The sequence below is a fragment of the Paenibacillus sp. MAHUQ-63 genome, from assembly GCF_028765165.1.
Classification (GTDB): domain Bacteria; phylum Bacillota; class Bacilli; order Paenibacillales; family NBRC-103111; genus Paenibacillus_E.
On sequence record NZ_JARADB010000003.1, the window covers coordinates 57,672 to 115,342 of the forward strand.

Annotated in this window: 57 protein-coding genes and 1 other annotated feature (2 of these 58 cut by a window edge); of the genes, 8 read left to right on the forward strand and 49 right to left on the reverse strand. The window is 52.9% G+C overall.

Translation table 11 applies throughout. From position 1 onward, the window contains the following. Positions 1–1,235, reverse strand: the 5' portion of a protein-coding gene (locus PUT07_RS16605) for a class I SAM-dependent rRNA methyltransferase (RefSeq protein ID WP_274469403.1). The gene continues 127 nt to the left of window position 1, outside the view; only the first 1,235 of its 1,362 coding nucleotides appear in the window; it begins with the start codon at positions 1,233–1,235; its stop codon lies beyond the left edge, outside the window. A 123-nt stretch (positions 1,236–1,358) separates the two neighbouring features. On the opposite strand from PUT07_RS16605, the gene PUT07_RS16610 reads away from it, so the two are divergent. Continuing rightward, positions 1,359–2,369, forward strand: a complete 1,011-nt coding sequence (locus PUT07_RS16610; RefSeq protein WP_274469404.1) for a Na/Pi cotransporter family protein — start codon at positions 1,359–1,361, stop codon at positions 2,367–2,369. Here PUT07_RS16610 and deoC read toward each other — a convergent pair. The 5 genes from deoC to prmA all read right to left on the reverse strand — a co-directional run bounded on the left by deoC (position 2,332) and on the right by prmA (position 6,994). Beyond that, positions 2,332–3,012, reverse strand: a complete 681-nt coding sequence (gene deoC / locus PUT07_RS16615; protein WP_274469405.1) for a deoxyribose-phosphate aldolase — start codon at positions 3,010–3,012, stop codon at positions 2,332–2,334. The genes PUT07_RS16610 and deoC overlap by 38 nt on opposite strands. 106 nt (positions 3,013–3,118) lie before the next feature. Then, complete coding sequence (gene mtaB / locus PUT07_RS16620; RefSeq protein WP_274469406.1) at positions 3,119–4,459, reverse strand: tRNA (N(6)-L-threonylcarbamoyladenosine(37)-C(2))-methylthiotransferase MtaB; 1,341 nt, start codon at positions 4,457–4,459, stop codon at positions 3,119–3,121. A gap of 5 nt (positions 4,460–4,464) precedes the next feature. After that, the gene (locus PUT07_RS16625; protein ID WP_274469408.1) at positions 4,465–5,232 is read right to left on the reverse strand and encodes a 16S rRNA (uracil(1498)-N(3))-methyltransferase; all 768 of its coding nucleotides are present in this window, start codon (positions 5,230–5,232) and stop codon (positions 4,465–4,467) included. 105 nt (positions 5,233–5,337) lie between these two features. Further along, on the reverse strand, positions 5,338–6,009 hold the full coding sequence (locus PUT07_RS16630; protein WP_274469409.1) for a site-2 protease family protein: 672 nt from the start codon (positions 6,007–6,009) through the stop codon (positions 5,338–5,340). A gap of 10 nt (positions 6,010–6,019) precedes the next feature. After that, positions 6,020–6,994, reverse strand: a complete 975-nt coding sequence (prmA, locus tag PUT07_RS16635; RefSeq protein WP_274469410.1) for a 50S ribosomal protein L11 methyltransferase — start codon at positions 6,992–6,994, stop codon at positions 6,020–6,022. 238 nt (positions 6,995–7,232) lie between these two features. On the opposite strand from prmA, the gene PUT07_RS16640 reads away from it, so the two are divergent. After that, positions 7,233–8,039: a glycerophosphodiester phosphodiesterase gene (locus PUT07_RS16640; RefSeq protein WP_274469411.1), complete on the forward strand. Its 807-nt coding sequence runs from the start codon at positions 7,233–7,235 to the stop codon at positions 8,037–8,039. A 64-nt stretch (positions 8,040–8,103) separates the two neighbouring features. On the opposite strand, the gene PUT07_RS16645 is transcribed toward PUT07_RS16640, so the two are convergent. The 20 genes from PUT07_RS16645 to gpr form a co-directional block, all read right to left on the reverse strand. After that, complete coding sequence (locus tag PUT07_RS16645) at positions 8,104–8,379, reverse strand: hypothetical protein (RefSeq protein ID WP_274469412.1); 276 nt, start codon at positions 8,377–8,379, stop codon at positions 8,104–8,106. 2 nt (positions 8,380–8,381) lie between these two features. Continuing rightward, positions 8,382–8,531, reverse strand: a complete 150-nt coding sequence (locus PUT07_RS16650; RefSeq protein WP_274469413.1) for a YfhD family protein — start codon at positions 8,529–8,531, stop codon at positions 8,382–8,384. A 79-nt stretch (positions 8,532–8,610) separates the two neighbouring features. Next, on the reverse strand, positions 8,611–9,408 hold the full coding sequence (locus PUT07_RS16655; RefSeq protein WP_274469414.1) for a hypothetical protein: 798 nt from the start codon (positions 9,406–9,408) through the stop codon (positions 8,611–8,613). Between the two features lie 17 nt (positions 9,409–9,425). After that, positions 9,426–10,640 carry an ABC transporter permease gene (locus tag PUT07_RS16660; protein WP_274469415.1) on the reverse strand — a complete coding sequence of 405 codons (1,215 nt, stop codon included), beginning with the start codon at positions 10,638–10,640 and terminating at the stop codon, positions 9,426–9,428. Next, positions 10,637–11,314 (reverse strand): ABC transporter ATP-binding protein, encoded by a 678-nt coding sequence (locus tag PUT07_RS16665; protein WP_274469416.1) that lies wholly within the window; start codon positions 11,312–11,314, stop codon positions 10,637–10,639. Before PUT07_RS16665 ends, PUT07_RS16660 begins: the two co-directional genes overlap by 4 nt. Positions 11,315–11,399: 85 nt before the next feature. Further along, positions 11,400–13,163, reverse strand: coding sequence for an alkaline phosphatase (locus PUT07_RS16670; protein WP_274469417.1), 1,764 nt, complete (start codon positions 13,161–13,163; stop codon positions 11,400–11,402). Positions 13,164–13,362: 199 nt separating this feature from the next. Continuing rightward, positions 13,363–14,475 (reverse strand): molecular chaperone DnaJ, encoded by a 1,113-nt coding sequence (dnaJ, locus tag PUT07_RS16675; protein WP_274469418.1) that lies wholly within the window; start codon positions 14,473–14,475, stop codon positions 13,363–13,365. 114 nt (positions 14,476–14,589) lie between these two features. Next, complete coding sequence (gene dnaK / locus PUT07_RS16680) at positions 14,590–16,434, reverse strand: molecular chaperone DnaK (protein ID WP_274469419.1); 1,845 nt, start codon at positions 16,432–16,434, stop codon at positions 14,590–14,592. A 79-nt stretch (positions 16,435–16,513) separates the two neighbouring features. Further along, positions 16,514–17,089, reverse strand: a complete 576-nt coding sequence (gene grpE, locus PUT07_RS16685) for a nucleotide exchange factor GrpE (protein WP_274469420.1) — start codon at positions 17,087–17,089, stop codon at positions 16,514–16,516. A 61-nt stretch (positions 17,090–17,150) separates the two neighbouring features. Further along, complete coding sequence (locus PUT07_RS16690) at positions 17,151–18,692, reverse strand: TCP-1/cpn60 chaperonin family protein (protein WP_274470856.1); 1,542 nt, start codon at positions 18,690–18,692, stop codon at positions 17,151–17,153. After that, entirely contained in the window at positions 18,689–19,717 is a 1,029-nt protein-coding gene (gene hrcA / locus PUT07_RS16695; RefSeq protein WP_274469421.1) for a heat-inducible transcriptional repressor HrcA, read from the reverse strand. The genes PUT07_RS16690 and hrcA overlap by 4 nt, the downstream gene beginning before the upstream one ends. A gap of 112 nt (positions 19,718–19,829) precedes the next feature. After that, entirely contained in the window at positions 19,830–20,309 is a 480-nt protein-coding gene (locus PUT07_RS16700; RefSeq protein WP_379239857.1) for an N-acetyltransferase, read from the reverse strand. Between the two features lie 148 nt (positions 20,310–20,457). Beyond that, positions 20,458–21,627 (reverse strand): radical SAM family heme chaperone HemW, encoded by a 1,170-nt coding sequence (gene hemW / locus PUT07_RS16705; protein WP_274469423.1) that lies wholly within the window; start codon positions 21,625–21,627, stop codon positions 20,458–20,460. An 86-nt stretch (positions 21,628–21,713) separates the two neighbouring features. Then, on the reverse strand, positions 21,714–23,528 hold the full coding sequence (lepA, locus tag PUT07_RS16710) for a translation elongation factor 4 (RefSeq protein WP_274469424.1): 1,815 nt from the start codon (positions 23,526–23,528) through the stop codon (positions 21,714–21,716). Between the two features lie 77 nt (positions 23,529–23,605). Beyond that, the gene (locus PUT07_RS16715; RefSeq protein ID WP_274469425.1) at positions 23,606–24,019 is read right to left on the reverse strand and encodes a DUF3679 domain-containing protein; all 414 of its coding nucleotides are present in this window, start codon (positions 24,017–24,019) and stop codon (positions 23,606–23,608) included. A gap of 27 nt (positions 24,020–24,046) precedes the next feature. Then, complete coding sequence (gene spoIIP / locus PUT07_RS16720; protein WP_274469427.1) at positions 24,047–25,276, reverse strand: stage II sporulation protein P; 1,230 nt, start codon at positions 25,274–25,276, stop codon at positions 24,047–24,049. A 248-nt stretch (positions 25,277–25,524) separates the two neighbouring features. Next, positions 25,525–25,692 (reverse strand): hypothetical protein, encoded by a 168-nt coding sequence (locus PUT07_RS16725; protein WP_274469428.1) that lies wholly within the window; start codon positions 25,690–25,692, stop codon positions 25,525–25,527. Further along, complete coding sequence (locus PUT07_RS16730; protein WP_274469429.1) at positions 25,664–26,641, reverse strand: TIR domain-containing protein; 978 nt, start codon at positions 26,639–26,641, stop codon at positions 25,664–25,666. Before PUT07_RS16730 ends, PUT07_RS16725 begins: the two co-directional genes overlap by 29 nt. Then, positions 26,638–27,111, reverse strand: coding sequence for a nucleotide-binding protein (locus PUT07_RS16735; RefSeq protein ID WP_274469430.1), 474 nt, complete (start codon positions 27,109–27,111; stop codon positions 26,638–26,640). The genes PUT07_RS16730 and PUT07_RS16735 overlap by 4 nt, the downstream gene beginning before the upstream one ends. A 123-nt stretch (positions 27,112–27,234) precedes the next feature. Further along, entirely contained in the window at positions 27,235–28,233 is a 999-nt protein-coding gene (gene gpr / locus PUT07_RS16740; RefSeq protein ID WP_274469431.1) for a GPR endopeptidase, read from the reverse strand. 196 nt (positions 28,234–28,429) lie between these two features. On the opposite strand from gpr, the gene rpsT reads away from it, so the two are divergent. Beyond that, positions 28,430–28,681, forward strand: coding sequence for a 30S ribosomal protein S20 (rpsT, locus tag PUT07_RS16745; protein WP_274469432.1), 252 nt, complete (start codon positions 28,430–28,432; stop codon positions 28,679–28,681). A gap of 64 nt (positions 28,682–28,745) precedes the next feature. Here rpsT and holA read toward each other — a convergent pair whose 3' ends face one another. The 3 genes from holA to PUT07_RS16760 all read right to left on the reverse strand — a co-directional run bounded on the left by holA (position 28,746) and on the right by PUT07_RS16760 (position 31,771). Next, positions 28,746–29,765, reverse strand: coding sequence for a DNA polymerase III subunit delta (holA, locus tag PUT07_RS16750; protein ID WP_274469433.1), 1,020 nt, complete (start codon positions 29,763–29,765; stop codon positions 28,746–28,748). Positions 29,766–29,981: 216 nt separating this feature from the next. Continuing rightward, complete coding sequence (locus tag PUT07_RS16755) at positions 29,982–31,226, reverse strand: anti-sigma factor (RefSeq protein ID WP_274469434.1); 1,245 nt, start codon at positions 31,224–31,226, stop codon at positions 29,982–29,984. Then, positions 31,223–31,771 (reverse strand): RNA polymerase sigma factor, encoded by a 549-nt coding sequence (locus tag PUT07_RS16760; RefSeq protein ID WP_274469435.1) that lies wholly within the window; start codon positions 31,769–31,771, stop codon positions 31,223–31,225. Before PUT07_RS16760 ends, PUT07_RS16755 begins: the two co-directional genes overlap by 4 nt. A gap of 334 nt (positions 31,772–32,105) precedes the next feature. Between PUT07_RS16760 and PUT07_RS16765 the strand changes: the two genes are divergently transcribed. From PUT07_RS16765 to PUT07_RS16780, 4 genes are read left to right on the forward strand one after another with little or no spacing between them, the layout of a single operon-like run. Beyond that, positions 32,106–33,671 (forward strand): spore germination protein, encoded by a 1,566-nt coding sequence (locus tag PUT07_RS16765; protein WP_274469437.1) that lies wholly within the window; start codon positions 32,106–32,108, stop codon positions 33,669–33,671. Continuing rightward, positions 33,668–34,777 (forward strand): GerAB/ArcD/ProY family transporter, encoded by a 1,110-nt coding sequence (locus PUT07_RS16770; protein WP_274469438.1) that lies wholly within the window; start codon positions 33,668–33,670, stop codon positions 34,775–34,777. Before PUT07_RS16765 ends, PUT07_RS16770 begins: the two co-directional genes overlap by 4 nt. Then, positions 34,767–35,963: a Ger(x)C family spore germination protein gene (locus PUT07_RS16775; RefSeq protein ID WP_274469439.1), complete on the forward strand. Its 1,197-nt coding sequence runs from the start codon at positions 34,767–34,769 to the stop codon at positions 35,961–35,963. The genes PUT07_RS16770 and PUT07_RS16775 overlap by 11 nt, the downstream gene beginning before the upstream one ends. A 5-nt stretch (positions 35,964–35,968) precedes the next feature. Next, positions 35,969–36,154 carry a hypothetical protein gene (locus PUT07_RS16780; RefSeq protein ID WP_274469440.1) on the forward strand — a complete coding sequence of 62 codons (186 nt, stop codon included), beginning with the start codon at positions 35,969–35,971 and terminating at the stop codon, positions 36,152–36,154. A gap of 41 nt (positions 36,155–36,195) precedes the next feature. Here PUT07_RS16780 and PUT07_RS16785 read toward each other — a convergent pair whose 3' ends face one another. The 3 genes from PUT07_RS16785 to PUT07_RS16795 form a co-directional block, all read right to left on the reverse strand. Beyond that, positions 36,196–38,733 carry a DNA internalization-related competence protein ComEC/Rec2 gene (locus tag PUT07_RS16785; protein ID WP_274469441.1) on the reverse strand — a complete coding sequence of 846 codons (2,538 nt, stop codon included), beginning with the start codon at positions 38,731–38,733 and terminating at the stop codon, positions 36,196–36,198. 150 nt (positions 38,734–38,883) lie between these two features. Continuing rightward, a complete protein-coding gene (locus PUT07_RS16790; RefSeq protein WP_274469442.1) occupies positions 38,884–39,396 on the reverse strand; it encodes a deoxycytidylate deaminase in 513 nt (170 codons plus the stop codon). Positions 39,397–39,473: 77 nt separating this feature from the next. Continuing rightward, positions 39,474–40,013 carry a ComEA family DNA-binding protein gene (locus PUT07_RS16795; protein WP_274469443.1) on the reverse strand — a complete coding sequence of 180 codons (540 nt, stop codon included), beginning with the start codon at positions 40,011–40,013 and terminating at the stop codon, positions 39,474–39,476. Between the two features lie 166 nt (positions 40,014–40,179). Here PUT07_RS16795 and comER point away from each other — a divergent pair, with 166 nt between their 5' ends. Next, positions 40,180–41,001, forward strand: coding sequence for a late competence protein ComER (gene comER, locus PUT07_RS16800; RefSeq protein ID WP_274469444.1), 822 nt, complete (start codon positions 40,180–40,182; stop codon positions 40,999–41,001). 30 nt (positions 41,002–41,031) lie between these two features. On the opposite strand, the gene leuS is transcribed toward comER, so the two are convergent. The 17 genes from leuS to spoVAD all read right to left on the reverse strand — a co-directional run. Then, positions 41,032–43,491 (reverse strand): leucine--tRNA ligase, encoded by a 2,460-nt coding sequence (gene leuS / locus PUT07_RS16805; protein ID WP_274469445.1) that lies wholly within the window; start codon positions 43,489–43,491, stop codon positions 41,032–41,034. A gap of 65 nt (positions 43,492–43,556) precedes the next feature. Continuing rightward, positions 43,557–43,795: a binding site (T-box leader), on the reverse strand. A 67-nt stretch (positions 43,796–43,862) separates the two neighbouring features. Continuing rightward, entirely contained in the window at positions 43,863–44,621 is a 759-nt protein-coding gene (locus PUT07_RS16810; protein ID WP_274469446.1) for a class I SAM-dependent DNA methyltransferase, read from the reverse strand. A 1-nt stretch (position 44,622) separates the two neighbouring features. Continuing rightward, entirely contained in the window at positions 44,623–45,516 is an 894-nt protein-coding gene (locus PUT07_RS16815; RefSeq protein ID WP_274469447.1) for a CvfB family protein, read from the reverse strand. Continuing rightward, positions 45,513–45,860, reverse strand: coding sequence for a ribosome silencing factor (rsfS, locus tag PUT07_RS16820; protein ID WP_274469448.1), 348 nt, complete (start codon positions 45,858–45,860; stop codon positions 45,513–45,515). Before rsfS ends, PUT07_RS16815 begins: the two co-directional genes overlap by 4 nt. A 19-nt stretch (positions 45,861–45,879) precedes the next feature. Next, positions 45,880–46,446 (reverse strand): bis(5'-nucleosyl)-tetraphosphatase (symmetrical) YqeK, encoded by a 567-nt coding sequence (gene yqeK / locus PUT07_RS16825; RefSeq protein ID WP_274469449.1) that lies wholly within the window; start codon positions 46,444–46,446, stop codon positions 45,880–45,882. Continuing rightward, positions 46,436–47,023, reverse strand: a complete 588-nt coding sequence (locus PUT07_RS16830; RefSeq protein WP_274469450.1) for a nicotinate-nucleotide adenylyltransferase — start codon at positions 47,021–47,023, stop codon at positions 46,436–46,438. The genes yqeK and PUT07_RS16830 overlap by 11 nt, the downstream gene beginning before the upstream one ends. Positions 47,024–47,035: 12 nt before the next feature. After that, a complete protein-coding gene (gene yhbY, locus PUT07_RS16835; protein WP_274469451.1) occupies positions 47,036–47,329 on the reverse strand; it encodes a ribosome assembly RNA-binding protein YhbY in 294 nt (97 codons plus the stop codon). 20 nt (positions 47,330–47,349) lie between these two features. Continuing rightward, positions 47,350–48,210, reverse strand: coding sequence for a shikimate dehydrogenase (gene aroE, locus PUT07_RS16840; RefSeq protein ID WP_274469452.1), 861 nt, complete (start codon positions 48,208–48,210; stop codon positions 47,350–47,352). A 17-nt stretch (positions 48,211–48,227) separates the two neighbouring features. Next, positions 48,228–49,343: a ribosome biogenesis GTPase YqeH gene (gene yqeH, locus PUT07_RS16845; protein ID WP_274469453.1), complete on the reverse strand. Its 1,116-nt coding sequence runs from the start codon at positions 49,341–49,343 to the stop codon at positions 48,228–48,230. An 8-nt stretch (positions 49,344–49,351) separates the two neighbouring features. Further along, the gene (locus PUT07_RS16850) at positions 49,352–49,846 is read right to left on the reverse strand and encodes a YqeG family HAD IIIA-type phosphatase (RefSeq protein WP_274469454.1); all 495 of its coding nucleotides are present in this window, start codon (positions 49,844–49,846) and stop codon (positions 49,352–49,354) included. Between the two features lie 91 nt (positions 49,847–49,937). Continuing rightward, positions 49,938–50,714 carry an alpha/beta hydrolase gene (locus PUT07_RS16855; protein ID WP_274469455.1) on the reverse strand — a complete coding sequence of 259 codons (777 nt, stop codon included), beginning with the start codon at positions 50,712–50,714 and terminating at the stop codon, positions 49,938–49,940. Positions 50,715–50,775: 61 nt separating this feature from the next. Next, entirely contained in the window at positions 50,776–53,004 is a 2,229-nt protein-coding gene (locus PUT07_RS16860) for a transglutaminase TgpA family protein (RefSeq protein WP_274469456.1), read from the reverse strand. Then, the gene (locus tag PUT07_RS16865) at positions 52,997–54,289 is read right to left on the reverse strand and encodes a DUF58 domain-containing protein (protein ID WP_274469457.1); all 1,293 of its coding nucleotides are present in this window, start codon (positions 54,287–54,289) and stop codon (positions 52,997–52,999) included. Before PUT07_RS16865 ends, PUT07_RS16860 begins: the two co-directional genes overlap by 8 nt. 4 nt (positions 54,290–54,293) lie before the next feature. Further along, positions 54,294–55,253, reverse strand: a complete 960-nt coding sequence (locus tag PUT07_RS16870; protein WP_274469458.1) for an AAA family ATPase — start codon at positions 55,251–55,253, stop codon at positions 54,294–54,296. Positions 55,254–56,195: 942 nt separating this feature from the next. Continuing rightward, positions 56,196–56,408, reverse strand: coding sequence for a hypothetical protein (locus PUT07_RS16875; RefSeq protein WP_274469459.1), 213 nt, complete (start codon positions 56,406–56,408; stop codon positions 56,196–56,198). Positions 56,409–56,431: 23 nt separating this feature from the next. Beyond that, a complete protein-coding gene (gene spoVAE / locus PUT07_RS16880) occupies positions 56,432–56,782 on the reverse strand; it encodes a stage V sporulation protein AE (protein WP_274469460.1) in 351 nt (116 codons plus the stop codon). Then, on the reverse strand, positions 56,779–57,671 hold the 3' portion of the coding sequence (gene spoVAD, locus PUT07_RS16885; RefSeq protein WP_274469462.1) for a stage V sporulation protein AD. Its footprint extends 127 nt past the window's final position; only the last 893 of its 1,020 coding nucleotides appear in the window; its start codon lies beyond the right edge, outside the window — the gene reads right to left on this strand; its stop codon occupies positions 56,779–56,781. Before spoVAD ends, spoVAE begins: the two co-directional genes overlap by 4 nt.

Below are 57,671 nucleotides of genomic sequence, written 5' to 3' on the forward strand. Positions count from 1 at the left end.
GCCGCCGCATGAATCGTCTCCAGGAACAACTCCGGACGCATATGGTACGAACAGCTGGCTGTCACCAGATATCCGCCCTCATTCACGAGCTTCATCCCGTGCAGGTTAATGTCCTTGTAACCGCGGCAAGCGCCTTCCACCGCGCTGCGCGTTTTGGCGAAAGCCGGCGGGTCAAGAATGACGACGTCCCACGTTCTGCCGCCGGCACTAACCGGCTTGGACGTATCGACCTTACCTTGACCGCCCGCACGTGCTTTGCGCTCATCCAATCCGCGAACCTGTGTCCGCAAATAGTCGAATGCATCCGCAACAACGAACTCCACGCGGTCTTCAAAACCGTTCAAAGCGACATTCGTCCGAGCGCTTTCAATCGCATGCTCGGAGATGTCCAGGCAGGTCACTTTCTTAGCCCCGAATTTACAGGCGTTGAGCGTGAAGCTGCCCGTGTGTGAGAAGCATTCCAGCACCGAAGCGCCATCCCATAGCGGGAATGTGACGACTTTGCCGTTGGCGTTGACAGGCATCGTCTGGAGGCGGCCTTCGTGCTCCACCTCTCTGAGCTCAATGCCGCTGCGCTCGCCCCAGCCTGTCATTAGCGGAGCTATTGCTGCACGGTTTTCGCGCTGATCGAAGAAGTAACCGGTTTTCTGCCCTTCCTCGATATCCACGCGAATGCGCAGACCGTTCTCCAGAATGTCTACGTGCTTCGGACACTCCCCGTAGAGCAAGCCTTTCGTTTGCTGCAGACCCTCAAGCTCACGAATCGGCACATCGCTGCGCTCATAAATGCCGGCCGGCTTCATGACCTGGACCAAGGCTTCGACGATTTGCTCGCGGCAGCGGTCCATCCCTAAAGTCAGGATTTGGACCACGAGGATGTCCTCGAACTTATCGACAATCAATCCCGGCATAAAGTCCGCTTCGCCGTAGACAAGGCGGTAGGATGCCGCCTCTTCCACGAAGCGTCTGCGGTGCTGCAAGCAGCGGGTAAACCCTTCGACGAAAAATGCCGTCGTCATCGCTTCAATCGGCTTGTACGAGACGATGCGCACGGTGATTTGCGAAGCCTCATTATAATAGCCGGTCGCCAAATACTGGCCAAGATGCGTTTGGACAGGAACTAATTGTCCCGGTGCAATTTCGCCGTCCACGCGTTCAATTTCACTTTTGTACACCCACGGGTGCCCCTGCTCAATGCGAGCTTTGCGTTTCTTATGTAAAAATACTGCTGCCATATCGCTTTAGCCGTCCTTTGTCTGTACCGTTCCCTGCGCGCGCTGCTTGTCATGCTTGTCTGTACGGTCACATATATTGATGGATAATGATTAAGTATGGTGTTGCAAAGGAGAACTGCCGCTATGATGAATACCATTATTGTGCCTGTTGTCGCAGGCTTAGTCCTCTTCTTGTTCGGCATGAAACTGATGGAAACTTCGCTTCAACAGTGGGCCGGCCCTCGCCTCCAGCTGTGGCTGGAGCGGTTCACCCGCACGCCGGTGCGCGGCCTGATCACCGGCACGGTGCTGACGGCGGCGCTGCAAAGCTCCACCGCCATTACCGTCATCGCCATCGGCCTCGTCGGCGCCGGCGTGCTGACCTTCCCGAGAACGCTCGGCGTCATTCTCGGCACGAACATCGGCACCTGTCTCACCACCGAGCTGATCGGACTCAGCCTCGGAGGGATCGGCGTGCCGATCCTGATCGTTAGCGCGAGCATCTGGATGCTGAGCTGGCTGGCCGGCCCCTTGCCGTCGGCTGCGACGCAGCGGCAAGACATAACCGTTGCCGCCCCTGCTGGAGTCGGCCTAGGCTGGGTGCGCAGCGTCCGGTACGGTTCGCTGGCGGCCGCGGGCTTCTCGCTCGTGCTGCTCGGCATCGAGATCATGCAAACCATCGGGCCTGCGCTGCAGTCCCGCGGGCTCTTCGCCAGGTTCGTTCAGGAAGCGCAGCATAGCCTGCTGTGGGGAATCATCGCCGGGGCCGCCGTCACCGCGCTCGTGCACAGCAGTGCCGCGGTCATCGCAATGGCGATGGGCCTAGCGGCGGTGCAAGGCATCCCCGTCGAGCTGGGCATCGCGATCACGATCGGCGCCAACGTGGGCACTTGCGTAACCGCGCTGATCGCCGGGATGAGCTCCTCGCGGGCCGGGCGCTATGTCGCCTGGTCGCATATCCTCCTGAATATCGGAGGAGCGGTGCTGTTCTACCCGTTCATTCATCAACTGGTCAGCCTGTCCGCACTGCTGGCGCCCGATGCTTCATCGCAAATCGCCCGTTCACAGACGATTTTCAATGTGGCCTGTTCACTGCTCGCCTTGCCGCTTTGCTATCTTAATATGTGGAAGCGCCTTGAGTTCCGTTCACAATAGCGACGCCGGAGCTAGTGCCAAGACGTGTCGCTCCCGCTTCAATCATGGCAACCGCCGTTTGATAATCTCTAACGCCGCCGGAAGCTTTCACGCCGATCGTGTCCGGTACGTTTTGGCGCATCAAGCGGACATCTTCTACGGTTGCTCCGCCCGGACCGAAGCCCGTGGACGTTTTCACGAAATGAGCGCCCGCTTCTTCGGAAAGTTTGCACGCCATCGCTTTTTGCTCGTCATTCAAAAATCCGGTTTCCATGATCACCTTGACGATCGCTTTTCCTTTGACCGCATCTACGACTTGCTTAATATCGGAACGTACGGCATCATACTGACCTTCCATTAGGAGTCCGATCGGCAGCACCGTGTCAATCTCGGCCGCGCCGTTCTCTACCGCCTTCGCCGCTTCGAACGCTTTCACTTCGCTTAAGCTTGCGCCCAGCGGAAAGCCTACGACCGCCGCAACTTTAACGCCTGTCCCTTCCAGCGCTTGGCTGGCGGTGCTGACGAATTGGGAATTCACACATACGCTGAAAAATTGATGCTGCGCCGCTTCCTCGCATAATTTGTGGATGGCTGCTGTGCTGGCGTCCGGCTTCAGCAGCGTATGGTCGATATATTTGGCAATTTCTTTGGCAGTCAATGTCATTGGGTACACCTCGTCGTCGTATTGTTAAACAAGCTTTCCTTGCAGGAAAACAATGAGAAAGCCTCTAACCACGGAGTATGACCGCGCTAGAGGCAAGGTTATCGCCTTACAGATTCACAACGGCCGCTGTTTCCATTACGCGAACCAGCTGCCCTTTGCTTTCATTCACACCGGCTTCCGTCACCTTCACCCGGCATACTTGACCGATCATATCTTCGGAGCCTTCGAAAACTAGCTGCACATAGTTATCCGAATAGCCCATGTACAAGCCGCTGTCAGGAGCTCCCTTGTAAGCCCGTTCCGGAATGACTTCCAGCACTTGACCTACGAATTGCTGCGCATACGCAAGCTGCATCTTCTCAGAGAGATCGATGAGCTCGTGAACGCGGGCATTCTTGATCTCCTCGTCCACTTGGTCTTCCATCCGCGCGGCAGGCGTACCCGTCCGTTTGGAGTAAGGGAACACGTGCATTTCTGAAAACTTCATGCGCTCCATGAAGGCCACGCCGTTCCTGAACATCTCTTCCGTTTCGCCGGGGAAGCCGACAATAACGTCCGTCGTAATCGCTACATCCGGCATAATTTCATGCAGACGCTCGATTTTGCCGGCAAATTCGGCAGTCGTATACTTTCTCCGCATCCGTGCCAGCACGCGGTCATCCCCCGCCTGCAGCGGAATATGCAGATGGCGGCACATCTTGTCCGACGCTTGCAGCACTTCAATCACTTCATCCGTAATTTGGCTGGCTTCAATGGAAGAAATCCGAATGCGCTTAAGACCTTCGACTTTGTCCAAATCCCACAGCAGCTTCGCCAAGCTGTAATCCTCAATATCTTCACCATATCCGCCTGTATGAATACCCGTCAATACAATTTCCTGGTAGCCTGCAGCCACCAGCTGCTCCGCTTGCGCAATCACGCTTTGCGGTTCCCGGCTGCGCATCAGCCCGCGCGACCATGGAATGATGCAGAATGTGCAGAAGTTGTTGCAGCCTTCCTGGATTTTCAGGAATGCTCTCGTCCGGTCGGCAAAATCAGGCACGTCGAGCTCTTCGAACTGACGTGTTTTCATGATATTGCGCACGGCGTTGATCGGCTTGCGCTCCTGCTCGAACTGCTTCACGATCGGAATGATTTTGTCCCGGTCCTGCGTCCCGATGACCATGTCGACGCCCGGAATCGCCATGATTTCCGCCGGCGACGTTTGCGCGTAGCAGCCTGTCACGGCAACAATCGCCTCAGGGTTGCGGCGAATGGCGCGGCGGATCATTTGACGGCTCTTCTTGTCCCCCGTATTCGTTACCGTACATGTATTGATGACGTAGACGTCAGCCGTTTGTTCGAAGTCGACCTGCTCATAACCCTCATTTTTGAAAAGCTGCCAAATGGCTTCCGTATCATAGAAATTCACTTTACAGCCTAATGTATGAAACGCTACCGTTGCCATAATGCTTATCCTCCCATCTCTCCGGTTTCATAGAAAAGACACGTAAGACCTACCATTGCGGCAGTCTCCGTGCGTAAAATGCGCGCCCCCAGCGATACGGAACGGAAGCCGGCCTCTTCCGCCTGCTTGATCTCCTGCTCCGTAAACCCGCCTTCCGGGCCAACTGCGATCACGACTTTGCTTCCTGGCCCCAATTTGCCTGCGGCACGCGCTTCCTGTATAGCAGGCTTCAACTGCTGTCCGTCTTCCTTCTCGTAGCAGATCCAGGCGACGTCCGCTTCCGCGGCACGCTTCAGCAAATCTTTCCAGGCGTGCACAGCTTCGACTTGCGGCACACGGTTGCGGTGCGCTTGCTCGGCGGCTTCTTTGGCAATTTTCTGCCAGCGTTCCGTCCGCTTCGCCTCTTTCTTGGCATCGTACTGAACGATTGTGCGCTCGGATAAAAAAGGAAGAAACCGGGCTGCCCCGATCTCGGTCCCTTTCTGAATAATCGTTTCCATCTTGTCGCCTTTCGGCAAGCTCTGGGCAATCCACACCTGAACCGAGGACTCCGCGTTCATCGGCAGCTCCTCTACGATCTCCGCAGTGACAAGCCCTTTGTTCAGCTCGATGATACGGACGAGCACCTCGCGGTCATTGCCATTGCTGCAGATGACTTGGTCGCCGATATCCGCCCGCATCACCCGCACCAAATGATGCGCATCGTCCCCCTCAATCGTGACGGTGGGATTGCTGGCGTGAAACTGCTCCGGCGGGAGAAAATAACGCTGCATAGTCAAAGCCTCTCTATCTTCGTTCATTTCGATATTAGTTGAAACTTCCACTCACCATCATACCTTTTTTGCACTAGAAAATCTACAAGGGGTTGAACTTGGCAGTTACATGCCGAGCATCCAAGCGATAGGACGAAGAAATAAGTTGAGGATGTCATTGCCAAGACCCAGATATGGATCTAAGGTAACTCTTCTTAACGGCGGTACGAACACCACGAGTAAAAAAATGACAGAAGCCCATTGCTCAAACTTAAGCAAAGCTTCACTGTATTTTAAATTCACAACATCCTGTATAATCCGGTATCCGTCTAATGGAGGAATTGGGATTAAGTTGAATAGAAACAACCGGATATTAATTACGATCATCAGTTGTAAAAAGAGATGGATGGCATCAGCGCTCCCCTTAGTCATCCCATTCGTCCAACCGTATTTCTCAAAAAGCATTGCTACAAATAAACTGATAAAGGCCAGAATCAAATTACTGATCGGCCCCGCGGCCGTTACGATAATCCCCATCAGCCGCGGATTTTTGAAATTCCCGCGGTTGACGGGAACCGGCTTCGCCCAACCGAAACCGGCAATCAGCAGCATAATCGTCCCGAACAGGTCCAAATGAACCATCGGATTCAAGGAAACCCGGCCGAACCGATAAGCGGTATCGTCTCCTAATTTATAAGCGCTGTACGCATGAGCAAACTCATGAATCGTGAATGAAAGCACGAGGACCAGAATGACAAAAGGCAGCGTACTCCAGTCATAGAACAGTAATCCTCCCATGGATGAACACCTACAGCTTTCTAGCTACGATCACAACCCAATTCGAATCATAGTTTTTCTCTACAATTGTGAAATGGGCTGCAACCAGCGCTTTTTCGACAAGCTCTTCCTTAGCGGTAATAATACCGGACGTAATATAGTAGCCGCCTTCCTGCAGCACTTCATACACATCCTGGACAAAAGTAACGATGACTTCCGCCAAAATGTTGGCTACGACCAGTTGAACGGGAATCGTAACGCCCAGCTCAGCCGCGCCTTCCCCTTCGCTCTCTTTCAGAACGCCGAGCAAATCGCTCAGTTTAACGGTAATTCGGTCTTCAAGCCTGTTCTGTCTCGTATTATCCTCCGCACTGGTGACAGCGACAGGATCCAAATCTACCGCCAGGACATGCTTGGCTCCAAGCTTAGCGGCCGCAACCGATAAAATCCCCGATCCGGTCCCCACGTCGATCACATCGTCCCCAGGCTTCATCACTTTCTCCAGCGTTTTCAAGCATAGAGATGTCGTCGCATGAGTTCCCGTTCCGAACGCCATCCCCGGGTCCAGCTCCAGAATCAGCTCTTCCGGCGAAGCCTCGTAGTCTTCCCAAGTCGGTTTGATCGTGAGCCGGTCCGTAATGCGGATCGGTTTGAAATACTGCTTCCAGGCATGCGCCCAATCCTCGTCATCCACTTCTCTAAGCTCAAAAGTCGGATTGCCCGTATCAATATCATAGTCGCTAAGCTGGGCAACGGAGGCCTTGAGATTCGCCATAATCGGCTCCATGTCCGTCCCGTGATAGAAATAGCCTTTGATCACGGCTCTTCCTTCCGGAATATCGTTAAACGGTGTCTCGTACAGCTGGCCGAACGATGTATCGCGTTCTTTGTTCAATGTTCCCGACTCTTCAATGGAAACGCCTCCGGCGCCAAGTTCATGAACGAAATTCGTTATCATTTCTATGGCTTCTTCTGTCGTATGTACGGTTAATTCTTGCCAAAGCATCGGTGTGGCTCCCCCTGTCAATAATCGCAAATTACCCAAAAAAGCCCGACCGGGCTTCTTCATAAAGAACATTGTACTACACTTCGCTTCTTGGGTAAAATCGCCCAATTGTAAACGTCTTATTTTCTTTTATTTTCCTAACAACTTTCTAATAATTTCATGGTACATTTGAAGAAGTGGCAGCGGTTGAACGCAGTCCGATCCCGCCCTCATCATACCTTAGAACGGAGCCTTCCCGATGGTCAGAACACTGCTTATTTTACTTGTTATTCTAGGGCTTGAGTTTACCTCGCCGCTGGCAACGACCACACTGCTGGCCGGCAATTACAGTCAGGTCACCGCTCACCGGGGCAGTTCTGTGAAAGCACCGGAGAATACGCTGAGCGCTTTTCGGCAAGCGATCGCGGACAAAGCGGGTTACGCTGAGCTTGATGTTCAAGAAACAGCGGATGGCGTCGTGATGGTGATGCATGACGATAATGTTCGCCGCACGACAGGAATCGATAAGAACATGTGGGAGGCCACCTATAGTGAGCTGAGAATCAAGAGCGCCGGACGCTGGTTCAGCCCCAAATTCAAAAATGACCGTGTGCCCACGCTGGACGAGGTCATATCGCTTGCCAAGGATCGGATTAAACTGAACATTGAATTGAAAAACAACGGGCATGGTGTACGGCTTGCGGAGAAAACGGTCGACATCATTAAGGCTCATGACTTTGAGAAGCAGTGCACGGTAACTTCCTTTGACGCCGCGCTGCTCCACACGGTCAAGAAGCTGAACCCGCGCATCAAGACAGGGCTGATTACAAGTCAGAACCCGGATACAGCGGCTTTTTGGGAGAATCCGGATTATGACGTCATCTCTGCCGCCTATCCGATCGTGAACGAACCATTTATGCGGAAAGCTCTGGTTCATAATAAAGAAGTCTTCGCATGGACCGTCAATGATACTTCGGACATGAAGCGCATGCTGCAGCTGGGGGTCACCAGCATTATTACGGATGCTCCGGAACAGCTTGTTCGTCTCATGAACGAATCGATATAATCATACAAGAAAAGCACCTTTGTCCTCGCGGGACCCCGCGGGCACAAAGATGCTTTTTCCTTGTTTATATGGATCCGCCGGCGCTCTCAATGACTCGGCAAGCTTGATCATAGATGGAGTCGTCAATGACTGCCGTCAAGATGATATCCAAACCTACTGCGTTCATATCCCCGTCTACGCTTAGCATGCTGTCCGCCATCGCCGACTCAAAACCGCGTCCGACATCGTTGTCAAAGCGGTCAACCTGCACCTCGGCTGCGCGAAGGGCTCTCAGCTTGGCCGCCGCGCCTTCGGCTTGCTCAGGCGCATGAAAATAAGCCAGAATCGCTTTTTCCGCCATAATTAACACTCTTCCTGCCGGTGATCCGCCGCGTTGGCGCGCTCGGCAGCCTCGAAATCATCCCGGTCGGCAACCTCAGCTGAAAATTCGACGTCCTCATTCTTTGCAATGGGCAGTTTGCCCTGATTCTCTTGGCTTCGTTTGGCACTCATACCATAAACCTCCTGCACATTATCGTTGTAAAATGCAGTTCATAGTTTGCCTAAGTGAGGGGGTTTTATGCAAATATGGCTATTCCTTTATTTTCTCGAAAGAAGCATCATACAGTCTGAACATCGTCTTGTATCCCGACTCGTCGAGCTTCACGCCCACATCAAGCTTGCCCGTTATGAGCAGCGGGCCTGACGTGTAGCGCAGCTTCACATCATCCGGCACGAAGACGATCATAATTTTATTCCAGTAGGTTTCGTCACCGTTATCGAAAGGGCACTCCGCCCCGGGCTTCGGAATGAGCAGGAACCAATGTTTGTCGAAGGACAGCACCTCGCCCATGAATCCTTTGATTTGCACGGTCTTACCGCTCATATCCCAGAAGCGTTCGGATGGCCGGTCCTGCTTGTCATCGTCGAAAAACTGGTCCCAGTTGATCTCGTTGCCTTTCGTAGAAGCCGGCTTCGAGCTCTCCGGACTGGCAGCCGGTTTCACCTTAACGGCAGGCGTCGCTGCGCTGGTCACAGCGGGAGCGGTGCTCGGCGCAGCCTTAGGCTGCCCGGAAGCCGGAGGAGCCGCTGACGCCGACTCGCGCACAGGGGCTGCCGGCGGGCTCGCCGTCACCGGAGCCGGCTCCGGCGATACAGCCGGCGCAGCCGATGGCGCCGCAGCGCTTGCAGCGGAGGTTGCGGCAGGAGTTGCCGTGGGGGTTGCCGCAGGGGCTGCCGTGGGGACTGCCGGAGCGCCTATAACTGACGCGGTGTCTGAAGCGCTGCCGAACGATTGACCGGCCGTTGCCGCATTCTTTTGCCCACAGCCGGTTACGAGCAAAATGCCTATTAACGCATATGCAATAAGCGAATATCGATTGATCTTCATGACGAACACCTCAACCTTCATGACTTGAATAATTGCAGCGGATCAACGCGGTAAGCCTGCAGCGCAGGGCCGGCGGAAGCCACAAGGCCGATGCACAGCGTACCCAGCACAAGGAGCCACTCGCCCGGCAGAAACTGCCAAGCCTGCAGCTGCAATCCCGTCCATTCAAACACCGCCTCGCGGCTCAGATGACCGCCGATGTGTCCAACCGCCATCCCTGAAGCAAGACCGATGATAGTGAGAAGAAGCCCCTCCCCGATCAGGGAAGACCATATGAATGTCCGTGATTTGCCGATTAACCGCAGCAGCGCGACATCTTTCTTCCGCTCGTTCACGGCGGCAACCAGCGACAGCAGGATAGCGCTAGCGGCAAGTATAATACAGATGCCCGTTACGACGCTTAGCGCCTGGGCGCCTTGATCGACGACATTCACAACTTCGGCAACGGATTTGCTCGTATAGATGGCCTGTATGTTGCTGAGCTGCCCATATTTCGTTTTGATGGCTTGCGCCCCAAGCAGCGATTTGGGCTTGACCAGGATGGACGTAATTTCTTTCTGCTCCGCAGACTCGCTCTCATGAACCGCCCAAGCATAATCCATCGTCGTGAAAACAGCCCGGTCGTCCGAAGTCATTAGCGGAGGCAAAATACCTACAACGGTATAAGAGAAGCTGTGATGCTCATCTTCATCCTGGCCGTCCTCATGCTCCTCGGCCTCCGCCGCCTCCTTCACGAGGCCGTGTGCACCTTGAAACTTATCGCCAACGTGCAGCCCCAGTGAATCAGCAATATGGGAGCCTACGATGGCATCGCCTAACTTCCCGTACATACGGCCTTGCGCCAGCTTGGTATCCGCGCCGTAGCGGGTGGCGAAATATCCCGCGTCGATGCCGACAATCGGGTAGCCATTGTAATTGTCTCCTGTTGTCATCGCGTAGGCGCTGTCAACGGATTCCTCCTGGCGAATCTCATCCAGCAGAGCGAACGGCACATTTCCCGTCGGCGCCCCGACATGGTAGTACGTGTTAAGCGCAAGTTGGGAAGGGCTGCCTTTGGCGCCGATCGTCACCTCAAACGGACCGTACCCCTTCTCGGCGCCCCGCTCCAAGCCAGCGCTGCATAAGAGCAGAAAGACGACCAAAGCAGCCGTTATACCGACGGAGAACACAGTGAGCAGCGACAAGGTTTTCCGATGAAGGATGTTTCTCCATACTAAGATGATCATTGTCATACGGCGCTTCTCCTTGTTACTTCGTTAATATCGCCGATTTGAACCTGCTTCGGATACATTTCCGCCAGGTGCAAATCGTGGGTAACCGTCACCAGCGTCAACTGCTCCGTCTTGCATATATCGAGCAGCAGCGCCATGACATCGCCGGCTGTTTCCCAGTCCAGGCTGCCTGTCGGTTCATCTGCCAGTACCAGCTGCGGCTTCGTGACGAGCGCGCGAATGATTGCCGTCCGCTGCTGCTGGCCCCGAGACAGCTCATAAGGCATATGATGCTGGCGATCCTTCAAGCCGACCCTTTCAAACCATTCGTCGAGAATCTCTTTGGATTGTTTCTTGCTCCAAGCGGCAGGAAGGACCAGCTCCACGTTCTGCCTGGCTGTCAGTGAGGAAATCAGATGAAAGTCTTGGAAAATATAGCCTACGTGTTCAGCGCGGTATCTGTCCCTGCCGCTTTGGGAGTACGTGTGCAGCGGCATTCCGTTCACCCAGATTTCACCTTCATCCGGTACCATGACGCCGCTCAGCAAGTGCAGCAGCGTACTTTTCCCGCTTCCGCTCGGTCCGAGCAGCGCCACTCTCTCCCCTTGCGCGATCGCCCAATCGGCAACTTTAAGGATGGGCAATTGTCCGTTGTGCATCCTGAATGATTTCGAAATATGTTTCAATTCAATCATCGCTATCCTCCGAATCCGGTACACCCAGATAGATAAAGAGGACAAGGGAAGCGTGATCCCCTGTCCTTCATTATGCTTGCATGCATTAATTTTTGATGATGCGCTCGTTCACGGAATCCCAAGTCATCGCTGTGCCAGTCAGCTTGTTGAAAGCTTCCAGCGGCAAGTACAGTTTGCCGTTGTCTACGTTACCTACGAGGGTGCTCGCAGCTCCGTTCTCTGTTACTGCGCCGGTTTCTACGAGGACGGACAGCTTCTGGCTGCCCTTGGACAACGTAACCGTTCTGGAGGCTTCATCCCAAGCAACGGTGATGTCCAGCGCTTCAGCCAGCGATTTGGCTGTAAACAAGGTTTGATTATCGCGAGTGACTTTGAACAGCGGGTACAAATATTTAGCTTGCAGTTCTTTGGTTACCGCTGCCAGATCGGCGCCGATCACTTGCGCTCCGCTTTTCGCAATATCCGTATTGTCGATGTCGCCTTTAACCAGCGAAGCGATCGGACCGTATGCCCAGACCCCAACATCAACACCTGTGTGGCCATGCCCTGTCCAGCCTACAGCCAGTCTTTTGGAGATGACTGCATTGTATCCGCCGGCGCGGCCGTAAGAGGAACCGTCCCCTTTGAGAATGAGCGCAACCTCTTCATCGGACAAGTCGGTAAATCCGATATTGTCGGCGACAATTTTACGAACATCTTCCGCAGTTTGCGCCGCTTTCAAGAGACTGTCCAGGTATTCATAGGAATGCTTCTGCTTATTGAACAGATCGACGTTCAACTCGTATACGTTGTTGATCCCGAGGGATAAACCGCCTGTCTCGTGGTCAGCCGATACAACGACCGAAGTATTGCCGTCTTTCTTCGCGAAGTCGACCAATGTTTTGAACGTTGCATCCAATTCCAGCAATTCTTGAATGTTCGCCGGCAAATCGTTCGCATGGCCAGCATGGTCGATGCGGCCTTGCTCAACAAGCAGAACGAAGCCGTCTTTATCCTGGGACAGAATGTCCAGCGCCTTTTGCGTCATTTGCGGCAAGCTTGGCGTATTCGCATCGCGGTCAAGCACATACGGGATCTCGTTCATGGCGAACAAACCGAGCGCTTTGTCCGTTGTGGCCGGGATTGCATCCAAGCCTTTTTTATCGAACGCAGTTTGGAAGCCTTTTGCCTCGTAGTCAGGGATAATGTTTTTGTCCGTACGTTTGCCTTTCTCGTCTTTGGTTACGAAATTCGTTTTGCCGCCGCCGAAAATAACGTTCACGCCGCTATTCAAGTATTGCGTAGCAATCGCATTCTGATTGCTGCGTTGACGAACGTGGGACGCCCATACCGCCGGCGTAGCGCCTGTGATATTATCCGTCGACACAAGCCCTGTCGCCTTACCTTGCTTCATTGCCGCTTCGATGATCGAACCGAAAGGCTTGGCCACATCGCCGTTCGAAACGCTGATCGCATTATTGTATGTTTTATTGCCTGTGGAGAACGCTGTCGCTGCCGCTGCCGAGTCTGTAACGGCTCCGGATTCGGATGTGTAAGGGCCCGGCTGAGAGTATGTAGTTGCTTTACCGACGTAATATCCGCCATCCAGCTCTAAACGGTCTTTATTTAAAAACTTTTTGGAGTAGTATCTTGCTGCCGTCACTTCGGCCGGACCCATACCGTCACCGATGAGCACGATCAGATTCTTCGATTGCGCCGCAGCAGGAGCCGCAGGAGCTGCAGGTGTTGCAGGAACAGCAGGTGTTGCAGGTGCCGATGTTTCCGCTGCCGAAGCTGCGCCTGCTACGCTGACCGCCAATACGGAAAGAGTTAAAGAGGAGCTCATGATTTGTTTCAATCGTTTTTTCAAGATGTTTCCCTCCAATAATAGTATTTCACCTTAACTAGCATAAGGCCGATAGATTAAGAGGAAGTTATACCAACGTATTCGCTATGTAAAATATTTCATATACTATTTGCTTAGTGTAAACATCGCAATAAAAAAACACCCCGCGCAAACATTTCAAACAGAACATTCTCTGTCAAAAGTTCGCACGGGGTGCTATGGTTTAATCGCCTAAAAAGGCTCTTTTCATACGTTCGAAAATCGATTGATTTTGCTCATGCGTATGCTCGCCGGTTTGCTTGCCGAATTGGCGCAGCAGATCCTTCTGATCCTCGCTGAGGTTCGTCGGCGTTACGACGACGACTTTGACGTGCTGATCGCCTTGGCCGAAGCCCCGCAGATGCGGCACTCCTTTGCCTTTCAAGCGGAAATACGTGTCGGTTTGCGTGCCTGCCGGAATTTTGAGCTTCACTTTCTCCGTCAGTGTCGGGATCTCGATCTCATCGCCGAGCGCAGCCTGCATGAACGTTAACGGCACTTCGCAGTAAATGTCATTGCCCTCACGCTCGAAAAATTCATGCGATTTGACGCGAATCACGACGTACAAATCCCCTGAAGGGCCGCCGCGCGTACCGCTTTCGCCTTCGCCGGATACGCGAAGTTGTGCACCGTCATCCACACCTGCTGGAATCTTGATGTGAATGGTGCGCTGCTTCTTCACTTTACCGTTGCCGTGGCACGTTCCGCATTTCTCTTTAATGATTTTGCCCGTTCCGTTACACTGCGTACATACGCGGCGGTTCACGATACGGCCGAACGCCGTGTTCTGCACGACTTCCTGCTGGCCGCTGCCATGGCAGCCGCCGCACGTTTCCGGCTTCGTTCCCGGCTTGGCGCCTGATCCGTTACAAGTGTCGCAGTTCTCGGTACGCGGAATATGAATATCGGTTTCTTTGCCGAAGATCGCTTCCTTAAACTCCACCTGCATCGTATATTGCAAATCGTTCCCGCGCTGCGGCGCATTCGGATTGCGCCGGTTGCCGCCGCCACCGCCGAAGAACATATCGAAAATATCGCCGAAGCCGCCGCTGAAGTCTTGGCCACCCATACCCTGGTTCGGATCAACGTGACCAAACCGGTCGTATTGGGCTTTCTTCTGATCATCGCTAAGCACATCATAAGCTTCTTTTGCTTCTTTGAATTTATCTTCCGCATCCGCTGCTTTATTCACGTCAGGGTGATACTGGCGCGCCATTTTACGGTAAGCCTTCTTGATCTCTTCTTGCGAAGCCTCTTTGCCAACCCCAAGTACCTCGTAATAATCACGTTTACTCATTATTCCACTCCCATGTTCAAGACTACCAACGAACGGAAAGTCAAAGCCACGGGAGAACTCCCTTTGGCTTTGACTCATTCGTTCCTACATATCCGGCATTACTCTAGGATATGTTTATTTTTTTTGTTCGTCAACCACTTCATAGTCAGCGTCAACAACATTTTCTCTGCCTTTCGGAGCTTCGCCAGCGCCTGCGCCAGCCGCACCGTCGGCACCTTGTGCTGCGGAAGCTTGCTCATACAGCTTCACGGAAAGCTGTTGGATCACTTCTGTCAGCTCGGCAGTCGCAGCTTTAATCGCTTCGATTTCGTTGCCAGCCAGAGCGGCCGTCACTTTTTCTTTCGCTGCATTCGCTTTATCGATCTCACCTTGGTCGACTTTGTCGCCAAGATCTTTGATCGTTTTGTCAACGGAGTATACGAGCTGATCCGCTTCGTTGCGGGCCTCGACAAGCTCTTTGCGCTGACGATCTTCTTCAGCATGCGCTTCCGCGTCTTTCACCATTTGCTCAACTTCCGCATCGCTTAAGCCGCTGGAGGAAGTGATCGTGATTTTTTGGCTTTTGCCCGTTCCTTTATCCAATGCGGATACGTTCACGATACCGTTGGCATCGATATCGAAGGATACTTCGATTTGCGGTACGCCGCGCGGAGCCGGTGGAATGTCGCCAAGCATGAAGCGGCCCAATGTTTTGTTGCCGGACGCCATGGAACGCTCACCTTGAAGCACGTGAATCTCTACGCTCGTTTGGTTATCCGCATAAGTGGAGAACACTTGGGATTTGGTTGTTGGGATCGTTGTGTTGCGGTCGATCATTTTCGTGAACACGCCGCCTGCCGTCTCGATACCGAGGGACAGCGGAGTTACGTCAAGAAGAACGACGTCTTTCACTTCACCTGTCAAGACACCGGCTTGCACAGCTGCGCCAAGCGCAACGACTTCATCCGGGTTAACGCCTTTGTGAGGCTCTTTGCCTGTCAATTTTTTGATCGCTTCAACAACCGCCGGAATCCGTGTGGATCCGCCGACAAGAACGACTTTATCGATTTGGCTAGTGGAAAGGCCGGAATCTTGCAGCGCTTGACGAGTTGGTCCAAGCGTTCTTTCTACCAGGTGAGCGGAAATCTCTTCGAATTTCGCGCGAGTCAGGTTAAGCTCCAAATGCTGAGGCACGCCGTCAGCTACCGTGATGAACGGCAGGGAGACCGTCGTTGTCAGAACGCCGGAAAGCTCTTTTTTCGCTTTCTCAGCAGCATCTTTCAAACGTTGTACCGCTGCTTTATCTTTGCTAAGGTCGATGCCTTGCTCTTTCTTGAATTCAGCTACGAGGTGATCGATGATCACTTGGTCGAAGTCGTCTCCGCCCAGCTTGTTATCACCGCTTGTCGCTTTTACTTCGAAGAAGCCGTCGCCAAGCTCAAGGATGGATACGTCAAACGTACCGCCGCCAAGGTCGTATACAAGAATCGTTTGGTCTTCGGACTTCTCCAAGCCGTAAGCAAGCGCTGCTGCAGTCGGCTCGTTGACGATACGAAGAACTTCCAGACCGGCGATTTTGCCCGCATCTTTCGTTGCTTGACGCTGGGAATCGTTGAAGTACGCAGGAACCGTGATAACCGCTTGGGTTACTTTTTGGCCCAGGTACGCTTCTGCGTCAGCTTTCAGCTTTTGCAGGATGATTGCGGAAATCTCTTGCGGCGTGTACTCTTTGCCGTCGATCACTTCTTTGTGGTTTGTACCCATGTAACGTTTAATGGAAATAACTGTTTTGTCCGGGTTCGTGATCGCTTGGCGTTTGGCCGTTTCCCCAACGACACGCTCGCCGTCTTTCTTGAAGCCGACCACGGATGGAGTCGTACGGTTACCTTCCGGATTCGGGATAACGACAGCTTCTCCGCCCTCCATTACAGCAACGCAAGAATTCGTAGTACCTAAGTCAATACCGATAACTTTACTCATGTTAAAGCTTCCTCCTTTTGCTCCTCAGGAACATATGGTTAATTTGCGATTTGGTAAAATGATAAGATCTGTTCGCTTCTTATACGCTGACTTTCACCATAGCCGGCCGAATGACTTTATCTTTCAGAATATAGCCCTTCTGCAGCTCCTCAACCACGACGCCTTCCTCGTGCTCGTCGGATTCAACCTGCATCACCGCTTGGTGGAATTCAGGGTTGAACGGCTGACCTACTGCTTCAATTGGCTTCAGACCTTCTGCCGTCAGCAGTTGGTCCATCCCGCGATACGTCATCTCAAGACCTTTGGCCAATGCGTCGAAATCTTTCGTCTCTTTGCTGGAAGCCAGCGCGCGATCGAAGTTGTCAATGATCGGCAGAAGCTGCTCGATCAATTTAAGTGAAGCATATTTGGCGAAATCTTCCTTCTCCGCTCTGGCGCGGCGGCGGAAGTTGTCGAAGTCCGCTTGAACGCGTAATAAACGCTGATAGTTTTCTTCGGCTTGCATACGCACCTTATCAAGTTCGCTTGGCTCCACAGAAGCCTCAGCGCCCTGTTCGCGGGCAACCGCATCTTCTTGATTCTCAGCGGCTTGCTCGTTGTCGGCTGCGTATGTAGTGTTCACGTTTTGCTCTTCTGTTTTGTTTTCAGTACTCAATTGTCCTTCACCTCCTAAACATAATACACCAAAAGTTCGTCTATCGACAGTTTGCCCAGCTTTAGCCCTCTTCAAAAGGCTGCTTCATCTTAATAACCGTATGAATGCGCAGCACGGCGGCAGCAACTTCGCCTGCAGCCTGGAGTGCGTGTATTTTCACATCAGCGGGGTCTACGATGCCCGCTTCCACAAAATCCGCCACTTGACCGGTATCGCAATCGATGCCGAGGCTGTCGGTTTCCAGCGCGATCTGAGCCGCTTTCAGCTCCTCCACCTTCTCAAGCGGATTGTAGCCGGCGTTAACGACAATTTGCGCCAGCGGCTTGCGCAGCGCACCCGCAACAGCGGCAACGCCGAAGCCTTCCATGCCCTTGATCGTCTCGCGAACGCGCTCGAGATCATGGGCCACCGCCATTTCCGCGGCGCCGCCTCCCGGCAAGTACCCGCCGCGTACGGCGGCTTGCACGGCCGAAGCGGCGTCCTTCGCGATGCGCGAGCGCTCATGCGCCGCTTCCCGCGTTGCCGCGCCGACGATCACGGTCACGTGCTGCTCGCCGTGGCCGCCGGCCACGCGCACGCGTCCCAGCCGCTCGTCGTATGCGGCATAGCCTGCGCGGCCTAAAGCCGCGCTCAGCTCGGCGGCGCTCTTGCGCAGCGCCGTGCGCCGCACCGGCCGGGCGCCGGTGTGCTCGCTCAAGTGCTGCATGTCCCGGCGGGACAGCCGCTGCAGCACGATAATCCCATGGTCGGAGCAGAATTGCTCCGCCTCGGGATCTACCCCGCGGTCGGCGGCAATGAGGCCGACCCCTAGCTCCAGCAGCCGCTCCAGCGAGCTGCGGAACTGATCCCTGAGCTGCATATGCCGGCCGAAGCCCGCTTCGGTCACCAGCGATTCCTCGCTGACCGCCTCAGGCTCGAGAGCATCGTGCAGCACGAGGATCCGGGTATCTCGGCGCTCCTGCTCGAGATGCAGGTTCATCGGCTTCTGGTTCAGCAGAATGCCGGTCCATACCTCGCTGATCGCCTCTTCGTGGGCGATCACGCTGTCGGCGAAGCGGTAGCCTTCTTCGCGAAGCTTCGCCTCGCCGACCGCTTCGGCCGCCTGCACGATGAGCCGCGCGATATCCGCCTGCTCCCGGCCCGCCGTGATGGCGATGCGCTGCAGCGCGCCGTCGTTTAATCCGGCGAGCGGTCTGCTGCGGCGCTGCAGGCTGGCGGTCGCCAGCTCGATGCCTTGCAGCATCCCGCTGACGACTTTCGCGACAGGGACGCCGCGCGTAACCTGGGCGACGCCTTCTTGAACGAGCGCCCCGGCCAGCACGGTAGCCGTTGTCGTACCGTCGCCGATCTGCCGCTGCTGGCTGCGCGCAACTTGAATCATCAAGCGCGCCGCAGGGTGCGAAACATCCATCTTCTCTAGGATGGTCACGCCATCGTTCGTGATGATCACTTCACCCTGCCCGCCAACTAGCATCGTGTCCAAGCCTTTGGGACCTAGTGTCCCCTCGACCGCCGAGCAGATCGCCCGGACGGCCGCGGCATTATTCACTAAGGTTGAGTAGCGTTCTTCGCCCTCTCCCTGTACCGTTTTGATTCCACTCATTTGCCATACCAACGTCCCATGACGTCTTCCATTTGCTTGGATAAATGATGCATCAAAGAAATAACCCGGGCATATTCCATCCGCGTCGGCCCCAGAATTCCGATCGTGCCGAGCGGCTGTCCGCCAATCGCGTAAGACGCTGTTATTAATGAACAATTATTAATGGCTTCAATACTATTTTCAGCACCGATTTTGATCTCGATGCCTTCATTAGAAGGTGTAAACAATTTGATTAATGTCGGCGCTTCTTCCAATAGATCAAAAATGCTCTTCACCTTTTCAACATCTTTAAACTCAGGCTGCATCAGCATATTGGTCATACCGCTAAGAAATACCCGGTCCTTGTCGTCGCTGTTAATCACGCTCTCTACGACGGCGAGAAGCTCCTGGTAGCCATTCACATACTTGCTAAGCTCGCTGGAAACTTCGTTATATAACCTTGATTTGAACTGGATCAGCGGTACGTTCTTCAGCTTGGCGTTCAAAATGTTCACGACCTTCTCGATCTCAGACATTCGGATGCCTTCAGGAATCGTGACCGTTCTGTTCTCCACATGGCCGGTATTCAAAACAATGATCGCAACCGCCGTCGTATCCGTCAGCGGAATGATCTGCAAATGCTTCAGCGTCGTGCTGAACACTTCAGGCCCAAGCACGATGGACGTATAATTCGTAAGAGAGGAGAGCATGCCAGCCACATGCTGAATAACCCCTTCCATCTCTTGAATGCGTTCGGCGAATGCGCCTTTCAACGAATTCAAATCATTCTCATGCAGAGTTCCATGCTGCAGCAAGTGATCGACATAGTAGCGATAACCTTTGTGCGAGGGAATACGGCCTGCGGACGTATGGGGCTGTTCCAAGTAACCCATCTCTTCGAGATCGGACATTTCATTACGGATCGTGGCCGGACTAAACCCGACATTTCCCCGCTTCGAAATACTTCTTGAACCAATCGGTTCAGCAGAACGAACATAATCATCGATGATCGCACTCAAAATCATGCGCTGGCGTTCTGTCAACATCAAATACCCCTCCTCTTCACAACATGGTGTTAGATCACTTTCGTTAGCACTCGTATTTAGTGAGTGCTAAATCCTAATACAAAAATAACAGACCCTAAGGTCTGTTGTCAAGTCAATCCAATCGTTTAAGTACGGCGATTTCATCGCAGCAATACTGCTTTTTGCAATGCATGCAATCTTTCCAAACCTTCTCCGGGAAAATCTCTTTCGGCACGAGGGAAAATCCATTTTTCTGGAAGAAAGCGACCTCATAGGTCAGCGCCATGACCTTCACAATGCCTTGGCTTCTCGCTTCCTCTACCAGGAAATCAACCAGCTTACCGCCGATCCCCTGCCCTTTGTAACCAGGCGTCATCCCCAGCGAGCGAATCTCGACAAGGTCCGGACCCAGCCGCGTCAGCGAACCGCAGCCAATGAGCGTGCCATCGTGCTCGGCGACAACGAAGGTGTCGATCTGCTCCTGAAGCATCTCCTTCGTACGCGGCAGCATAATCCCCTGCTTCGCGTAGCCTTGTATAATATCATAAAGCTTCTCGATATCGTCGATTGAAGCTTTTCTTACGAGAACTGTAGTTGATGAATTCAAGGTCATCCGACATCCCACCAATCGCAACAAAATGCATAAAACCCACGCTAGCGCTCTTGCGGGCTTACCGCTGAAACGCTTGTGGATTCATGAATAAATATACAACAAAGCGTATATTTGCACAAGGGATTTTTTTGCAGCTTCTTCCGTTAATTTATGATAGGAATGAAGCAAACACTTCGTTGCCCAACAAGATGCCCTGCTTCGATAAACGATAGCCTTCCGGCGTTTGCTCGAGCAGCTTCTTATGCAGCCACCCTTGCAGCGTCTCACCGAATTGCGATTCGATCGACGTACCGAACTGAGCGGCGAAATCCGCGCTGCGCACCCCTTCCAACAGGCGCAGGCCGACCATCATGAAGTCTTCCATCGCTTCCTGCCGCGTGACCTCGAATTGCTCCATGACCGGCAGACCCGCATGGGTCGCGTCGATATACGGCTGAATGCCTTTGATATTCACATGACGCTGTCCGTTCATATAACCGTGAGCTCCGGCACCAAGCCCGTAGTAGTACCGGTTGCGCCAATACATCGTATTGTGCCTGCTCTCCCGTCCCGGTTTGGCGAAATTGCTGATTTCGTACTGCTTATATCCCGCGTCTTCTAACCGCTTCATAATCAGCTCGTACATGTCCACTTCTTCGTCTTCGCTGGGCAGCGGCAGCTGATTTTTGTTATAGAGCGTATGGAACAGCGTATTCTCTTCTACTTTCAAGCTATATATCGAATAATGCTGCAAATCAAGGGACAACGCTTCATCCAATGTCGCCTGCATGATTTCGACGGTTTGCTTCGGAAGTCCGAACATCAAGTCAATCGACAAATTATCGAAGCCCAGCTTCTTCGCATTCTCAATGCTCCGGTGCACATCGTCCGTATTATGAATACGTCCGATCGCGGCCAAGAGTTCATTGTTGAAGGACTGCACGCCGAACGATATCCGGTTGACGCCGCCTTCTTTCATCACTGCCAGTTTATCCTCGTCCGTCGTTCCCGGATTGGCCTCCATTGAGAATTCAACCTCATTCGGATCCGCCGGGAAATACGTTCGAACCATGCGCAGAAACCGCTCCATTTGGTCCGGGAGCAGTACGGTCGGCGTTCCTCCGCCGACGAATATCGTCTCCACCTTGGCAGGCGGATATTGGCCTACCGTCAATTCCATCTCCCGCTCCAGCGCGTCCAAATATTCCATGACGGGCTGGCCCTTCAGCACATAGGAATTAAAATCGCAATAATGGCATTTGTTCGTGCAAAACGGGATATGAATGTACACCGCGGTCGCAGCGCCATGATTGGTTTGAGCTGTATGAGTCACTACCATATGGGTTTATTCCTTTCTGACCTATCAATGGATAAAAAGCCAAGGGACAGAATTCTCTGCCTCCCCGGCTTCTTATTCGTGTGAGCCTATTCGTCTATTTTCAGTACAGCCATGAACGCTTCTTGCGGCACCTCTACACTGCCGACCTGCTTCATGCGCTTTTTACCTTCTTTTTGCTTGTCGAGCAATTTCCGTTTCCGGGAAATGTCGCCGCCGTAACACTTGGCGAGTACGTTCTTGCGCATCGCTTTAACGGTTTCGCGGGCTACGATCTTCTGCCCGATCGCCGCTTGAATCGGCACCTCGAACATTTGGCGAGGAATCAGATCCTTCAGCTTATCGCAAATGATTTTGCCGCGGTTGTACGCGGAATCACGGTGAACGATGAAGGATAGGGCATCGACTTGTTCGGAATTCAGCAGGATATCCATCTTCACGAGATTGGAACGCTTATACCCGGACAGCTCGTAATCGAAGGAAGCATACCCCTTCGTTCTTGACTTCAGCATGTCGAAGAAATCGTAGACGATTTCGGACAACGGAATGTCGTACGTCAATGTAACACGGTTGGAATCCAAATACTCCATGTTCAAGTACTCGCCGCGCTTACCTTGGCACAGATCCATGATAGTGCCTACGAAATCATTCGGTACAATGACGGAAGCTTTCACGTAAGGTTCTTCCACAAAATCAATACGCTGCGGATCCGGGTAATTGGACGGGTTATCGATATCCATCACATCGCCATTCGTTAAGGTAATTCTATAAATAACGCTTGGCGCCGTTGTAATGAGCGGAATGTTAAACTCACGTTCGATACGCTCCTGTATAATCTCCATATGCAGCAATCCCAAGAAGCCGCAGCGGAAACCGAAGCCCAAAGCCGTCGAGGTCTCAGGTTCGAAACGAAGCGAAGCGTCGTTGAGCTCCAGCTTCTGCAAAGCTTCGCGCAGATCGTTATAATCCGTCGTTTCGATCGGATACAGTCCGCAGAACACCATCGGGTTAATCCGGCGGTAGCCCGGCAGCGGCTCAGGCGCTTGGCGGTCCGCTTCGGTTACCGTGTCCCCGACCCGCGTATCTCCGACATTTTTGATGCCGGCCACGATAAAGCCTACATCTCCGACTTCAAGCGATGGAACGGAAGACATTCTCGGTTTGAATGCTCCTACTTCGATAACTTCGAACGTCTTGTTCGTTGCCATCATTTTGATTTTGGAGCCTGCTTTGATCGAGCCATCAACGACCCGGACATACACGATAACGCCTTTGTACGCATCGTAATGGGAATCGAAAATGAGCGCTTTAAGCGGATTGTCCGGGTTGCCCTGCGGAGCCGGCACTTTTTGACACACTTGCTCAATAATCTCTTTGATCCCGATACCGGCCTTAGCCGAAGCTAATACAGCCTCGCTGGCGTCAAGTCCGATGACGTCCTCGATCTCCTGCTTCACCTTGTCCGGATCGGCGCTTGGCAAATCGATTTTATTAATGACAGGTAATATTTCCAGATTGTTGTCCAATGCCAAGTACACGTTAGCGAGCGTTTGCGCTTCGATGCCTTGAGCCGCATCCACAACGAGCAGCGCTCCTTCGCAAGCGGCAAGGCTTCGGGATACCTCATAGGTGAAGTCGACGTGCCCAGGCGTATCGATCAAATTGAGGATATAATCAACGCCGTCGTCTGCACGGTAGTTCAGTCTTACCGCCTGCAGCTTGATCGTAATCCCGCGTTCCCGCTCCAGATCCATTTGGTCGAGGACCTGGTCCTGCATTTCCCGGGACGACAGCGCTCCCGTATATTCCAAAATGCGGTCGGCCAAAGTCGATTTGCCGTGATCAATATGAGCGATAATTGAAAAGTTTCGAATTCTTGATTGTCTTTCGCGAATGTCAGTCATGCTAACGTATTAACCCCCACAACATGCAAATAATTTTCATTATAGCAGTTGTGGAGAGTTGCAGCAATGTACGAGTCCTAACCTTTCCCTAATACCGCGTCAAATAGCGACACAAACAGCTTGATGCCGTGATGGGAAGCGATTTGCAGCAGGTCGCCGAGCTTGTTGCCGACATGATTCAAGGAATCGTCGTGATCGGCAACGGGCTCCGCCGTTTTGGCCGCATCCGGCTTCGGCGTCGCCTTGGATTTCGCAGCCGCCTCTTCTTTGCCCGGTTGCGATGAGGCCGTTCTGGCAGGCGCCGCGGCGCCGGCAGCAGACGTTGTCGTTTTGCCGGCCGGCTTCACCGATTCCTGCGGAGCTTTGGAGGCCGGTTCAGCGCCCTGGATCCGTTCCATTCCGCTGGAGGCCAGGCTGACTCCGAACAAAATGCAGAACAGCAGCAGCAATCCGAATAAGCCTACTTTAATATAAAACTGCCTCAGCTTCATGGAAAAGACCCTCCCTCGGGTTATCGTTTATGATTGCTTCGGGCTTGCCGCCGGAGCATCTACTTTCTTCGCGTTCAGGATGACTTCCGAGATCGCTTCCGCCAGCCAGTCCGTCGTGCGGTAGCACTCTTCCAAGGTGTTGTAAGGACCGCCGACTTCGATCAATATATTGTTGGGCGAAAAGTTCTGATTGTATAAGCCGTTGCCTTCGCTCGCTTCCTTCGCGTGAATCCCCTTGGAAATACCGGGATGCTTCGCTTCCAGCACTTGATGAATTTTGTTGGCGAATTCCTCATTCTTCTTCCAGTTCGGGTTTTTCCCCCCGATAATGAAATACACTTGCGCATAGTCGACGCCGTCGATCGTCGCGGTCGTCTTGTTGCGGGCCGCCGAATCGCGGTGGATATCGAAATAATACTGCAAGTCCGGATGCTGGACGGCAGCTTCCTGCAGCGTCTTCAAAGAATATTTGTAGGAGTACGGATATTCGAAATTTTTCACCGTGCTCGGATATACGGTTGTGGAATGTACGGCGCCGATGCCGTCTTTCTCCAGATTTTGCGCTAACCGTTGGCCGACGGAGATGATATTGACTTTGTCGCTGTAAGCTTTGTCCGGGTTGGTCACCCCTTTAAGCTCCGGCAGGAAGGATTCATTGCTATGCGTTTGATAGATGAAAGCGATGTTGTCGCCTGCTGTCTTTGGCGGCTGTCCCACAGGACTGACGATCGGATTCGTTGAAGCTGTTGGCGCAGGTTCGGGCGATGGCGCAGGGAGCGGATTCTTCGCCTCTGCTTGCAGATCCGTCGTCCCCGGATTGTAATCGACGGGCTCGCTCGGATTCGATGCGCTGCCTTTTACGAGGACCGTCGTTTTGTTCGTATCCATCCCCGGCACCTCGCTCGCTACCAGACTCTTGGGGTCGCTTGGGTTAATGTCTGTCAGAAACTGAAAGGCGAAGTGAAAGACGTTATGCTGGGAGAAAGTGAATTTCTTCTGGTCTTTATTCAGATGTGGCACTTCCATGCCGATCATATCGATAAAAAACTGGTTCGTGACGGAGGCGGCCAAGCTCTTCATGGAAGAAACCGGCGAGGTCGTAATCACTTTATTTTGCAAGTAACCGCCTACACCGATAAGAACGAAAATGGCTAGGGTCGCTGTGCTGAGAATAAAAAACGTTTTTCCGACGGAACTGGCGCTCTGAAACGTTTTTCGAACTTGGCTGAGATTGAGTGTGGCGGATGTCCATTTCATAGTCTGATTCCTCCTAAACTATCTTAATTCAATCTATGAATTGAGCCCCGTCGATAGAACCCGGAACGATAGTTTTTTTTGATAGAGGAGTTTGATGGGCACCCTGTCCTGTCCACATCCGCTTCTGAGCCGACGGGAGAACGGCCATAGGCTTACTTGCCGCTGACGGCGTCCCTCCCCGGAAAAGCGCAAAAAAAAGAACCCCTTGCGGGGTTCTTACGTTTCCTGGTTACATGCAGCTCCTATGATCAAGCAAGCGATTCGAAATCGAAGGTGCCTTTGGCCACAATCGTGACCCCGCTTGTTTCTTTGAGAACGGTAGGACCGGTATATAATTTAAGCAAGCTCTTATCGCTTGCCTTCTTTGCCGTCTTGGCGGTTAGCCGGTTACGAGCTTTCTTCATGTGCTTCAGCATATAGAATCCTTCCTTTCACAATGGATTTGAGTGAAGACACAAGCTTCGCATTGCGTTCCGACAACTCCATCATCACTTGATGATGATGACGCGGCGGAATATCCGCCCTTGTTTTGAAATGTATGGAGGAAACGATCGTCGGATGCAGCTTCACGCAATAAATATATTCGAACTCGCCGTCATCCTTGTCTCTGGCGCGTCCGAGAATGATGTTCGTATCCTTGCTGCGATAGCATTCGGCCAAATAACTCGCAGGATCGCTGACGTTAAAGCTGTGATTATGGCTGACTTGACCCGCGCGGCCAAACTGCCGCAGTGTCACGCCGTCGTCAAGAAGCTCGAACAGTGTGGCTGCCGTCACTTCTTGAAGCTCAATTATACCACAATTGGTATCAAATGTCTTATGGAATTTATCCAAAACCCGGTCGTAATCCACACTGGAAACGCTGAGCGAGTCCAACGCATCGAAGAGAAAGCTGCGGATCGCCTCATTTTTTTTCATATCGGATGGCTTATGCCGCTTCTTGTGAGCGGAGATGCTGCTCTTGAGCGGGTATAGATGCGGCCCTGCGAGCTCCGCAACGTCCCGGTCCGACTGCTTGTCATCGATTCTGAGCGGACTATAGCCTTCGAGAAATTCGGGCAATTCAAGATCCTTGGACAGGATCAGGAATGTTCGGCTGTGCCCCAGCTCCCCGATGCAGAGCCCAAGCAGCACCAAAAGATTTTCGTATGTCCCGGAATGCCCGCTGTCCTCCGACGTCATGATCAGAAGAGCGAAATCGGAATCTTCCAAATGCCTTTTGAGCATTTTCAATTTATGCTGGGACGCTGCCAGAACACCTTGGTTCAACACCGTCGCATCGGAAATAGAAGCTAGCTGAGATTGATAGAATTCGCCCCATAGCTGACTGGCTGCCGAGCAGCCGATGAATATTTTCGGTTTCATCGGGCTCTCAGTCCTAACTCCTTCACCATCCGCTTCACCGTATAAACAGCAGGTCCCAGTCCCGCCATGAGGCCGGAAGGATGATCCGGCTTGTACGTAAGCGGTGTCAAGCCAAGCAAGTCCGAAGCGATATGTAGGCTTTCTTTCTCCGGAATCAGAAAATACGTTCTCTCCAAGCCGATCTGCCCAATGAATAAGCCAAGCTCCAGAATGACATTATCCCGCACCGTACTGACGACCGAATCTCTTAATAGAGTCAGATCGTCTCCACGGAAGACGAAAATAGCGAAATCGCTGGATTGAGCCTGCTTGATCAGTGGAGCTAACGTCGTTTGCGAAGGAGGGAACAATAATTGACTCCAAACCGTTACGTCACAGGAAAAATGAAGGTTAGACTGCAAAGCCTCTGCTACGTCGATACTCTCGGCAGAGGACCCTATGAAAAGCTTAGCCAGCGGTGTGCTGCTCATAGAAACCACTTCCTCATCAAATGGTGATGGTCAGTTACTTCGACACTTCCCATCTTTTTCCTGCCGCACACAAAGAAAGAACTGTTCCCACTGCAGTCCGCGGTCCCAGTTCTCGTTCAAATATTAATGCGTATAGGCTGCTACATTCTCGACACTTACCGCCTCATGCAGGGCGGCGTTGAGCCCGCTGGCAATGATGTTGGCGATATCTTCAATGAACTGGTCGATTTCTTTGGGCGTAACTAGCAGATCGTGCCCAACAGGATTCAGCACTTCTTTGACCAGTTGCAAGCGTTCATCCTCGTGAATATTGTCCAATAGGCCCAGAATTTGACCTGTATTGCTCGTTTGCTCGCTGAAATGCTTATGCATCAAATCGAAGGCGTTATTCACGATCGTGGAAGCATAAACGACCGTAGGAACCCCAATGGCGACTACAGGCACGCCTAAATTCTCTTTCGTCAATCCTTTACGCTTATTGCCGATGCCCGACCCCGGATGAATGCCCGTATCGGCAATTTGAATGGTCGTATTCACGCGGTCGAGCGATCTGGAGGCAAGCGCGTCGATGGCAATGATGAAATCAGGCTTGGATTTCTCCACGATCCCCAGTACGATATCGCTGCTCTCAATGCCCGTCGTTCCCAGCACTCCCGGTGCTACCGCACTGACCGGCCGGTAGCCCGGACTGACATCATTAGGCATCAGTTCGAAGAAGTGCCGTGTCACCATCACATTGTCGACGACAAGCGGGCCGAGCGCATCCGGGGTCACATTGGAATTGCCGAGTCCGATAATCAGTGCCTTGGCATTCTTAGGAATCCCGATCTCTTGTAGAAATTGCTCGAACTCCTGTGCCAGCTTCGTCGCCACCCGATCTTGCAATTGCGAATCTTTCTCTCGAAGTGCGGGAACTTCTATCGTTATATAGTGACCGAGAAGCTTCCCTAGGGCTCTGGAGCCTTCTTCGTTCTTTACATTGATCTTGGTGACGCGTATACCGTTCTCGCGTACCGATTCCTGTTCAATCCCCGGTATCGGTTGCCCTTGATTGGCAGCTGTAGCCATATCCCGCGCATCCAGCGCAAGATCCGTATGTGTATTAAAAGAGCCTAAGTCCATAGAAGTTCCCCTTTCTCAGGTACATTGCATCTCTTATTGTGCGACGATTCGAATTCCCTTATGCAAAAGTGATGACCACTGAAAACCTATTGACAGGTCTTGCAATTTCAATTGTTGCATGGTAGAATACTTAAAGTTGTCAGCAAACATACAAATGTAACGTTGAACCGTGTTTTGTAAGTAGGAGGTGAATTTCATGCCAAACATTAAATCCGCTATTAAACGAGTAAAAGTTAGCGAAAAGCGCCGTCTTCGTAACGCTTCCCAAAAGTCCGCTCTGCGTACTGCTGTGAAAGCTTTCGAAACAGCTCTTACCCCTGAAGCTCTTGTTACTGCTTCCAAGAAACTTGACAAAGCAGCTTCTAAAGGTTTAATCCATAAAAATGCCGCTAACCGCAAGAAGTCCCGTCTGGCTAAAAAGCTGAACGCTCTTACGGCCCAAGCGTAATACAAGGACATAAAAGCAAAAGTCCAGTTCTCCTCGGAGTGCTGGACTTTTTACTATTCCCTTCTTAGGCAGCCAGCCTAAGAAGGAACATTTCTAATCCTAATACTTTGTCGATTCTGCCGGTCTTCATCTGAAAGTCAAGATCGGCGAGCTGGGACATAATGTCGCTCAGCTTCTCCGTATTGTACCTTCGGGCTTGTCCTTCGGCCACCTTCACCGCGAACGGATGCAATCCGATCTGCGAAGCCATCTGCTGTTGGGAGTATCCCTGCTTGCTCAGCTCTTTGACCTGCAGCATGATGCGGAACTGCCGCGCAATGAGCGCTGCGATCTTGATAGGCTCTTCCCGCTGCTTCAGCAGCTCCTCGAGAATGACGAAAGCCCGCTCCAGCCTCACATTCACGATGTCTTCGATCAGAATGAACACGTTCTGCTCCGCACTGCGCGCTACGAGCTTATCAATCACGTCAGCCGTTGCTTCGCTGCCTGCTCCAACGAATAACGAGATCTTCTCGATCTCGGCCGATAGAGCTTGCAAATTGCCGCTTGTATACAGAATCAGCAAGTCGGACGCTTCCTGCGTGAAAGAGAAGCCCCGCTGCCGCGCTTGGGCCGCGACCCAATGCTGCAGCTCCTCCGCGCTAAGCGACAGGAAAGGCACGGCCGCTTCCATTTCTTTGAGCGCTTTGACGATTTTCTTCCGCTCATCCAATTTATCGGCGTCGACCGTAAAAACAACAACGGTATGATCGGCGGGAGACTTCAAATAATCCGTTAGCCGGTCGAGATGATGCTCGATCTTCGTGCTTTCCTTCGCTCCTGTAAAGAACAACGCATTCTTGGCGATCACGAGCTTCCTCGGCACCATGAAGGGCAGCGTCTCCGCATCCTCCAGCACCGCGGAGAGCGGTGTCTCGCTTAAATCGAATTTGCTTACCGCAAATTCTCTCAGCTCCGGATCGATGAGGGAATCCGTCAGCACTTGGATAAATTCTCTCATCTTATATTTCTCGGGACCGTAGCACAAATAGACGGGTGCCTGGCGCCCTGCTTGTATATCTTTCAGTGCTCTCTTCGCATCCATAGCTGGCGTCCACTCCTCGCTATCATTTTACCAACAACAAAGGGATTACGTCAAAGCCCGAAGACCTTGAAGCAATCCCTCTGTTTGTCTATTTAAACACCGGCGAAAGGCTCTAGAAACCTTAAGCCATGTGGACGAACCCCCAAAGCATACACTACGCTTCCGTCTCTATAACATACGCAGAAGCCGCCTTGTTGGTGCGTTCTTGACACAAATTTACGGAGTTTCTTCTGTTTTGAGGTTCACATCGATGCGCATCATATGCAGCGAACCGCCGCTTTGGACCTGATAGAATAGTTTATCGTCCTTGGACCATTCCAGTAACGTAATCTGGTCTTCCGGCTGCCAGGCCTTCTTAGAGGCGAATACAAGCTCGCCTGTTGTGCTGTTGCGAATGACAACATGCTGATCCTCCACGGCCGCACTCAAAGTGCCGGAGGCAGATTTGAGCATGTTCTCGTGAGTAGGGACCGTCAAGGAGAAAACTCCGCCGCGCTGATCCGCATCGGCGCCTTTCTTCGCGACTTGATTTCGTTCAGGCGTCCCGGCTGCGGGAGTGGGCTGCGGCGTTAACGACGGCGATGGCGTTGACGATGGAGTTGACGCGACCATGTTCTTGTTCGGCGCACCCTGACCGGAAGCCGGGCTCGTCGGCGCCGTTTCCGTATTCTTAGCCACTTTATCCGCAGGAGCGTCCTTCATACGTTCAGGCGCTGTTGTGGACGGATCGACTTGTGAGGCATCCTTGGCATCATCCGATTTGGACATCTTGATCGCGTCCGGCTTCTCCAGATTCGCATCTGTTGTAGCTTGCGGACCTGAGCTTCCCGAATCGGAATTGTGCGTCTCCTGCTTATCCGTTCCACTTGCTCCGCCTGCGCTTGCATCTGCTGCGGGAGCTTCGGTTGCTGCGGCGCCGGCATTCGGAGTTTCGGCTTTCTTCATATTACTTCCGTCTGGAAGATTGCTTCTCAGTTCGGAAGAAGCTGCGCTGCGTTCTTCCGCTTGACGCGACATCGGCAGCACGCTATCTGCATTATCCAGTACAGGCTGCTTCATATTGAATACGAAGAAGCCAAGAATGAGACCTGCGGCCACGACGCCGCCGGCGAATTTCCAGGAGAACTGCGAGCCAAATCGGCGTGTCCAAGGGAGTTTGGTAGTCTGTCCTCGTTCATTCTGTCTCACATCCGGTGTAACGACAGCTGCCTTGTCGGTAATGGACGCCGCGGCACCACGATCTATTTCTGCTAGCTGCGGCAGGATTGCATCGACCAAACTGTATGGAGGAACAACCTTCGGTAGTTGCGTCAAATCATCGGATAATCGTTGTAATCGTTCGAACATTTCAGCACAGTCTAAACAGTACTCCAAATGAGCGTGTAGCTCATCTTCTTCTTGCGAATTCAGGTCTCCATCCAGCTGTCTTTGCATGAGTTCCATCACCTCTTGACAAATCATCCCCGAACACCTCCTTTCTGATATTCTTGGAGCAGCGATTGCAACTGCTGTCTGGCTCGAAATAAGTAAGACTTCACCGTATTAAGCGGTAAATTCAATGATTCGGCAATTTCATGATACGAAAAGTCCTGCAAATAACGGAGAACAACAACAGATCGATGGTGCTCGGGAAGCTTATCGATTGCCTCTCGAATGTCTTTGGCCAGATAGCCAGACATAATTTCATATTCAACATTGTGCTCTGCAGTAAACGTCATATCATGCTCATCAATAGAAACCGTAGGTTTCGCCTTGCGAAATTTATCGATGCAGATGTTCGTTACAATCCGCTGTACCCACGTCTTGAACTGAGCTTTTTCTTCGTATGAATTAATTTTGGTATAAATGCGCAGAAGCGCTTCCTGTGACGCATCAAGAGCATCCTGTTCATTATTCAAAATATAATAAGCGGTTCGGTAGACGTGAGACTCAATTTCTCGCAATAGGGTAATGAGTGCATCACGGTCACCGGCTTGAGCTCTTTTAACCAGTTCGGGTGCTACCACTGGGATCCCTCCCTCTTGCAATCTTACAGACGCAAGAACGTCTCATAATGTTGCAACTCTTTTAGAATAAAATAAAAAGTCAGTTCGCAACTACCAGAATAACAAATTTTGCTTCGTTAATACACCTGTTAGACGCATAAAACTCGGATTAGTTTTACTTCTCATCAAAGGATCCGTCCAACCCCTTTCCCGGTTCGGTCAAATCAACTCCATTTTAAGCCATTTTGGCCGTACGGAAAGTACTATGTTTGTGTAGTACCTTCATATCCCGAGTAATTCTGGGGAAAGTGGTAAATATTACAGAGAAGGTATCCCAAACGCGGAGGACTTTCCCATGTTCAAACAGTTATTCGGCAGAAGGCGCATGCAGGGCAGCTACAGGACAGTCTCCAGAGAGAACAGTGTGAATGCGGAAGAGAATAAAGTGCTGCATCCTGGCCTGCAGGATAATCTGTCTACCATTAAGACAATTTTGCATGAGCCGAGCGATCTTGTCGTCCGACAATTTATGGTAGGCCAAGAGTACCCTTGCGCAGTTGTCTTTATCGATGGCCTGGTGGATACCACACTTGTCAATGAACAGCTCATACATCCGATGCTTCATTCTTTCGACCAGTTGGTCAGTTCGCCGCAGGACCTGCTGAATACGCTAATCGAACAGGTATTAACAGCCTACGAGATGGAAACCGGAGAACTCCTGGATGACGCATTGTTAGCCCTGCTGTCGGGAAATACGCTGATTTTATTGGATCATATCTCGCAGTACATCGTCATCTCCACATCCGGCTGGAAAACGAGAGCGATTGAAGAACCGCAGACGGAATCCATCATCCGGGGGCCGCGGATGGGATTTACAGAAGACTTGCGGATGAATACGGCGATGATCCGAAGAAGAATCAAAGAAACGAATCTCGTCTTCGATACTTTTCAAATAGGACGCAGAGCGAAGAGGAAAGTGATCCTAACGTACGTTGCGGATATCGTCCATCCGGACTTGATCAAAGAAGTTACGAGACGCATCCAGAGTGTCGATATGGACGATATCGAAGGGTCCGGCTTCTTGGAACAGTGGATTACGGACAGCTTCCTCAGCCCCTTCCCCGTCATTCTGAATACGGAGCGGCCGGATAAAGTGTCGGGAGCGCTGCTCCAAGGCCGCGTTGCCATACTCGTTGACGGTGATCCGTTTGCACTCATATTGCCGATTACTTTCTCTTCCAGCTTGCAGTCGCCTGAGGATTATTATCAAAACTGGCTCATTTCCACGCTGACAAGGGTACTTCGCTTGATCTCGGCATTCATCGCCACGTTCCTGCCAGCACTCTATATTGCGCTGCTGGAGTTTCACCACGGCATGATACCATCCAAGCTCGCTTTCTCCATCGCCGGTGCAAGGGAAGGCGTCCCTTTCCCCGCGGTCATCGAAGCCTTCGTCATGGAATTTACGCTTGAGCTGCTAAGGGAGGCGGGGCTTCGACTTCCGAAGCCGATCGGGCAGACGATCGGCATCGTAGGAGGTCTCGTTATCGGAGAATCCGCGGTTGCCGCGGGGATGGTAAGTCCCGTTATGGTTATCGTCGTTGCCGTTACCGCGATAGCTTCCTTCTCTTTGCCTTCGTATTCGTTCGCCATTTCCTTACGCGTCATGCGCTTTGGCATCATGTTGATCGCCTCATTCTTGGGGCTATACGGCATTATCCTAGCCTACATCATGATCAACATCCATATTGTAAACCTGAAAAGCTTCGGAATCCCGTATTCCACGCCCTTTGCACCAATGTTCATCGGAGATTGGAAAGATCTCGTGCTGCGGGCTCCGCTGCATTTCATGAAGAAACGGCCGAAGATGCTTCAAACCAATAATGAGGACAGAATGAAAGTTGGGAGGAAAGACGAATGAAGTCATTTGAGTACGGGGATAAAGAAATAAGCGTTCTAGACATAGCCATCACCGTGTCCTCAATGATTATCGGTGTCGGCATCCTCATGCTGCCCCGGGAGCTGGCCAATACGGTGCACGGTTCTGATGGCTGGATATCCATGCTTGCCGCTGGCTTATTAGCTATAAGCGTAGGCTGGGCTTTAGCCAAAATCGCTACGCATTTCTCTAAGCAAGGCTATTATGCCTACGCATCCGCAGCTGTGACGAAGCCGATCGCTTTCATCGCCGTACTCGGGCTTTCTCTCTACTTTCTCTCCTTTTGCGCTTATGAAGCGAGGGCGATTGCGAATATCGCCAAGCAATATTTATTTGAAACGACTCCGGTTGAAGTCATTGCTTTCGGGTTCTTAATGGTGAACGTCTACGCGGTTTCGGGAAGCCGGGTCGGTTTGATTCGTTTGAACATTTTGTTCATCCCGATCGTCTTGTTCGTCACGATTATCGTTTTATTGTTTAGCTTAAGCATGGTGGACGCCAAAGAATTGAAGCCTTACATTACAACGGATTGGAAATCGCTGGCATCAGCTATGAAAACGACGGCGTTCTCACTTCTCGGCTTTGAGGTCGTCCTCTTCTATATTACGATGATGAATAAGCCTAAGGGCGCTCCGAAGGCTGTCGTCATCGGTATATCTTTACCGATCATCCTGTATACCGCTATTTATCTGGTATGTGTCGGGGTATTCACGCAAATGGCCTTGCCTGAGATCACTTATCCGGCCGTGGAGCTTGCGAAGGAAATGCAGGTCCCGGGCGAATTTTTCGAACGCTTCGAGTCCATTTTTTTTACCATTTGGATCATGGCTGTATTTACAACGACCGTCATGGCTTACGACTGCGCGATCTACGGCCTTAAGTCCTTATTCGCAAAGCCCAAACATCAAACATGGGTATTCATGCTCAGTCCCATCATATATTTGTTGTGTATGTATCCGAAGAACTTGTCCGATTTCGGTCGAATTAGCACGTTCATCAGCTACACCGGTTTTGTCATTAGTATTTTAACTCCGATCTCTATTCATCTGGTGGCCAAGCTTCGGGGAGTGAAGAGTGATGCTGCCTAGACAACTAGCAAGTACCCTAATCTTGTGCTGTACGCTGACATTATTGACAGGCTGTTGGGACCGGGTGGAGATCGACCAACGCGGCTTCGTTGTCGGAGTCGGCGTGGATAGTCCGGGAGATGGTTCCAAAGATCTGTTCGAAGGCACCTATCAAATCATCGTTCCCGGCGGACTGAAGATGAATGCGGGCAGCAGCGGCGGCCAGAGCAACAATACGAATTCTCATGCGGGTCAAGCTTTTTTCAACATGTCGACGACAGAGAATTCCATGCCGGCAATAGCTTCAAAGATAGCCGCCAGAACGAGCCGCTCCCCCTATTTCGAGCACCTGAAGATGATTATTATTTCGAACGAGATCGCCAAAGTCAAGGGCAACCTCTCCAATATTCTCGATTTCTATCTCCGGAATAGCGAAATGCGCAGAGGTGTGCAAATATTGATTGCGGATGGCAAAGCCTCCGATATGTTGAACATACATCCAAATAATGAATCAACATCAGTCAGTTATATCTCATCCATCGCCAAAAATAACCAAAAAACCAACTACATGCTGCCGCAATCCAGGATTGGAGACGTTCACGAATTTTTAGTCAAAAAAGAGAGCTTTGTTATACAAATGATTAAGAGAGATAACGGGGGTGTTACTCTGAATGGAAGCGCCTTATTTGATGGGAACACCAAGCAGTTCATCGGCTTTTTGAGCGGTGTGGAAACACAAGGTCTTAATTTCGTCACCAATCGGATCAAGGGCGGCATTGTCGAAGCCAAAATGAATGAGCAACCGATCGCCTTCAAGGTCGAACGTTCGAACAGGAAGCTGTATGTGCAGCCAGCGAATAACGGAATCCTCCATTTCACCATAAAAATTATTGTGGAGGGCACACTGGAAAAATCGGTTGCAAATATCGATCCTTCCGATGGAAAAACCATCGAAACGCTAGAAAGCGAACTCCAGGACACCCTTACGACAACTACAACGAAAGTCATCAAAAAACTGCAGCATACGTATAAGAAAGATGCGATGGGACTAGGTTCCTATCTGTTTCAAAACCATTATAAAATGTGGAAACCGATTGCCGACAACTGGGAATCCGGGGCTCATTTATTTAGCGAAGCGGACATCGACGTGCAATTTAAAGTCATCATTCGCCGGGTCGGCAATATTTTCGAAACGACAAGGGAGTAATCGATATGTGGTCATCGTTCCAAGGCTACTTGCCGCCGGGGCTTGTCATACTGTGCACCATTCTTTCTTTCATCGTGCCTTTGGGCACTTACCTAATCAATCGGCTTCTGCACAAAAATGGAGATCCGCCGTGGAAACAGCAAAACGAGACCGAGCAGGAACACAACAAGTCTCCGCAGAACCAACCGTGAAGGACTCAGGCTGCGCAGACTTTGCGATGACGGTCTCCCGATTATGGGGAAGCTGCCAGTTGTTGACGCGTGAAAATGCCCTCTTCGCGCACTTCCAGCTGAATCTCCCCCCTATCGGCCGTTCCCAGCACATGTGCGCCGCTCAGCCTTAACCGCTCGATGACCTCAGGTGCCGGGTGACCATAAACGTTCCCAACACCTGCCGAGATGACGGCAGTTACAGGCTTCCAGTAATCCAGCCACTCTTGTGACGATGAATGCTTGCTGCCATGGTGGGCTACCTTCAGGACATCAATTCGCGGTTGCTCCCCGTCCGCTATGGGTTCCTCGTTCAAACGGTCGATTATTGCCTGCTCCGTCGCCTTGCCGATATCTCCGGTGAAAAGCATCCGGCTGCCCAGCATTTCCAGATAGATCACAACTGAGTATTCGTTCTGCTCTTTCACCATCTCCGCGATATCGGCAGTGTCCCGAAACGGATACAGCACGCGCAGCCTGGTTGACTTGTCCAGCTCAATCCAATCGCTTTGCCGCGCGGCAAGCAGGGGAACACCCTTGCCGTCCAGCGTGCGAAACAGCTTATCCATTCCATTTCTTGGGGTATACGTCCCGTTGAACAGAAACTGCCGTAGGGGGATTTGTTCGGCTACCGCCTGCAGCCCGCCGCTATGATCGGCATCCGCGTGTGAGAGAACGAGCAAATCCAGCTTGTGGATCCCGCGTTTCTTCAGCAGCGGCACGAGCAGCTTCCTGCCTACCTCGTAAGGATCCTGCCTGTCTTTCCAACCTTCGCTCGCTTGGCGAAATCGAAGCGTTCCTCCTCCGTCAATAAGCAGCTGCTTTCCGTAGGGGGTTCGTATTAGGATGGCATCCCCTTGCCCGACATCAATGAATTGAACCAGTCCGCTTCGTTCGAACCGTTCCGGCGAATAGCCGATCCACAGATGCACGATGAAGACGGCTGCAGCACAGCCAAGTCCGGCTTGCAGGTGCGTTTTTTTAAGCGCCAGCCTGTGATCCAATATAATCGGCGGTTCATCGGTATGTTGTTGCAGGTAAAGATGACAGATGACGAACAGGCCGACGACCAACATGTAATAGACCGCCAGCCAAGCCAGGCTCGGCGACGGCCAAATCTGTTTGAACATGGCAAACTGCTGCAGCCCGTCCGTCAACCGGAAGACCGCATCGTTCAAGCCTGCAAGGAGAGCGCCGATAAGCTTGCCGGCCGGCAACCAGATTAACCCTGCAGCGACTGCCGCGAGTCCGGCCGGAAACACCACAAGGGAGATCACAGGAACAAGAAGCATATTGGCTAGCCAAGAAAGCAAGGAGAACTGATTGAAATAGTAGATGGTGACAGGAAACGAAACGAGTTGGGAGACGAATGTGATCGATATCATATTCCTTAACATATTGGAGGAGATGAGGCGTTCGATCAGCGCATTCGCACGCGGAACGCCAACAATTAAACCGAGCGTAACCAGGAAAGATAGCTGAAAGCTAACATCCAGCACATAGTAGGGATTCCAGAGCAGCATGATCCAGCCGACAATGGCTATCGTATGCAGCACATCCTTGGTCCAGCCTTTCTTGGCGGCATACAGAGCGATCATCGCCATCCCCCCTGCCCGTACAATGGACGGGGAAGCTCCTGTCAGTCCGATATAAAAGGGCAGCAGCCACAAACAGACCAGCATGGACGTTTCCTTCGTCAGCTTGAACCGCCGCAGCCCCCACATGCAAACGCCTATAAAGACGGCTACATTCAGCCCCGATATGGCTAATAAATGAGTCAGTCCCAGCTCGGAGAATTGCTGGAAGCGTGCAGGATCGAGATCGTCCGTCAGCCCGATCAGCATGCTCTTCATATACCCCGCCTGCGGCGCGGGGAAGATAAGATCCATGCGCCTGCTGAGATAGCCGCGCAGCTCGTCGTTCCAGCGCAGCAGCTGAACGACGCCGAAGCGCGCAGCCGCAGGCTGCACTTGCGCCTGATCCACCCCTTTGGCTGCGAGCAGCCAATGGGTGTGGTGAAGGCGCAAATACCGGCGGTAGTCGAAGCCGCCGAAGTTGCGCGCCGGGGACGGGCTCCGCAGCGTCCCCGCAAGCGTAATGGCGTCCCCGCGGCGCCAGCCGGACGCCACCCCCTGCTGCGCCTGCGCTAGCAGCCGCAGCGAAACCTGCACGCGTTCCCCGCCGAGCGGGAAAACGCGTTCGTCCGGGAAGCGGATGCTGTCCGCTTCCACGGCAAAGCTGGCCCTGTCGCCGTCGACGGTGACAGGGGTGGCGATGCGGCCGAGGAGCTGCGCTTCCCGGCCGTCGGCGGTGCCCTGCCGCTGCGTAGGCGGCAGGGCAGAGACGTTGCGCTGGTCGGTCCATTCGAAGTAGCCGCAGGCGGCTCCGACCAGCACGAGGGTGCTCAGCAGCTGTCTGCCGGGCAGCCGAAGCAGGTGCACGGCAGCGAGCGCGGCAAGCAGCAGCGCGCTCGTAGACAAGCCGAGAGGCAGCTCCGTATACAACGCCAGCACATAACCGGTTATCCACAGACAGCCTCCTAGAACAACTGGGCGTTTCATCTTAACAGATCTCCTTTCATCGCGACGTCGTGATCCACCAATTTCCATATCAATCCAGCCAACACAAAAAAACCTCTTTCCTGCAAAGCCCTGGTCATCATAGGGCTGTTGCCGGAAAGAGGTTCTTCCTCTTAGGCTTAGCTTATCGCTCTAATTCACTACATCGGATACGGTGCCGGGCGGAGGTTCATAACCGTCCATTCGGCGAAAAACGATACCTCTGGCAGCCATTAGCTGGCTCACCTTCTCATGATCCTTCGGATATCCCCGGTGGAACACGATCTCCGTCACACCGCTGTTCGCCAGCATGTTGGCACAGGTCCAGCAAGGCTGATCCGTCACATAGACGGTCGAACCCTCGCGGTCTTCTCTGTCCGTAAACAGCAGCAAATTCTGCTCGGCATGGATCGTACGTATGCAGCGCTGCTTCCGCACGACTTCTTCGACATCCGCTACCACTTTCAGCTCAATCTCTTCGACAAGCATGCAGCCTGCTTCCGTACAATCGGGCACTCCCATAGGCGCACCGTTATAGGCCGTGCCGAGCAGCTTCTTGCCCTGCACTAGCACCGCCCCTACATGACGCCGGTTGCATCTGGAGCGTGTGGATGCCATATAGGCTATGTCCAGGAAATAAGTATCCCAGTCTTTCCGGTTGCTCATGGCACCGATACCTCCATTCTATTCCTTTTTTCATTTCTAGTATTCTCTCATACTTCTTGCCAAAATAAAAGAAACGACTAGGTGGAAGGGACGAAAACATGTTCTTTCAGCTTCTCCAGCAGCTTCTCTCCGATCCCTTTCACCTCGATCAGCTCTTCGATCCGGGTGAACTTGCCTTTTTTCACCCGATAGTCCATTATCGCTCTCGCTTTGCTGTCTCCGATCCCCGGCAGCTCATTCAATTGCTGGAGCGTAGCCGCATTCAAATCTAAGAGGCCGTTCCCCGTCGTCTCAGCCGGACTTTCCTCCAAATCGCCGGATGGGGATGCTTCCATGTTGGGCTTGGCTTCCCGGCTCTCCCATTCCGTTGACTTCCGGACTGAAGTTTGCGTCTCCTTCGGCGTTGACTCTCCCTTTTCATCCGGCGCTTCCGGTACATCCGGACGCATGGTGTCATCGGATCTTTGAGCAATAACCTCTAAGATTTGCTCATTGATAGGCGCGAATTCCGTCTTTAGCGATGACCTGCTTCCCTGCACATAAGGCCAAACAACAAAACCAACAAAAAAAAAGCCTGCCGCCATCACGATCCATTTACGATAACGAAGAAAAGTCACGTTAACCTCCTATATGAAATTTAACAATGCAAGGTGAAATAACTCTCTAGACATAATGCCCGAGAAAGGCACATATACATGAAAAAGCATCCGAATGGCGTCCAAAACTGACCCCGTGCTAAAAATATGAACGAAAGTGATTGATTTTTTCGGGAGGGATTACTAGATGAAAGCAGGGTTCATCGGTACTGGGAGTATGGGAAGTATACTGATTGAAGCATTCATTCATTCTGGGGCTTTCAATCCGGAGCAAATTATTGCGGGAAATCGCACGATTCGTAAAGCTGAGCTTCTTGCGGAGACGTATCCTGGGCTTCAAGTTGCCCAATCGAATAGAGAAGTTGTCATAGGGAGTGACATTATATTCCTGTGTGTGAAGCCGTCGGAGTTCAAAAAGGTTATCGATGAAATTAAAAAGGACGTGCTTCCCTCTCAATACATCATATCCATCACAAGTCCAGTATTGATCAAACAATTGGAAAACCTTTTGCCGGCCAAAATCAGTAAAATCATTCCAAGTATTACGAACTATGTATTAAGCGGCGCCACATTGATCATTCATGGCAACCGGATGCAGCCTGAGGATAAAGAATGGTTGGAAAATCTGTTCGCGCACATTTCCTCGCCGATTCGGGTATCGGAAAATTACACACGTATTTCTTCCGACCTGTCCAGCTGCGGACCTGCCTTCCTCGCGCATTTCATTCAATCATTTGTGGACGCTGCTGTTGAAGTTACGGGGATTTCCGCTGAGGATGCCACGATGCTTGCCAGCGAGATGACGCTTGGAACAGGCAAACTTTTGACGACCGGGGGCTTTAACCCGCTCACTTTACAGAAACGCGTTTCCGTTCCCGGAGGTATTACTTCCGAGGGCTTGCGTATTCTGGACGAAGAGCTCTCTAATGTGTTCACGCGAGTCATCCGTGCTACCCACGCCAAATATCAAGAAGACCTTGAGAAGACTGAGCAGCAATTAACGATATAGCAGCAGTCTTCTCAATAGCTTCTTCTCTAACTAACCGACAACGATATTAACAAGCTTTCCTTTGACAACAATCAATTTGCGAACGGCCTTTCCGGCGGTCGCTTCTTTGACTTTGTCCAGACCGAAGGCAATTTGTTCCATCGCCGCTTCGTCTGTATCTTTGGAGATCATCGTACGCTCCACGATCTTACCGTTCACTTGCACAACGATCTCGATCTCATTATCGACCGTCCATGCTTCATCATAAGCCGGCCATGGCTCGTAAGTGATGGATGTCGTGCCGCCCAGCTTCTCCCAAAGCTCCTCCGCCAAGTGCGGGGCAAGCGGCGAAAGCATTTGAACGAAGTTTTTCATCGCTTCCAGCGGCAAGCGGTCGGTTTTGTACGCCTCATTGACGAAAATCATCATTTGGCTGATCGCCGTATTGAAGCGAAGCGCCTCGAAATCCTCGGTAATTTTTTTGATGGAACGATGCCACGTGCGTTTGAACGTATCGCTGCCAAGCGTTTCGTCAGCGCTGATTTTGGACTGCAGCTTGCCGTTCTCGTCTACGAACAATCGCCAAACACGGTTCAAGTAACGGTAAATGCCGTCTACGCCGGTCGTGTTCCACGGTTTTGTCGCCTCCAGAGGTCCCATGAACATTTCGTACATGCGCAGCGTATCGGCCCCCTGATCGTTCACAATATCATCCGGGTTGACGACGTTACCGCGGGATTTACTCATTTTCTCCATGTTCTCCCCGAGAATCATCCCTTGGTTCACAAGCTTATGGAACGGTTCCTTGGTGTGGACGAAACCGAGATCATACAGCACCTTATGCCAGAAACGCGCATACAGCAGGTGAAGAACCGCATGCTCCGCGCCGCCGATATACAGATCGACAGGCAGCCATTTCTTCTGCAGCTCCGGCGAGCAGAACTCCTGGTCGTTGCGCGGATCGATGAAGCGCAGGTAATACCAGCAGCTGCCTGCCCATTGCGGCATCGTATTCGTCTCGCGGCGGGCTTTCATGCCGGTTTCCGGATCGATGGTATTCACCCATTCGGCAACGTTCGCCAGCGGCGATTCCCCGGTGCCTGACGGCTTGATCTCATCGACCTGCGGCAGAAGAAGCGGAAGCTGGTCGACAGGGACAGGCTTCATCGTACCGTCTTCCAGATGAAGAATCGGAATCGGTTCGCCCCAATATCTTTGACGGCTGAACAGCCAATCTCTCAAGCGGTACGTCACTTTGCCGCGGCCTTTTCCGTTCTCTTCCAGCCATGCGATCATCTGCTTGATCGCCTGCTCGTTGTTCAGGCCGTCAATCGGTCCGGAATTCACGTGAGGGCCGTCGCCGGCATACGCTTCCTTCTCCACATCTCCACCCTTAACGACTTCGATAATCGGCAGATCGAACTGCTTCGCGAACTCCCAGTCACGCTGGTCGTGTCCCGGAACCGCCATAATCGCTCCGGTTCCATAACCGCCAAGCACGTAGTCGGCGATCCAGATCGGCACTTTGCCGCCGTTCACCGGGTTAATCGCATAAGCGCCCGTGAATACGCCGGTTTTGTCCTTCGCCAGATCCGTACGCTCCAGATCGCTCTTGCGGGATGCTTTCTCCTGGTACTCCTTCACTGCAGCTTCCTGGTCACCTGTCGTAATTTGCGCGACAAGCTCATGCTCAGGCGCAAGCACGCAGTAAGTCGCTCCGAATAAAGTGTCCGGGCGCGTCGTGAACACGGTCAGACTCCGCTCCGCATGTCCTTCGATCGCGAATTGTACTTCCGCCCCCGTGGATTTGCCGATCCAATTGCGCTGCATATCCTTGATGCTCTCCGACCAGTCAAGCTCTTCCAGATCTTCCAGCAGCCGCTCGGCGTACTCGGTAATTTTCAAAATCCATTGACGCATCGGTTTGCGGATAACCGGATGACCTCCGCGCTCGCTCAAGCCGTCGATCACTTCTTCATTGGCAAGCACGGTACCCAGCGCCGGGCACCAGTTGACCGGCACTTCGTCGACATAAGCGAGCCCTTTGTTGTACAGCTGGATGAAGATCCACTGCGTCCATTTGTAGTACTCCGGATCCGTTGTGGAAATCTCGCGGTCCCAATCATAGGAGAAGCCCAGCGATTTGATTTGGCGGCGGAACGTATCGATATTCTTCTTCGTGAAATCGCGCGGGTCATTGCCTGTGTCCAGCGCGTATTGCTCGGCCGGAAGACCGAAGGCGTCCCACCCCATCGGGTGAAGCACGTTATAGCCTCTCATCCGTTTGAAACGGGAGACGATATCTGTAGCCGTGTAGCCCTCCGGATGTCCGACGTGCAGGCCGGCTCCAGACGGATATGGAAACATATCGAGGGCATAAAATTTCGGCAGCTCCGAATTATCCAGCACCTTAAATGTTTTGTTCGCATCCCAATAGGCTTGCCATTTCGGCTCAATCGCTTGCGGATTGTAGCCTTGCACTTCCCTTGCTTCTTTGGTTTCCTGTGTCATGTTCAACTTCCTCCCTGTGTACGGCGCTACAAGCGCCAAAAAACCTCTCATCGCTAGCGGATATCGCTAGGGACGAGAGGTTAGATTCCCGTGGTACCACCCTAGTTAACACCAGGCATACTTTGCCCGTGTTCACTCTGCCCCTTAACGCGGGTGAAACGATCCGGCTAGCGCCATCAACCTTCATAGCGGTTCACCTTCTAGCTCCAAGGCGAGTTCACAAGCTGCACCTGCCGGCTTCCACCCTTACACCGGCTCTCTGTAAGATGCTGTACATGTTACTAGTCCTCTTCCAAGCTTTGAAATCATCTAATTAGCTTTGATTATATGTAAAATAATGCCGTACTGTCAAGCGGCACCCGGCTTCCGCCTTATTTCTTCGCTATAAAGAAAGCCCGCTCCGTAAGCTCGGTCGGCTGCTCCCACGTAAAATCCGCAGCTATCCGGACTTCACGAAAGCCCGCTGCTCGCAGCATTTGCTCCAGCCAATCCAAGTCATATGCGCGCTGCTCATGCGATTCGTCGATGCGCCGGAACAAAGCCCTGTTCCCGCTCTCCTTCACAAAGATGGTCAGCTCATGCTGGATTTGTACGCGCTCCTCGTCAAGCTCGCTTGTCCAGATGTAGGCGACGTCATCTTCGTTCAAATAGAACGGCTGGGTCTCCGCGTAGGCGAACAGTTGTTGCGGCGTATGTACGTCAAAAAGGAACAAGCCGCCCGGTTTCAAGCCGGCGTACGTCTGCCGGAACGCATCCGCAATATCCTCTTCCTCCAGCAGATAGTTCAGGCTGTCGCAAAAGGAAATCGCCGCGTCGACAGGCTCGCCGAGCTCCCATTCCCGCAAATCCTGCTGCAGCCAGCGAATCGCTCCGCCGCGAGGCTGGGCGCTCTCCCCGGCTTTCTGCTCAGCAACTGCGAGCATGTCCTCGGACAAATCGATCCCCGTCATCTGGTAGCCCTCCGCTGCCAGTGGGATTGTCAAGTTCCCCGTACCGCAGCCAAGATCGACGATCGAAACCGGCTTCACGCCGAACTGCTCAAAGCTCTCCAGCACGAATCGAAGCCAGTCCTTGTATGGCATCGTATCCATTAACCGGTCATACGTATATGCAAATTGTTCGTAGCTCATTTTAACCGGGGTTCTCCTCTTTTTTCAGATAGGTCCAATCGTCCTCCTGATAAATGAGCCCGTCCTTCATCAGCTTGCCCAGAGCCCGCTTGAACGCCGACTTGCTGAGACCGAACTTCTCTTTGATAATGTCCGCAGAGGTCTTGTCCGAAAAAGGCATGGCATTGCCGGCTCTTTCCTGAAGTACGCTGAGAATTCGTTCGGCGTCCTCGTCCCGCCCCTTTTCCTTCGGCTGCCGCATCGACAGATTGACGCGGCCATCCTCTTCGCGGACATAAGCGACGCGCACATCGACCAGCTCGCCCATCCGCAGCAGCCTTGTCCGCTCCATCGGAGCAATGAGTCCGATCACGCCGAAGCCAAGAACTCCCGCCTCGCATACGACGAAGGTTCCCATTTGGAGCGGCCTGTACACGCGCGCTTTCACCCAGCGGTTGCTCCAGCTCGACGGAGCCCGCACGCATAGCGGAGCCAAATCCTCTTCCAGCGCGAGCTTCGCGATTAAGCGCCCCTGCCTGTCATGCGCCAATGTCGCAAACACCTTGTCCCCCACTTGGGGGCGCAGCTCTTCAAGCTCAGGTACGTTGCGGTATGGAAGCAGCAGATGGCGTCCGAGGCCCATCTCGAGAAAGTATCCGAATCTCGGATGAATATCGACGACTTCCAGCAAGCCGACCTCGCCCATCAACAGGTGCGGGCGTTTCATCGTCGCCATTAACCGGTCCTGCGTATCGTGGAACAGGAATGCTTCCACTTGGTCGCCGTCTTTAATTTTGCCTGCAATTTCCGCATACGGCAGCAGCACGTCCTGATAGCCGTCGCTCAGGTAATAGCCGTTCGGCGGAACTTCCCTCGCCACCTCAAGGGTCACGAGGGATCCTGCTTCCAGTCTCATACGCGCTCCACAACTTTGGCATCGGACCAAAGTCTTTCGATGTTATAATATTCGCGGTCATCGCGGTGGAATACGTGCAGAACCACATCTCCCAGATCGAGCAGAACCCATCTTGCCGTATCTACACCTTCATAGCCGCGGATCGGCACGCCGAGCTCATGCGCTTTCTTTCGGGCTTCTCCGGCAATCGCTTGTACTTGGGTTTCCGAATTTCCATGACAAATGACGAAATAGTCAGCGATTAGCGATACCCCTTGCAGATTGAGCGTAACAAGATCGTGCGCTTTTTTGTCCTCCGCCGCATCCACTACAAATGCCAAAATTTCCTCTGGGTTTTTAATCATTCAATCAACCTCCGCTAAATTATTCATTTAATTGTTGAAGCAAATCATTCCGCGTCAAGATCGTCAGCGGGTAAATGCGTTTTCCTTTTTCGATCAGGAATCGGATCGTCGAATCGAAGCCGATCACCAGCGCTTTCTCCAAAGAGCTTTCGGCCGCTTGACGAATGGACTCTACACCGGGAAATTCCCGGCTGGGTTCCATATAATCCGCCAGACATACGATTTTGTCCAGCAAAGTCATCTGCTCGCGGCCCGACGTATGGTACCGGATCGCATCCAAAATCTCTTCATCCGCAATTCCGAATTGCGTCTTCGCGATGAACGCTCCGGCGTGCGAGTGCCATAGTTCCTTGTCATAGTCCAGCAGATCTGGGGGCAGCCCGTTATCGCGGATAATCTTAGCTTGCTCCTGAACGGGCCAATACTTGCAATAGTCATGCAGAATTGCGGCAAGATCGGCTTTGACAGGATCTCCTCCGAACCGTTTGGCGAGAATGACGCTCGTTTCCATGACACCCAGCGTATGCAGCCAGCGCCGCTCAGGCATCTGCTCTTTCACCGCCGCAATAAGCTCTTCACGCTTCATACAGCCGGTTCACCTCCATGTAACCGTTCACGGCCTCCGGCACCAGATAGCGAACCGAACGCCGCCGCGACCGTTCCTCGCGGATCGCCGTTGACGAAATTTCCACAATCGTCATGGGAACAATCGTTACGCGATTCCGGATGTTTGCCGGCATATACGTCATATCCAGCTCGTAGCCCGGTCTGGCTAAACCGATAAAACGAATATGCCGCACGATGTCATCGATGCGATGCCACTGCGGCAAATATTGGACCATATCTGCACCTATGATATAAGCAAACTCCTTATCGGGATGCTCATTGCGCAGCAACTCAATCGTATCGATACTATAAGATACGCCGCCTTTGTTGATTTCGATATCAATCGGACGAAAAAAAGGATTCCCCTCCGCTGCGAGACAGACCATCTCCCAGCGCTGCAGGGTCGTCGCTTTCGGCGCATTCGCCTTATGCGGCGGCACGTTAGCCGGCATGAGCCATACTTCGTCCAGTCCCGCTTCCACCCTCGCCCGCTCCGCCGCGATCAAATGACCGGTATGGATCGGATCGAAGGTGCCTCCCATTATTCCGACAAGCATGCTTCCACCTCTTTAGCTCGGCAGTTCGATCTTCTTCTTGTCACGCGATTCTTTGTACAGCACGACGATTTTGCCGATGACCTGTACCAGCTCCGCGCCGGATTTCTCGGACAGCTCCGCTCCAACCTCAGCGCGGTCTTCCCCGCTGTTATTCAGAACTGTAATCTTGATCAGCTCCCGAACCTCCAACGCTTCTTGAATGTGACGAATCAAATGTTCGTTCACGCCGCCTTTGCCAACTTGAAAAATCGGATCTACATGATGCGCCAATGAGCGCAAATAACGTTTCTGTTTGCCTGTTAACATCGATGTCCCTCTATTCATTCTTATTCAGCTAACGACTGCTCTACCACCCGTCTCATCGCCTCAACGGGCGCAGGTGTGCCAGTCCAGTATTCGAAGGCATATGCCCCTTGATAAATAAACATGCCGAGTCCGCCATGAATGCGGGCGCCGACGGCCTCCGCTTCACGGAGAAAACGCGTAATGCGCGGGTTATAGATCAGATCGCTTACGAGATGATGCTTTCGAAGCAGCTCGACCGGCATCGGCAGCTCCTCGGTATGAGGGTGCATACCTGCGGAGGTCGTATTCAGCACGAACTGAACGTGATCCACGACGTCCGCCACCTCATCCAGCCCGAGTCCGACCGTCTTGGTATAAGTGCCGATCGTCTCGGCCAGCTCAAGCGCCCGTTCTTTGGTCCGGTTCGCGATGTAAATGCAGCCTGCGCCTTCTTTGGCCAGCGCATAGGCAACGCCTCTCGCCGCTCCTCCGGCACCTAGGACAAGCACATTCTTGCCCTTCAATTCGATACCTGTTTCCTCTTTGAGCGAGCGCACGTACCCGATGCCGTCGGTATTGTATCCGGTCAGCTTGCCGGCATCGTTCACAATCGTGTTCACAGCGCCTACGATGCGGGCGCCTTCGTCGATCTCGTCCAGGTACTGCATCACTTCCACTTTGTGGGGGATTGTTACGTTGATCCCCCGGTAGCCTAGAGCCCGAATCCCGCGAACGGCGTCGCCAAGCTCTTCGGGACGAACATGAAAAGCTGCGTAAACCGCATTCAAATCGGCTTCCTGAAAAGCGCGATTCAGCATGATCGGTGAACGGGAGTGCCGTATCGGATCCCCGAATACCCCATATAGAATCGTATGACTGTCAATCGCCCGGCTCTTCTCCATGGTTTCCTCTGGTCCCCCTATATCAATGACTCGCGTGTGATAACCTTAATCCCCTTCGGTGCGTGAACGGCAAGTTGAGCGCCGGCCACGGAATTCACCTTGATCCAGCCTAGACCGGAGATGAGCACATCCATCTGTTTCCCCTTCGGAATGTTCAGCACATGCTTCACAAGCGGCGGCAGCTCTGCCAGATCGTCCTCATTCGGCGGTGCCAGCATCACGCCCTTGTGTTCTTCATATAAGGCGTCCGCCCGCTCCAATTTCGTACGGTGAATTTGAATTGCATTGGAGATGTAGCAGGTGAACGACTGGTGCTCGCCTTTCATAAAATCAAACCGGGCTAAAGCGCCAAAAAACAGCGTCTGCGCCTCGTTTAATTGAAAGACGATCGGTTTGAGCGGCTTGTCCGGCATGATGCGGGAAAGATCGCGTTTCTTCACAACCTCGGTTAACCGGTGTTGGTGAACGATCCCCGGCGTATCGACGATAAACCGGCCATCATCGAGCGGGATTTTGACCAAATCCAGCGTCGTGCCCGGGTACTGGGACGTCGTCAGCTCAGCGTCAAGATCGCTGTAATCGCTGATCAAACGATTAATAAGGGTCGATTTCCCTACGTTCGTAGCACCGACGACATATACGTCCATATTGCCGCGGTATTCCTGTACGGCCGTAATGACGCGATCAAAGCCGATATTCTTCTTCGCGCTGCACAGCACGATATCGACGACTTTGAGATTCGCTTCTTTGGCTCGGCGCTGCACCCAATTGATGATTTTGTTGGCGTTCGTCACCTTCGGCAACAGGTCGATTTTGTTGACGACGAGCAGCACCGGATTCGTCCCGACGAACCGGGCAAGGCTGGAAATCATGCTGCCTTCGAAGTCGAAAATGTCCACAATCTTCACGACGAGCGCTTTGGTTTGGCCGACATGGCCGAGCAGCTTCAGGAAGTCGTCCTGCTGCAAGGTGATGCTCGAAGATTCATTATAGTGTTTGATCCTGTAGCACCGCTGGCAGATGACCGGTTCCTTCTGCAGCGCCGCTTCCGGGATAAAACCCAGCTTGCTTTTGTCTTCCGTTTGCAGCAGTACGCCGCATCCCGCACAATGATTAACGATTTCTGTACTCATGAAACCTCCTAATTCTTCATTCTGGCTGTCGCCCATTTCTCAATCCGACGGTTGATTCGTGTGAAAAACCCTTCGTCATTGATGGAAATCGGCTGTACCAGAATCGTGTAAAGCCCCATTCGATTGCCGCCAAGCACATCGGTTAACATTTGATCGCCTATGACCGCTGTTTGTCTTACGCTCGTACCAAGCAGCTTCATAGCTTTGTGAAAAGAAACGTTCGACGGTTTCTTGGCGCGGTGAATAAATGGAATGCCTAACGGCTCTGCAAAAGCGGAAACGCGTCCGTGATTGTTATTGGACACGATCACGACTTTGAAGCCCATCTTCTGCAATCGGTTCAACCACTCTATCAGCTCCGGGGTCGCATGCGGATCGCGCGCGCCGACAAGCGTATTATCGAGATCGGTAATGATACCGCGCACGCCAAAATCCCATAAATGATTGGCGTCAATATCATAGATCGTATGTACGGACTGTCTGGGTACAAGCTTATTCAGCAAACCATTTCCCTCCAACTGCTTCCTCGACATATACGAGAAACTATACCATAGTGACCCGATTGTTGCAAAAAGAAAAGAACATATTTTCCCACTATCCGCGGGTTGGAAGCGGCAGCCAATTCAGGACGTTTTGAATTTGGCGGTCCCAATATCCCCATTCATGCTCGCCGGGCCCTTCCTCATAAGTTAAGTCCAGTCCGATTTCCCGGCAGTAATCGCGGAACCGGAGATTATCTTCATATAAGAAATCCTCCGTGCCGCAGCATTGATATAGATCGGGTTTGGCATGAGGACTTGATGCGAGCTTCTGCGCCAAGTGAAATAAATCGTTGGCGCTGCCCTTGATTTGGTTGACATCGCCGTATATCAATTGGAAATCGCCCGGAAAGTTGAGCGCGCGGTGCGAAATATCGAGCGCACCCGACAAGCTTGCCGCAGCCGCGAATCTGTCCGGGTGCGTAAGCGCCAGTTTCATCGCGCCATAACCGCCCATCGACAATCCTGCCACGTAGTTCAATTCCCTCTCTTCTGCCAAAGGGAAGAAAGACCTGGCCAGCGCCGGCAGCTCTTCGCTAACGAAGGTCCAATATTTCGGTCCAGCCGCCATATCGGTGTAAAAGCTGCGGTTGACGGCCGGCATGACGACGGCGATGCCTAATTTGGCGGCATACCGCTCGATGGACGTGCGGCGCATCCAGATCGTATGATCGTCCGACAGGCCATGGAGTAAATAGAGGGTCGGATGCTTCTTGCCGAAGCTGGCCGAAGACATTCCGATTTGGGAATGAGCGGCTTGGGGCAGCAGAACGTACATGGATGCGGAAACGCCCAGTGTATCGGAATAAAAATGACAATCGATAAATGCCATACGAATAAGCTCCTCTCATAGGCAAAACCACCCCCCGGGAGGGGGAGTGGTTCTCAAATGCCTATTTCATTTGTTCTTTTAATTTGATAATCGATTGGCTAACCGCTTGATAATCGGCTTCCGTGGATGCCGCTTGACTGTATTTGGCCCGCTCGAACAGCTCGAGCACCGTCTCCAGCTCGTGCTTCATCCATTTGCTCTGATTAGCCCATCTGGCGGTGGCTTCGCGCATCGTTTCATGTTCAAGTCTCGTGTAGCCCTTGCGGCGGCTCATGCGCAGCAGCCTCTCGAACTCCACGATAATTTTCTGATTGAAGTTAACGGCTTTGAGCTTCCGGCGGGCTCTGAAGGCTTGCCAGTACGCGCCTTTGAAGAACAGCCATGCACCGGCGGCGATCGCTGCCGCTCCGGCTGCAGCACTAAACGTTATCCATAACCAGGTAAAGCTAGGAGCCGCTTCCGCTTCTTCCGGCAATGTAACCGGATCGCTCTCTGTCGACAGCTCTGAAGGAGGAGGCGTAACCTCCGGAAACACGTTCGGAAGGGAGAATCCGGACGTAGGCTCGAATGGAATCCAGCCGAAGCCTTCGAAATAGACTTCCACCCAGGAATGCGCATCGGAGTTGCGGACGGTGTACGTACCGGCGGCATCCTCATCGATATCTGCGCCCAACTGGCTCAGAATGCCGAAATCCCTGACTTCCTCCGAAACCGGCGAAGCGCCGGAGGAATAGCCTTTGACCCACCGGGTCGGCAGTCCGATGGAACGGCTAAGCACAGCCATTGACGTGGAGTAGTAATCGCAATAGCCCTGTTTCACTTCGAACAGGAAACGGTCCACGAAGTCCTTGCTTTTCCCTTTGGACTCGTCCGGGGTGTTCGTATAAGGGTAGGTTTCGGACAAATAGGTCTCGATCAGCTTCGCCTTATCGTACGCGTTGGTCGCAGACTTCGTAATGTCGGCGGCCAGCTGCTTGACGCGCGCCGGCAAATCCGCAGGCACTTGCAAATATTCGGCCCATTCCGGTTTATTCGCATAGTCGACATTCACTTCGCGCAACTTGGCAACGCCCAGAATCGGCTCCTGCGTAACAATGGCGTACTCCTTCGGGTAGTTCGTCCGACCCGAGTAGCGAAGCTCGGATTGACGAGGCGACCACAGAATGCGCTGGAACTGATTCTCACCCTGATTCACTTCCACGAGCCGCTGGATGGCGTAACCGCCGAACAGAACCGGGAACGTTTCATCCCTTTCCATCACGATCGTTTGTGTGACTTCTTTCGTCTCGAGCTGCGAGGTATCGAATCTCGGGTCAAGCGGCAGCACATTCAGGTTCACCCGATTGAGCGGCATTCTTCTCTCGTTAGCGCTGGGTTCCCAGCCTTTCCCGTTGTATTGCGCCCGCGTTTCGCCGCGGAAATACGTTCGTTTGCTCGTTTCGACCGTCATGACAGGGGTATAGTCGAATTGGAATCCCCCGCCGAGCGTACTGTCATCCCGGCTGTATCCGGAGGAGGAGTCGGCGGCTGACGCCGTAACGCTGACGCCTTTGCCTAGAAGGGGAACAGGCTCCCCCCGGCTTACCTTCCATGCCGTGTAAGGATCCGTCAGCACAGGGTCTACGGTCGGCGCCAGGAAGCCGACAATCCCGATGACACTGACAATAAGCGCTACAGGCAGAAGCAGCGAAGACGGGTAATCGGTGATCGTTTCCCAGATGACGGGAGCCCGCTTTTTCAATTTGGCGAAATGCCGAACGATTAGCAGAGAGAATCCGCAGAAGATGACCATGGCGACTTGCGGCCATAGAAATATCGCGCTGAAGGAGTCGCGGATGGAAAAAAACAGAATGCTGACGGTAATCAGGACAAAAATACGCAGCCTGGATTTGACCGACCACATGGCGAACAAGTAGATGACCCATGCCGTTAGACTGAACCAAATATACGGCTCGAGCTGTCCGGCATTGAGAGCGATCCATCGCAGCGCCGTTTTCCATGAGGTTACATGCAGTGTGACGAAGTGGTACCCCATGCCCACGGCATGGATCCCGACGATCAGAATGAACTGAATGAAGGAACGCCACACGCTGCGAATATGAGGCAGCATGTAAGTCGCCGCCACGATGCCCAGCGTTCCGGTGACGTAGGCGACCGTTTCCGGCAGCCACATACCGTCTTCTTTGGTAATCCAAATAACGAATTGATAGAGATAAATCCCGGTCAAGATGGCGCAAAGCCGCTGCTCCCAGTCGGTCAGCACGATTCTTCTCCATAGTGTGTTAAGCATAACGTTTCGCCCCTCCCAACAGGTTAGGCAAGTCCGTTAATTGGCTGACCTCATACCCCATGTAGCCTTGCGAGCGAATAGCCTTCACCCAGTCGTCCTTCGCCTGCTCCTGCTCCGTGCCCTGCATCTTGAAAGCTTGTGACGGTGCCGCATCCGCATGAACCCATATATGGCACGGATTCATCTGGAGATGCTCCAATTGAGTAAGCACCTGCATCATAGCGGAGCCTTTCTGCGGAGAAATCAGGACAAAGAAGCAGCCGGCCGGCAACTCCCGGGAATGCTCTTTCAAGATCTGGTGCAGCGAATGGAAACCGTCTGCTTCCACGCCAACCAGATGCTTCAGAATGTGCTTATGGTGATTCTGGCTTTGCTTCGGCTCGAAATAGGTGGACTCCTTGCCGATGGACAGCAGTCCGAGCGCTAGCTCCCGGCCCGATCCGTACCGGAATAACGACGCCGCAATCGAGACCGCCAATTCGAATTCGGCTGCATCCCCGTATGCGCGTGCTGTCCGGTCCAGTAGAATAATCGTTTTGGGCAGCGATTCCCGCTCGAACTCTTTGGACTTCCACGTTCCCGTCTTCGCCGTCGCGTTCCAGTGAATCCGGGATAACCGGTCGCCGTAGATGTATTCACGGACGCCATTAATTTGCGTAGTCTCCCGGTGAGCCCTCGTCGTCGTAGAATGATGCTGCATGCCTTTGAGCATCTGGTGGAATTGCGCCCACTCGCGGATCGCCACCGTTTGCGGATAGACCGTTATCGACTGCTGCAGCTCCATACGGCCCTTATGTTGAAAGAACCCGAAAATATCCTCTGTCAGACACTCCGTCGTTCCGAACCGGTAATACCCGCGTCTCAGCGGCGGCGTGCTGTACACCATCTCGCCTCTTCGCTTCCAATCCGGAATGAGCGAGCCTTCGAAAATCGTCGCTTCTCCGCTCTGGCGGATGAGCTGATCCTTAATCATCATGTAGGGAATCGGCCAGAAGCCCGGAATCTGCACGTTGATCGCGATCTGCAGCGATTGTCCCGCTTCCGCCCCTGCATCCTGCGCCAAATTCGTCAGCTTGCGGGCGCCTTGGGTCCGCTTGATCCCGCTCCAATTCCCCGAGAGGAGATAGATGGACAACAGAGCGATAATAATAAAAAGCATGGAGGCCAGCTTCCCGCCTTGAAACAGCAGGAAAAGCAAGCTGGCCATAAAACATGAAATCAGAACCCATAGCGGAGCCGGAAGCCGGGGGCGTTCCCCGAATCGTCGAAATACCGGTCGGTTCATAGGCTCACTTCTCCAATCGGACCGGCACGCGCACTTGTTCGAAGATCGATCCGAGTACGGATTGGACCGAAGCCCCGTCCATGCGCGCCTCGGAGTGTAGAATCATCCGGTGACCTAATACGTAAGGCGCTAAATATTTGATGTCATCCGGGATGACGTAATCTCTGCCTTTCAAGAATGCATAGCCTTTGGAGGCTAGTACGAGAGACAGCGTGGCCCGCGGACTTGCTCCGAGGAAGACGGCGGCATGCTCCCGCGTACGTCTGGAAATATGGACGAGATAGTCCGAAACGGCATCGTCTATATGCACCTTGCGAACCTGCTCCTGCAGGTCGAGTACGGTGGAGGTATCGATGACCGCATGCAGCGATTCCATCGGATGCGCTTGGCTCTGGGAGGCGATCATCTGCTTCTCGGCGGTTTCGTTCGGATAGCCCAGGCTCAGCTTGATCATGAACCGGTCCAGCTGTGCTTCCGGCAGGATATAAGTGCCTTCGAAATCGATCGGGTTCTGCGTGGCCAGCATGAGGAAAGGCGAAGGCAATTCATGGATGTCGCCGTCGACTGTAATATGCTGCTCTTCCATAGCTTCCAGCAGAGCGGATTGCGTCTTGGTCGTCGCCCGGTTGATTTCGTCGACCAGTAAAATGTTCGTCATGATCGGACCGGAGCGGAACAGGAACTTCTCTTCTTTGGGATGATATATAGAAACACCGGTAATATCGGAGGGTAATAAGTCCGGATTGCACTGAATGCGGCGGAATTGGCCGTCGATCGAGCGGGCGAGCGCTTTGATCAGCACGGTTTTGCCGGTGCCGGGCACGTCTTCGAGCAAAACATGTCCGCCGGCCAGCATCGCAGTCAGCAATAATTCGATTTCGGCGCTTTTGCCAAGAATGCATGATTCCAAGTTCGCTTTGAGTCTTGCTAAAACTTCTACGTGATGTTGGGTGGCAGTTTCCATGTCCTAATCCTCCTTAGAGTTTTCGTAAGAAGACTTACTCCGTAAGCCGCTGCTGATGAATGGGTTGGAGCTGGCAGGCTGCGGCTGATTCTCGTAAGCGATTGCTGCATGAATGAATAAAAAAACGAGGTGGCGGGTCCTGCCATCGGGCAAAAAAACGCCGATATGAGCGTAATCCCCAATTTCGCGGAAAAAAGTGCATAAATCCAGTTTACAGTAAAGTTTTTCGCTCGTATACTTGTAATTCCTCTAAATTTATTTGTTAAAATTAACCATGTGAAATGTCTGCGCGGAATTACTCGCCTTGAGGAAGACTCCGCGGCGTGCTAACGGACACCACAGCCGTTAATTGACGCGCAATCGCCGCGTCTTAAAGCTAACGGACACACGCGTGCTTATTTGGCGATTTTGAGCGAAATCACGCTCGAATTCGCCAAATAGCTGCGCTGGTGTCCGTTAGCTCGGCAATTCGGCCCGAAACGGCCGAATAAGCGCATCTGTGTCCGTTAGCCGGCCACTTGGCGGCGGCGAGGCCGGTGCCGGCGCCAGTATCGAGGCCGATGTCGCGGAGATCGCACCGTGCTGCGGCTAACGGACACCGCGGCCGTTATTGACGCGCTGGCCGCCGCGGATTAAAGCTAACGGACACACGCGTGCTTATTTGGCGATTTTGAGCGAAATCAGGCTCGAATTCGCCAAATAGCTGCGCTGGTGTCCGTTAGCTCGGCAATTCGACCCGAAACGGCCGAATAAGCGCATCTGTGTCCGTTAGCCGGCCACTTGGCGGCGGCGAGGCCGGTGCCGGCGCCGGTATCGAGGCCGATGTCGCGGAGATCGCACCGTGCTGCGGCTAACGGACACCACAGCCGTTAATTGACGCGCAATCACCGCGTCTTAAAGCTAACGGACACACGCGTGCTTATTTGGCGATTTTGAGCGAAATCACGCTCGAATTCGCCAAATAGCTGCGCTGGTGTCCGTTAGCTCGGCAATTCGGCCCGAAACGGCCGAATAAGCGCATCTGTGTCCGTTAGCCGGCCACGTGGTGCCGGCGCCGCCGATGCCGATGCCGTTGCCCTTGCCGTTGCCGACCGCCGATCCTGCAACGGCGCACAAAAAAAGATGTCCCAAGCCATTTACATGACTTATGGACATCCTTTATATCCGAATACTGCCGCTCAGCCTTTCGGTTTCACGAATACGGCCGCGATAAACGAGAAAATAATCGCCGCGGATATACCCGCGCTCGTCACTTTAAATATACCGGTGATGATACCGATATAGCCTTCCTTATGCAGCTCCTCGAGTGCCCCGTGCACAAGCGCGTTGCCGAAGCTCGTAATCGGAACGGTCGCACCCGCGCCCGCGAATTCGATGAACGGATCATACAAGTTCAAACCGTCGGCGATAGCGCCCAGAACGACGAGCGTGCTCATCGTGTGCGCCGGCGTCAGCTTGCCGAGATCCATCAGCAGCTGCCCGAATACACAGATGGCACCGCCGATGACAAAAGCCCAAAAAAAGTTCATGCGTACAACCCTCCTGACTCAATAGCAACCGCATGAGCGATACACGGAATGCTTTCCCCTTGCTGGAACGAAAGCGGAGAAAGCAGAGCGCCTGTCGCAACGACCAGGATCCGCTTCAGTTCCCCCTTCTTCATACGTTTGAGCAGATGACCGTATGTAACGGTGGCCGAGCAGCCGCAGCCGCTCCCCCCCGCTTGCACATGCTGCTTGTCCCGGTGGTAGATCATCAGCCCGCAATCATCATACGTCGTCTGTTCGATCGGGACGTGATGCTTGTGAAACAGCTCGCGGGCGATCTCGGACCCTACGGCGGCGAGATCCCCGGTTACGATCAGGTCATAATACCCCGGCTCGCGTCCCGTGTCGCGGAAGTGGGCCTGAATCGTATCGACTGCGGCAGGCGCCATAGCGGCGCCCATATTGAACGGATCGGTAATCCCCATGTCCACGATCCGCCCGATGGTGGCGCCGGTGATGACGGGGCCGTCTCCGCTCTTGCCGAGCACGGCGACTCCCGCCCCGGTCACCGTATACTGCGCCGTCGGCGGCTTCTGTGAGCCGTACTCCGTCGGGTAGCGGAACTGCTTCTCGGCGGTGCAGTTATGGCTGCACGTGCCGGCCATCGCGTAGTTGGCCGCCCCGGAATCCAGCAGCTGCGCGGCGATCGCGAGCCCCTCCATCGACGTCGAGCAGGCGCCGAAGATGCCAAGATACGGCATGCCCAATGTGCGTGCGGCGAATGTGTTGGAGATAATCTGATTCATCAGATCGCCCCCGATGTAGAACTGAATTTGTCCGCCGGTGAGTCCGGCATGATCGAGCGCTTGCTGCGCGGCTTCTTCCAGCAGCGCTTTCTCCGCTTTTTCCCACGTTTTCTGGCCGATAGTCA

Bases quoted from the DNA above. Each gene is read 5' to 3' on its own strand.
- PUT07_RS16870 (WP_274469458.1), bottom strand. From the start codon at position 55,253: ATGGAAACTGCCACCCAACATCACGTAGAAGTTTTAGCAAGACTCAAA.
- yqeK (WP_274469449.1), bottom strand. From the start codon at position 46,446: ATGAAGCGTGAAGAGCTTATTGCGGCGGTGAAAGAGCAGATGCCTGAG.
- PUT07_RS16610 (WP_274469404.1), top strand. From the start codon at position 1,359: ATGATGAATACCATTATTGTGCCTGTTGTCGCAGGCTTAGTCCTCTTC.
- PUT07_RS16815 (WP_274469447.1), bottom strand. From the start codon at position 45,516: ATGAGACTGGAAGCAGGATCCCTCGTGACCCTTGAGGTGGCGAGGGAA.
- PUT07_RS16830 (WP_274469450.1), bottom strand. From the start codon at position 47,023: ATGCTTGTCGGAATAATGGGAGGCACCTTCGATCCGATCCATACCGGT.
- yqeH (WP_274469453.1), bottom strand. From the start codon at position 49,343: ATGAGTACAGAAATCGTTAATCATTGTGCGGGATGCGGCGTACTGCTG.
- PUT07_RS16865 (WP_274469457.1), bottom strand. From the start codon at position 54,289: ATGAACCGACCGGTATTTCGACGATTCGGGGAACGCCCCCGGCTTCCG.
- PUT07_RS16655 (WP_274469414.1), bottom strand. From the start codon at position 9,408: ATGAAGATCAATCGATATTCGCTTATTGCATATGCGTTAATAGGCATT.
- PUT07_RS16875 (WP_274469459.1), bottom strand. From the start codon at position 56,408: ATGTCCATAAGTCATGTAAATGGCTTGGGACATCTTTTTTTGTGCGCC.
- hrcA (WP_274469421.1), bottom strand. From the start codon at position 19,717: ATGTTGACAGAACGCCAGCGCATGATTTTGAGTGCGATCATCGATGAT.
- yhbY (WP_274469451.1), bottom strand. From the start codon at position 47,329: ATGTTAACAGGCAAACAGAAACGTTATTTGCGCTCATTGGCGCATCAT.
- leuS (WP_274469445.1), bottom strand. From the start codon at position 43,491: ATGACACAGGAAACCAAAGAAGCAAGGGAAGTGCAAGGCTACAATCCG.
- PUT07_RS16725 (WP_274469428.1), bottom strand. From the start codon at position 25,692: ATGCTGAAGCACATGAAGAAAGCTCGTAACCGGCTAACCGCCAAGACG.
- PUT07_RS16775 (WP_274469439.1), top strand. From the start codon at position 34,767: ATGCTGCCTAGACAACTAGCAAGTACCCTAATCTTGTGCTGTACGCTG.
- PUT07_RS16765 (WP_274469437.1), top strand. From the start codon at position 32,106: ATGTTCAAACAGTTATTCGGCAGAAGGCGCATGCAGGGCAGCTACAGG.
- PUT07_RS16715 (WP_274469425.1), bottom strand. From the start codon at position 24,019: ATGAAGCTGAGGCAGTTTTATATTAAAGTAGGCTTATTCGGATTGCTG.
- mtaB (WP_274469406.1), bottom strand. From the start codon at position 4,459: ATGGCAACGGTAGCGTTTCATACATTAGGCTGTAAAGTGAATTTCTAT.
- PUT07_RS16770 (WP_274469438.1), top strand. From the start codon at position 33,668: ATGAAGTCATTTGAGTACGGGGATAAAGAAATAAGCGTTCTAGACATA.
- PUT07_RS16690 (WP_274470856.1), bottom strand. From the start codon at position 18,692: ATGAGTGGAATCAAAACGGTACAGGGAGAGGGCGAAGAACGCTACTCA.
- PUT07_RS16625 (WP_274469408.1), bottom strand. From the start codon at position 5,232: ATGCAGCGTTATTTTCTCCCGCCGGAGCAGTTTCACGCCAGCAATCCC.
- PUT07_RS16640 (WP_274469411.1), top strand. From the start codon at position 7,233: ATGGTCAGAACACTGCTTATTTTACTTGTTATTCTAGGGCTTGAGTTT.
- prmA (WP_274469410.1), bottom strand. From the start codon at position 6,994: ATGCTTTGGCAAGAATTAACCGTACATACGACAGAAGAAGCCATAGAA.
- PUT07_RS16785 (WP_274469441.1), bottom strand. From the start codon at position 38,733: ATGAAACGCCCAGTTGTTCTAGGAGGCTGTCTGTGGATAACCGGTTAT.
- PUT07_RS16645 (WP_274469412.1), bottom strand. From the start codon at position 8,379: ATGGCGGAAAAAGCGATTCTGGCTTATTTTCATGCGCCTGAGCAAGCC.
- PUT07_RS16780 (WP_274469440.1), top strand. From the start codon at position 35,969: ATGTGGTCATCGTTCCAAGGCTACTTGCCGCCGGGGCTTGTCATACTG.
- PUT07_RS16730 (WP_274469429.1), bottom strand. From the start codon at position 26,641: ATGAAACCGAAAATATTCATCGGCTGCTCGGCAGCCAGTCAGCTATGG.
- lepA (WP_274469424.1), bottom strand. From the start codon at position 23,528: ATGACTGACATTCGCGAAAGACAATCAAGAATTCGAAACTTTTCAATT.
- PUT07_RS16860 (WP_274469456.1), bottom strand. From the start codon at position 53,004: ATGCTTAACACACTATGGAGAAGAATCGTGCTGACCGACTGGGAGCAG.
- PUT07_RS16810 (WP_274469446.1), bottom strand. From the start codon at position 44,621: ATGAGCTACGAACAATTTGCATATACGTATGACCGGTTAATGGATACG.
- hemW (WP_274469423.1), bottom strand. From the start codon at position 21,627: ATGGTAGTGACTCATACAGCTCAAACCAATCATGGCGCTGCGACCGCG.
- PUT07_RS16660 (WP_274469415.1), bottom strand. From the start codon at position 10,640: ATGACAATGATCATCTTAGTATGGAGAAACATCCTTCATCGGAAAACC.
- rsfS (WP_274469448.1), bottom strand. From the start codon at position 45,860: ATGATTAAAAACCCAGAGGAAATTTTGGCATTTGTAGTGGATGCGGCG.
- holA (WP_274469433.1), bottom strand. From the start codon at position 29,765: ATGGATGCGAAGAGAGCACTGAAAGATATACAAGCAGGGCGCCAGGCA.
- dnaJ (WP_274469418.1), bottom strand. From the start codon at position 14,475: ATGAGTAAACGTGATTATTACGAGGTACTTGGGGTTGGCAAAGAGGCT.
- gpr (WP_274469431.1), bottom strand. From the start codon at position 28,233: ATGGACTTAGGCTCTTTTAATACACATACGGATCTTGCGCTGGATGCG.
- PUT07_RS16755 (WP_274469434.1), bottom strand. From the start codon at position 31,226: ATGATTTGTCAAGAGGTGATGGAACTCATGCAAAGACAGCTGGATGGA.
- PUT07_RS16665 (WP_274469416.1), bottom strand. From the start codon at position 11,314: ATGATTGAATTGAAACATATTTCGAAATCATTCAGGATGCACAACGGA.
- deoC (WP_274469405.1), bottom strand. From the start codon at position 3,012: ATGACATTGACTGCCAAAGAAATTGCCAAATATATCGACCATACGCTG.
- PUT07_RS16735 (WP_274469430.1), bottom strand. From the start codon at position 27,111: ATGAGCAGCACACCGCTGGCTAAGCTTTTCATAGGGTCCTCTGCCGAG.
- spoVAE (WP_274469460.1), bottom strand. From the start codon at position 56,782: ATGAACTTTTTTTGGGCTTTTGTCATCGGCGGTGCCATCTGTGTATTC.
- PUT07_RS16790 (WP_274469442.1), bottom strand. From the start codon at position 39,396: ATGAGCAACCGGAAAGACTGGGATACTTATTTCCTGGACATAGCCTAT.
- PUT07_RS16855 (WP_274469455.1), bottom strand. From the start codon at position 50,714: ATGGCATTTATCGATTGTCATTTTTATTCCGATACACTGGGCGTTTCC.
- PUT07_RS16630 (WP_274469409.1), bottom strand. From the start codon at position 6,009: ATGGGAGGATTACTGTTCTATGACTGGAGTACGCTGCCTTTTGTCATT.
- rpsT (WP_274469432.1), top strand. From the start codon at position 28,430: ATGCCAAACATTAAATCCGCTATTAAACGAGTAAAAGTTAGCGAAAAG.
- comER (WP_274469444.1), top strand. From the start codon at position 40,180: ATGAAAGCAGGGTTCATCGGTACTGGGAGTATGGGAAGTATACTGATT.
- PUT07_RS16700 (WP_379239857.1), bottom strand. From the start codon at position 20,309: ATGACCTTGAATTCATCAACTACAGTTCTCGTAAGAAAAGCTTCAATC.
- spoIIP (WP_274469427.1), bottom strand. From the start codon at position 25,276: ATGAAATGGACATCCGCCACACTCAATCTCAGCCAAGTTCGAAAAACG.
- PUT07_RS16650 (WP_274469413.1), bottom strand. From the start codon at position 8,531: ATGAGTGCCAAACGAAGCCAAGAGAATCAGGGCAAACTGCCCATTGCA.
- aroE (WP_274469452.1), bottom strand. From the start codon at position 48,210: ATGGAGAAGAGCCGGGCGATTGACAGTCATACGATTCTATATGGGGTA.
- dnaK (WP_274469419.1), bottom strand. From the start codon at position 16,434: ATGAGTAAAGTTATCGGTATTGACTTAGGTACTACGAATTCTTGCGTT.